This is a genomic window from Microcoleus sp. Pol12B3 (genome assembly GCF_036701355.1).
Taxonomy (GTDB): Bacteria; Cyanobacteriota; Cyanobacteriia; order Cyanobacteriales; family Microcoleaceae; genus Microcoleus.
Map to the genome: position 1 here is coordinate 1 of NZ_JAUBQS010000002.1, position 57,671 is coordinate 57,671.

Annotated in this window: 49 protein-coding genes and 1 pseudogene; 20 read left to right on the forward strand and 30 right to left on the reverse strand. The window is 45.6% G+C overall.

All coding sequences use genetic code 11. The annotated features are described in order from the left end of the window. Window positions 1-462: 462 nt before the first annotated feature. Window positions 463-1,650 (reverse strand): anion transporter, encoded by a 1,188-nt coding sequence (locus QUA53_RS01070; RefSeq protein WP_333094420.1) that lies wholly within the window; start codon window positions 1,648-1,650, stop codon window positions 463-465. A 291-nt stretch (window positions 1,651-1,941) separates the two neighbouring features. On the opposite strand from QUA53_RS01070, the gene QUA53_RS01075 reads away from it, so the two are divergent. Next, the gene (locus tag QUA53_RS01075; RefSeq protein ID WP_333094421.1) at window positions 1,942-5,892 is read left to right on the forward strand and encodes a PAS domain S-box protein; all 3,951 of its coding nucleotides are present in this window, start codon (window positions 1,942-1,944) and stop codon (window positions 5,890-5,892) included. A gap of 70 nt (window positions 5,893-5,962) precedes the next feature. Here the strand turns inward: QUA53_RS01075 and QUA53_RS01080 are convergent, their stop codons facing one another. From QUA53_RS01080 to QUA53_RS01095, 4 genes are all read right to left on the reverse strand, one after another. Continuing rightward, window positions 5,963-11,029 (reverse strand): choice-of-anchor Y domain-containing protein, encoded by a 5,067-nt coding sequence (locus tag QUA53_RS01080; RefSeq protein ID WP_333094422.1) that lies wholly within the window; start codon window positions 11,027-11,029, stop codon window positions 5,963-5,965. Between the two features lie 414 nt (window positions 11,030-11,443). Continuing rightward, window positions 11,444-14,701 (reverse strand): tetratricopeptide repeat protein, encoded by a 3,258-nt coding sequence (locus tag QUA53_RS01085; protein WP_333094423.1) that lies wholly within the window; start codon window positions 14,699-14,701, stop codon window positions 11,444-11,446. A gap of 210 nt (window positions 14,702-14,911) precedes the next feature. After that, window positions 14,912-15,181 carry a hypothetical protein gene (locus QUA53_RS01090; protein WP_333094424.1) on the reverse strand — a complete coding sequence of 90 codons (270 nt, stop codon included), beginning with the start codon at window positions 15,179-15,181 and terminating at the stop codon, window positions 14,912-14,914. A 398-nt stretch (window positions 15,182-15,579) separates the two neighbouring features. Beyond that, the gene (locus tag QUA53_RS01095; protein ID WP_333094425.1) at window positions 15,580-15,894 is read right to left on the reverse strand and encodes a hypothetical protein; all 315 of its coding nucleotides are present in this window, start codon (window positions 15,892-15,894) and stop codon (window positions 15,580-15,582) included. Window positions 15,895-15,933: 39 nt separating this feature from the next. On the opposite strand from QUA53_RS01095, the gene rpiA reads away from it, so the two are divergent. The 3 genes from rpiA (at window position 15,934) to QUA53_RS01110 (ending at window position 19,038) form a co-directional block, all read left to right on the forward strand. Next, on the forward strand, window positions 15,934-16,650 hold the full coding sequence (rpiA, locus tag QUA53_RS01100; RefSeq protein WP_333094426.1) for a ribose-5-phosphate isomerase RpiA: 717 nt from the start codon (window positions 15,934-15,936) through the stop codon (window positions 16,648-16,650). A 233-nt stretch (window positions 16,651-16,883) separates the two neighbouring features. After that, window positions 16,884-18,068 carry an aldo/keto reductase gene (locus QUA53_RS01105; protein WP_445304908.1) on the forward strand — a complete coding sequence of 395 codons (1,185 nt, stop codon included), beginning with the start codon at window positions 16,884-16,886 and terminating at the stop codon, window positions 18,066-18,068. Between the two features lie 214 nt (window positions 18,069-18,282). Further along, window positions 18,283-19,038, forward strand: coding sequence for a Fe-Mn family superoxide dismutase (locus QUA53_RS01110; RefSeq protein WP_333094427.1), 756 nt, complete (start codon window positions 18,283-18,285; stop codon window positions 19,036-19,038). 182 nt (window positions 19,039-19,220) lie between these two features. Here the strand turns inward: QUA53_RS01110 and QUA53_RS01115 are convergent, their stop codons facing one another. The 3 genes from QUA53_RS01115 to QUA53_RS01125 form a co-directional block, all read right to left on the reverse strand. After that, window positions 19,221-20,006, reverse strand: coding sequence for an SDR family oxidoreductase (locus QUA53_RS01115; RefSeq protein ID WP_333094428.1), 786 nt, complete (start codon window positions 20,004-20,006; stop codon window positions 19,221-19,223). A gap of 25 nt (window positions 20,007-20,031) precedes the next feature. After that, window positions 20,032-20,778, reverse strand: a complete 747-nt coding sequence (gene rsmG, locus QUA53_RS01120) for a 16S rRNA (guanine(527)-N(7))-methyltransferase RsmG (RefSeq protein ID WP_333094429.1) — start codon at window positions 20,776-20,778, stop codon at window positions 20,032-20,034. A 102-nt stretch (window positions 20,779-20,880) separates the two neighbouring features. After that, window positions 20,881-21,546 carry an energy-coupling factor ABC transporter ATP-binding protein gene (locus tag QUA53_RS01125; protein WP_333046972.1) on the reverse strand — a complete coding sequence of 222 codons (666 nt, stop codon included), beginning with the start codon at window positions 21,544-21,546 and terminating at the stop codon, window positions 20,881-20,883. Window positions 21,547-21,930: 384 nt separating this feature from the next. On the opposite strand from QUA53_RS01125, the gene QUA53_RS01130 reads away from it, so the two are divergent. From QUA53_RS01130 to QUA53_RS01140, 3 genes are all read left to right on the forward strand, one after another. Continuing rightward, window positions 21,931-22,947: a Sll0314/Alr1548 family TPR repeat-containing protein gene (locus QUA53_RS01130; RefSeq protein ID WP_333094430.1), complete on the forward strand. Its 1,017-nt coding sequence runs from the start codon at window positions 21,931-21,933 to the stop codon at window positions 22,945-22,947. A gap of 128 nt (window positions 22,948-23,075) precedes the next feature. After that, window positions 23,076-23,528: a DUF3531 family protein gene (locus tag QUA53_RS01135; protein WP_190737061.1), complete on the forward strand. Its 453-nt coding sequence runs from the start codon at window positions 23,076-23,078 to the stop codon at window positions 23,526-23,528. Between the two features lie 219 nt (window positions 23,529-23,747). After that, complete coding sequence (locus tag QUA53_RS01140) at window positions 23,748-24,179, forward strand: NUDIX hydrolase (protein ID WP_333094431.1); 432 nt, start codon at window positions 23,748-23,750, stop codon at window positions 24,177-24,179. A 151-nt stretch (window positions 24,180-24,330) separates the two neighbouring features. On the opposite strand, the gene QUA53_RS01145 is transcribed toward QUA53_RS01140, so the two are convergent. Continuing rightward, window positions 24,331-24,696, reverse strand: coding sequence for a phage holin family protein (locus tag QUA53_RS01145; protein WP_333094432.1), 366 nt, complete (start codon window positions 24,694-24,696; stop codon window positions 24,331-24,333). 21 nt (window positions 24,697-24,717) lie between these two features. Beyond that, the gene (ychF, locus tag QUA53_RS01150; RefSeq protein WP_333094433.1) at window positions 24,718-25,809 is read right to left on the reverse strand and encodes a redox-regulated ATPase YchF; all 1,092 of its coding nucleotides are present in this window, start codon (window positions 25,807-25,809) and stop codon (window positions 24,718-24,720) included. A gap of 121 nt (window positions 25,810-25,930) precedes the next feature. Between ychF and QUA53_RS01155 the strand changes: the two genes are divergently transcribed. Beyond that, a complete protein-coding gene (locus QUA53_RS01155) occupies window positions 25,931-26,287 on the forward strand; it encodes a hypothetical protein (protein ID WP_333094434.1) in 357 nt (118 codons plus the stop codon). A gap of 133 nt (window positions 26,288-26,420) precedes the next feature. On the opposite strand, the gene QUA53_RS01160 is transcribed toward QUA53_RS01155, so the two are convergent. Next, complete coding sequence (locus tag QUA53_RS01160) at window positions 26,421-26,669, reverse strand: gamma-aminobutyric acid A receptor, epsilon-like protein (protein WP_333094435.1); 249 nt, start codon at window positions 26,667-26,669, stop codon at window positions 26,421-26,423. Window positions 26,670-27,188: 519 nt separating this feature from the next. Between QUA53_RS01160 and QUA53_RS01165 the strand changes: the two genes are divergently transcribed. Next, on the forward strand, window positions 27,189-27,722 hold the full coding sequence (locus QUA53_RS01165) for a hypothetical protein (RefSeq protein ID WP_333094436.1): 534 nt from the start codon (window positions 27,189-27,191) through the stop codon (window positions 27,720-27,722). Window positions 27,723-27,806: 84 nt separating this feature from the next. Further along, window positions 27,807-28,286 (forward strand): M15 family metallopeptidase, encoded by a 480-nt coding sequence (locus QUA53_RS01170; protein ID WP_333222082.1) that lies wholly within the window; start codon window positions 27,807-27,809, stop codon window positions 28,284-28,286. On the opposite strand, the pseudogene QUA53_RS01175 reads toward QUA53_RS01170, so the two are convergent. Next, window positions 28,264-29,479, reverse strand: a pseudogene (locus tag QUA53_RS01175) (ISAs1 family transposase). The gene QUA53_RS01170 and the pseudogene QUA53_RS01175 overlap by 23 nt on opposite strands. A 321-nt stretch (window positions 29,480-29,800) precedes the next feature. Between QUA53_RS01175 and scpB the strand changes: the two are divergent. Both scpB and QUA53_RS01185 read left to right on the forward strand, forming a co-directional pair. Beyond that, window positions 29,801-30,316 carry an SMC-Scp complex subunit ScpB gene (gene scpB / locus QUA53_RS01180; protein ID WP_333065039.1) on the forward strand — a complete coding sequence of 172 codons (516 nt, stop codon included), beginning with the start codon at window positions 29,801-29,803 and terminating at the stop codon, window positions 30,314-30,316. Window positions 30,317-30,358: 42 nt separating this feature from the next. Then, a complete protein-coding gene (locus QUA53_RS01185) occupies window positions 30,359-30,706 on the forward strand; it encodes a DUF760 domain-containing protein (RefSeq protein WP_333094438.1) in 348 nt (115 codons plus the stop codon). Between the two features lie 310 nt (window positions 30,707-31,016). On the opposite strand, the gene QUA53_RS01190 is transcribed toward QUA53_RS01185, so the two are convergent. Further along, window positions 31,017-32,237, reverse strand: a complete 1,221-nt coding sequence (locus QUA53_RS01190) for an HhoA/HhoB/HtrA family serine endopeptidase (RefSeq protein ID WP_333094440.1) — start codon at window positions 32,235-32,237, stop codon at window positions 31,017-31,019. Window positions 32,238-32,550: 313 nt separating this feature from the next. Here QUA53_RS01190 and QUA53_RS01195 point away from each other — a divergent pair, with 313 nt between their 5' ends. Continuing rightward, a complete protein-coding gene (locus tag QUA53_RS01195) occupies window positions 32,551-33,465 on the forward strand; it encodes a M23 family metallopeptidase (protein ID WP_333248623.1) in 915 nt (304 codons plus the stop codon). A 123-nt stretch (window positions 33,466-33,588) separates the two neighbouring features. After that, window positions 33,589-33,783, forward strand: coding sequence for a hypothetical protein (locus QUA53_RS01200; RefSeq protein WP_333094442.1), 195 nt, complete (start codon window positions 33,589-33,591; stop codon window positions 33,781-33,783). A 125-nt stretch (window positions 33,784-33,908) separates the two neighbouring features. Here the strand turns inward: QUA53_RS01200 and QUA53_RS01205 are convergent, their stop codons facing one another. The 6 genes from QUA53_RS01205 to purS all read right to left on the reverse strand — a co-directional run bounded on the left by QUA53_RS01205 (window position 33,909) and on the right by purS (window position 39,901). After that, on the reverse strand, window positions 33,909-34,103 hold the full coding sequence (locus QUA53_RS01205) for a hypothetical protein (RefSeq protein ID WP_333094443.1): 195 nt from the start codon (window positions 34,101-34,103) through the stop codon (window positions 33,909-33,911). After that, the gene (locus tag QUA53_RS29110; protein WP_445304909.1) at window positions 34,082-34,246 is read right to left on the reverse strand and encodes a S26 family signal peptidase; all 165 of its coding nucleotides are present in this window, start codon (window positions 34,244-34,246) and stop codon (window positions 34,082-34,084) included. The genes QUA53_RS01205 and QUA53_RS29110 overlap by 22 nt, the downstream gene beginning before the upstream one ends. 27 nt (window positions 34,247-34,273) lie before the next feature. Beyond that, on the reverse strand, window positions 34,274-36,361 hold the full coding sequence (locus tag QUA53_RS01210) for a WD40 repeat domain-containing protein (protein ID WP_333094444.1): 2,088 nt from the start codon (window positions 36,359-36,361) through the stop codon (window positions 34,274-34,276). Next, a complete protein-coding gene (locus QUA53_RS01215) occupies window positions 36,358-38,415 on the reverse strand; it encodes an ATP-binding protein (RefSeq protein ID WP_333094446.1) in 2,058 nt (685 codons plus the stop codon). The genes QUA53_RS01210 and QUA53_RS01215 overlap by 4 nt, the downstream gene beginning before the upstream one ends. Window positions 38,416-38,643: 228 nt before the next feature. After that, the gene (gene purQ / locus QUA53_RS01220; protein ID WP_333094447.1) at window positions 38,644-39,345 is read right to left on the reverse strand and encodes a phosphoribosylformylglycinamidine synthase subunit PurQ; all 702 of its coding nucleotides are present in this window, start codon (window positions 39,343-39,345) and stop codon (window positions 38,644-38,646) included. Window positions 39,346-39,616: 271 nt separating this feature from the next. After that, the gene (purS, locus tag QUA53_RS01225) at window positions 39,617-39,901 is read right to left on the reverse strand and encodes a phosphoribosylformylglycinamidine synthase subunit PurS (protein ID WP_006634701.1); all 285 of its coding nucleotides are present in this window, start codon (window positions 39,899-39,901) and stop codon (window positions 39,617-39,619) included. Between the two features lie 142 nt (window positions 39,902-40,043). Here purS and QUA53_RS01230 point away from each other — a divergent pair, with 142 nt between their 5' ends. Beyond that, window positions 40,044-40,436: a Fur family transcriptional regulator gene (locus QUA53_RS01230; protein WP_333055475.1), complete on the forward strand. Its 393-nt coding sequence runs from the start codon at window positions 40,044-40,046 to the stop codon at window positions 40,434-40,436. 247 nt (window positions 40,437-40,683) lie between these two features. On the opposite strand, the gene QUA53_RS01235 is transcribed toward QUA53_RS01230, so the two are convergent. The 3 genes from QUA53_RS01235 to QUA53_RS01245 all read right to left on the reverse strand — a co-directional run bounded on the left by QUA53_RS01235 (window position 40,684) and on the right by QUA53_RS01245 (window position 43,599). Then, complete coding sequence (locus QUA53_RS01235; protein ID WP_333094448.1) at window positions 40,684-42,894, reverse strand: peptidase domain-containing ABC transporter; 2,211 nt, start codon at window positions 42,892-42,894, stop codon at window positions 40,684-40,686. Between the two features lie 134 nt (window positions 42,895-43,028). Continuing rightward, a complete protein-coding gene (locus QUA53_RS01240) occupies window positions 43,029-43,202 on the reverse strand; it encodes a hypothetical protein (RefSeq protein ID WP_333094449.1) in 174 nt (57 codons plus the stop codon). A gap of 169 nt (window positions 43,203-43,371) precedes the next feature. Continuing rightward, a complete protein-coding gene (locus QUA53_RS01245; RefSeq protein WP_333094450.1) occupies window positions 43,372-43,599 on the reverse strand; it encodes a secretion protein HlyD in 228 nt (75 codons plus the stop codon). A 337-nt stretch (window positions 43,600-43,936) separates the two neighbouring features. Between QUA53_RS01245 and QUA53_RS01250 the strand changes: the two genes are divergently transcribed. The 5 genes from QUA53_RS01250 (at window position 43,937) to QUA53_RS01270 (ending at window position 49,726) form a co-directional block, all read left to right on the forward strand. After that, window positions 43,937-45,052, forward strand: coding sequence for an HlyD family efflux transporter periplasmic adaptor subunit (locus tag QUA53_RS01250; RefSeq protein ID WP_333094451.1), 1,116 nt, complete (start codon window positions 43,937-43,939; stop codon window positions 45,050-45,052). A 194-nt stretch (window positions 45,053-45,246) separates the two neighbouring features. Beyond that, entirely contained in the window at window positions 45,247-46,257 is a 1,011-nt protein-coding gene (gene trpS / locus QUA53_RS01255; protein WP_333067839.1) for a tryptophan--tRNA ligase, read from the forward strand. Window positions 46,258-46,388: 131 nt separating this feature from the next. Then, on the forward strand, window positions 46,389-47,279 hold the full coding sequence (locus tag QUA53_RS01260) for a methylenetetrahydrofolate reductase (RefSeq protein ID WP_333094452.1): 891 nt from the start codon (window positions 46,389-46,391) through the stop codon (window positions 47,277-47,279). 119 nt (window positions 47,280-47,398) lie between these two features. Beyond that, entirely contained in the window at window positions 47,399-47,998 is a 600-nt protein-coding gene (locus QUA53_RS01265; RefSeq protein ID WP_333094454.1) for a Uma2 family endonuclease, read from the forward strand. Window positions 47,999-48,061: 63 nt separating this feature from the next. After that, window positions 48,062-49,726, forward strand: coding sequence for a mucoidy inhibitor MuiA family protein (locus tag QUA53_RS01270; protein ID WP_333094455.1), 1,665 nt, complete (start codon window positions 48,062-48,064; stop codon window positions 49,724-49,726). 306 nt (window positions 49,727-50,032) lie between these two features. Here QUA53_RS01270 and QUA53_RS01275 read toward each other — a convergent pair whose 3' ends face one another. The 8 genes from QUA53_RS01275 to QUA53_RS01310 form a co-directional block, all read right to left on the reverse strand. Next, complete coding sequence (locus tag QUA53_RS01275; RefSeq protein ID WP_333094456.1) at window positions 50,033-51,403, reverse strand: diguanylate cyclase domain-containing protein; 1,371 nt, start codon at window positions 51,401-51,403, stop codon at window positions 50,033-50,035. Next, complete coding sequence (locus tag QUA53_RS01280) at window positions 51,393-53,852, reverse strand: MASE1 domain-containing protein (protein ID WP_333094457.1); 2,460 nt, start codon at window positions 53,850-53,852, stop codon at window positions 51,393-51,395. Before QUA53_RS01280 ends, QUA53_RS01275 begins: the two co-directional genes overlap by 11 nt. Before the next feature lie 42 nt (window positions 53,853-53,894). After that, a complete protein-coding gene (locus tag QUA53_RS01285; protein ID WP_333094458.1) occupies window positions 53,895-54,047 on the reverse strand; it encodes a hypothetical protein in 153 nt (50 codons plus the stop codon). A 197-nt stretch (window positions 54,048-54,244) separates the two neighbouring features. Beyond that, window positions 54,245-54,439, reverse strand: a complete 195-nt coding sequence (locus QUA53_RS01290) for a hypothetical protein (protein ID WP_333094459.1) — start codon at window positions 54,437-54,439, stop codon at window positions 54,245-54,247. Window positions 54,440-54,677: 238 nt separating this feature from the next. Next, window positions 54,678-55,169 (reverse strand): YajQ family cyclic di-GMP-binding protein, encoded by a 492-nt coding sequence (locus tag QUA53_RS01295; RefSeq protein WP_333074574.1) that lies wholly within the window; start codon window positions 55,167-55,169, stop codon window positions 54,678-54,680. A gap of 137 nt (window positions 55,170-55,306) precedes the next feature. After that, entirely contained in the window at window positions 55,307-55,723 is a 417-nt protein-coding gene (locus tag QUA53_RS01300; protein ID WP_333094617.1) for an MAPEG family protein, read from the reverse strand. 15 nt (window positions 55,724-55,738) lie between these two features. Continuing rightward, complete coding sequence (locus QUA53_RS01305; RefSeq protein ID WP_039887610.1) at window positions 55,739-56,242, reverse strand: hypothetical protein; 504 nt, start codon at window positions 56,240-56,242, stop codon at window positions 55,739-55,741. A gap of 276 nt (window positions 56,243-56,518) precedes the next feature. Then, window positions 56,519-57,616 (reverse strand): phosphotransacetylase family protein, encoded by a 1,098-nt coding sequence (locus QUA53_RS01310; protein ID WP_333067827.1) that lies wholly within the window; start codon window positions 57,614-57,616, stop codon window positions 56,519-56,521. Window positions 57,617-57,671 lie beyond the last annotated feature (55 nt).

The window sequence follows — 57,671 nt, forward strand, 5'->3', positions numbered from 1 at the left end:
GCTGTTTTTATCAACGGGGGATGAGGGCCGCAACTCTCATCCGGTCTAGTTCCTAGCTATCTTTGTCACCCCCCCAGATATGTTCGATATTCTTGCTAATATTCCAAGGGGACTAAGACTTGTTCTTGAGTTAGAATAGTGCGGCGTCCTCTTATGTATTTATAATTTTCTAACCTGAAGTTATCTAATGCATTAACCATTGCTTTTAAGGTGGGTATTTTGATACCAAATCTACGTTTAAATTCATGAGGTTTCAAATTTAGATAAAATTGATTTTTTATAAGTTAGTTATTGTGTAACTAAAAACAGGACTTTTTAGCATTTTATCTTGTTTATAGCAAAAATTTGTGAAAATTAAGTTAGGCGCTGGGATTTGATCGAGTAAAGCAAAACTTCTTATCTTATCATTAAATTATTTTAAGGTCTATTGTAGGAGGATTATAGGGTTATGATTATAGCCTTTTAGTACAGCCAAAAATAAGCTATGGCTAAAGTAACGAAAGTCAGTGGCAGCCCGAACCGCAAATGTTCTTTAAAAGTCAGCCGATCGCCTGATTTTCCTGCAACCTCAGCTACAATCAAATTAGCCACGGAACCCAACAAAGTTAAATTCCCCGCCAGAGTAGAACCCGCCGCCAACAACAGCCAAGCTTGTGTATCTGTTTTGACAATCACCGATTGCAGAACTAACACCGCGGGTACATTAGAAATTAAGTTAGAAAGAATTACCGTTACTCCTAACAAACTCAGCGGTGTATTAGTCAAATTAGTTAAATTGTCCAACAAACCCAGTTGTTGAGTGGCTTTAGTCAGCACAAACAATCCTCCAAACATTACTAGCAAATTCCAATCGACGCCCTGCAAGAGGCGATCGGACTTGACGCGCCTAGTAATTAACAATATACTGGCAGCTATCCAGGCAGATTCTGCTAAAGGTGCTCCCGCCAAAAAAGCTACTAAAAGTCCTGCTGTCACCCACAAACTTTTTGCTAGTAAAGGCTTGAACAATCGATACCTGACTTGAGTAACCTCCGGCAAAGATTTACAAGAACGCACTTCTGGATAAAGGAACCACAGCCAAGCTACTTGAACCAGCAAACAAATTAAAGCGACTGGGGCTAGAGAGGTGGCAAATTCCAAATAACTAATTCCCGAAAAAGAACCGACGAGAATATTTTGCGGATTCCCACTCACCGTCGCCACCGAACCTAAATTAGTACCTCCGGCTAAAGCCAAAAGATAAGGGATAGGATTGAGAGACAAAGAGCGAGTCAGACTCAGTGTTAAAGGAGCCAGCAAAATAGCAGTAGTGTCGTTAAGAAAAAATGCCGATAGAATGCCGCTGCCAAAAGTAACGGCTACTATAAGGCCGAAAGGAGAACGAGTAAAGCGAGTTAAAAACTCCAAAGCGAGTTGAAAAAACCCCGATGCTCCCAAAGCGGAATTAACGATCATCATTCCGAGCAAAAAAACGATCGTATTGGGGTCGATAGCCTCCCAAGCAGTTTTCAGGTCGAGTATCCCCAAAGCCACCGCAAAAGCTGACCCGATAATTGCAACCGCCGCCCGGTTCACCCGCAGCCCCGGCAAATATCCCAAACCGAATCCCAAGTAGGTCAGTCCCAATACTAGGTATTTGAGTGTTATCATATATACTTAAAATTATTGATTGCCGATTTTTTTATTGTCTAGGATGCTAAAAGTACAGACTGGGTAATTGCAGCTAAACCTGCTGGCATTGCAACTAGCGGGAAATATTGCCGAGAGACGGTCTACCCACTACAAACAAAGTGGTTGCATGGGAAAGCGAAAACCAGCACACTGGACAAGTTGTAATTTTGTTACAACTTGTAACTTTTTTCAAACAACAGGTTTAATTTAGTTTCACAAGAAAGTTAAATTCCAGAAAGTAAAATTAATTACAGTCGAGTTAAGCCAAAAGTGTTTGCTAAAAAATTTAATTCAAGCAACCCAGAAACCAACAATTCTCACTTGACCCGCACTGACGGCGAGCTCGCAGCAGCAAAACAGTCGTGCAGCAAACAAGTCGAACAGGATTGGTATAAAACTCTCTACGACAATTTTCCGGGCATTTACTTTGTTCTAGACGCTTTGGGAAGAGTTTTTTCTCTCAATCAATTCGGCGAGGCGAGACTAGCCTACAAATCGCAGGAATTAATTTGTCATTCAATTTTTAACATATTTTCCTGCCAATATCAAGGAAAAATGCAAAGTGAATTTGCCGGATTGGCACAGCAGGAAAACGGTAAGCAAACTCCAAAAGTTGCCTGTTGGGAAGGCTGCTTGACTTGCAAAGACGGCAGGATTATCTGGGTAAAAGCAACCGCGCGGGCAATGCCTGCGGTAGATTGGAAAATAGAGGAAAACACTAATGGTCGCTCGCTTGCCAATTTCCAACGGCCGGCTGTACTGTTAGTTTGCGAAGAAATTAAGGCTGCTTCGCAGTCACCCACGTCGCCCAACCAGAGAGGAAATTGGCGCAGTCCAACTTTAGCGATCGCAAAATTAGCCAAAAGTCAACTTAAAGAACGCCACAATATAGAAGAATTCATCCGTGAAGTAACAGAAACCGCTGTCAGTATTGTCAACTGTGATCGAGCCAGTATTTGGCTGTATGGCGAAGACAAGACGCAGCTTCACTGCATCGACCTTTACGAAAAAAATACTAAACTCCATTCCGTACAAATCATTATCACAGCAGCCGACTGTCCGGGATATTTTCAAGCTTTAAAATCTGCAAGTGCGATCGCTACTGTGGCAGCAGAAAATGACCCCAGAACGCGAGAACTTGTCGGTCTTTATTTACTCGATCAGGGCACGACTTCCCTGTTAAACGTACCGATTGTGCTAGCAGGTCAAAGGTTGGGAATAGTCAGCGCCGAACGCCAGGGTTCCGACGGTGATTGGACAGAAGAAGAACACGAATTTACCCAAATATTAGCAGATTTTGTATCCTCAAGTTTGTCAGCTAGCGAAAAGTTAAAATTACAAGCAATCCGGCACGAACAGCAGCAAAACTTGCTGACCCAATACTACGATCAACTAGAAGAAAGAGTAGAAAGACGCACTGCTGAACTCAAAAAAGCTAACCAAAAACTGCAAAAAGAAATAATTAAAAGAAAACAAGCAGAAGCCGAACTCCGCCTGCAGCAACAAGAACAGCAAATTATTTTTGATTCCGTGCCGGCGATGATTTGGCTCAAAGATACCGAAAGTCGCCTGCTGCGAATTAATCAAGCCGCCGCTGCATCGAGAGGTTTGCCCCCAGCTCAATTAGAAGGTAAATCTTTTTATGAAATCTATCCAGACGAAGCAGAGCAATATTATTTAGAAGATTTGGAAGTAATCAATTCTGGCGTTCCCAAGCAGGGCCAAGTCGAACTGCTACCAACAGTTTCTGGTCAAAAATGCTGGGTGCGGACAGATAAAATACCTTACCGCGATGAAACAGGTAAAGTCGCTGGTGTAATCGTGTTTGCAGTAGATATTACTGACTTAATTAAAGTCGAAAAAGAACTGCGAGAATATCGCGATCGCCTCGCAGAAAAAGTCGAAAAACGTACTGCTATGTACAGGCAAGCTATGACCGCTTTGTACTCTGCCAATACGCAACTGCAACAGCTAATTAACAACAGCTATTCGAGCGAAAATGGCAGCAGCTACTCAGCAGCGCGTTTGCTCGAATGCGAAGCTTATTTTGAAGCAGTGGCCGTGGCTGACCGCGACACAATTTTGAGCGTCAGCAGTAATTTTGCCCAACTTTTCGGTTACGAACCTGCGGAAATGGTGGGAATGAGCTTGCTGGAATTACTGTCGCCGAAATCATACAAACAGGCGCCGCAAATGATTTCTGCTGCCAGCAATACAGTCTGTGAAACTATTTTTCTTAAGCGAGATGGAACTGCTTTTCCTGCTGACGTTCGCAGCAAATTCGTATTTTGGGAAGGTCGTTTAGTACAGGTGAAAGCAGTCCGAGACCTCACAGAGCGGAAATTGACCGCAGCAGAATTAGAGCGTTCGCGGTCTTTGCTGCACGCTACCTTAGAAGCAACGGCAGACGGCATTCTCGCCGTTACTACCGCCGGAGAAATGATTAGTTATAACGAAAAGTTAGTTCAAATGTGGGGAATTTATGAAGAAGTGAGAAACTCAATGGATAGAACGGTGCGACTGGCATTTCTCACTAAGCAAGTTAAAGATCCGAGAGCTTTTTTGCAGAGAGTTAAAGAATTTTATAGTGATACGGAGTCGGAAGGTTGCGATATTCTAGAATTTAAAGACGGTCGCACTTTTGAGCGCTACACGCAGCCGATTCGAGTCGGACAAAATATTATTGGCAGGGTGTGGCGCTTCCGCGATATTACATCTCGCGAAAAGGTGACGGCAATGTTGGGAGATTCTCAAAGGCGCTTTCGGGCAATTTTTGATTCTTCTTTCCAATTTGTGAGCTTATTGAAACCGGACGGCACTCTGCTGGAAGCTAACCAAACTTCTCTGGATTTTGCGGGAATTAAGCTGCGGGATGTGGCCAATAAACCGTTTTGGCTATTGCCTTGGTGGGGAGATTCTGAGGAAGTTCAGGAACAATTGCAAGAGGCGATTTCTCGATCGGCAAGAGGTGAATTTGTCCGCTATGAAGTGGAAGTTCAAGGTGTAAATCGGACGGCAACTGTTGATTTTTCTCTCAAACCGGTGGCGGATGAAACGGGCAAAATAGTATTGTTGCTGCCGGAAGGTCGGGACATTACTAAAAGTAAGCAAGCCCAAGTCGCGCTGCGGCAACAAATAGAACGGGAACGCCTGATCGGGCAGATTCAATCGCGAATCCGTTCTTCTCTGGATCTCCAAGATATTCTCAACACTACAGTAGCGGAAGTTCGGGAGTTTTTGGCAACCGATCGCGTGCTGGTTTTCCGCTTTCGACCCGACTGGAACGGAGATGTGGTGGTGGAGTCGGTTGGAGAAGGATGGATTCCACTGAAGGGGATGGGAATTGACGATTGCTGTTTTGCCAATACTTACATCGGACAGTATTTAAAGGGCCGCATTCGCGCCATAGAGGATATTCATGCTTCTAATTTGAGCGAGTGTCACCTTAAATTTTTGGAGACTTGTCAGGTGAAGGCAAATTTGGTGGTGCCGATTGTCCAGCAGGGAATTGAACCGAGGGAAGGTAACGGTTCTTGTCAAGTGCCGAAGTTGTGGGGTTTGCTGATTGCCCACCACTGTTCGGCACCCCGCCAGTGGCAGCAGTTTGATGTGGATTTGCTGAGTCAGTTGGGTACTCAAGTTGCGATCGCGATCGAACAATCTTTACTTTACCAGCAGCTAGCGGCGGCCAACCAGCGGTTGGACGGGTTGGCGAATTTGGACAGTTTAACTCAACTAGCTAACCGCCGCCGTTTTGATGAGGTGATCAACCGAGAATGGGAGCAGTCTAGCTCTTCGGAACCGCTATCTTTGATTATGTGCGACATTGACTGTTTTAAACTTTACAACGACAATTACGGCCACCAAGCCGGGGATGCTTGTTTGCAGCAAGTGGCGCGGGTGATCGGAGATGCTTGCACGAACGCACCCGCACAACGCCTCTATTTGGCTGCTAGATACGGCGGCGAGGAATTTGGGGTAATTTTGCCAAATACGGATATGGTGGCTGCACAGGCTGTTGCTGAGGGAATCCGCAGCCGCGTCAAAGCCTTAGCAATTCCCCACATTAAGTCTGTTGTCAGCGATTGCGTGACACTCAGCATGGGGGTGGCGACGATTTTTGAAGGTCAAAACTCGCCGAAAATGCTGATTGAAGCTGCGGATAAGGCGCTTTATAGAGCTAAGTCTGGCGGGCGCGATCGAGTGGCTATTAGTGATTAGTTGTTACTTGTTATTTGTTGGTTAGTAGTTATTTGTTTCCCATAACTCATAACCAACAAATAACCAATAACTAAAGTAAAGTGATATCGCTAAGTGCCATCGCACTAGCTTCCACCCCTACCAACAGAACCAACCGTTCCCCACTTGCTTTACTAATTAAAGTGCCTTCTGGAATTTGACTTATTGCCAAGTTCCCAATTGTTCCGCCTTGATATTGTAGCGCATCCAGCCCTTTTGTGAAATCAGAAACAATATCAAATCCGCCGTTACTTTCTAACACAAACGTGTCATTTCCTCTGCCTCCAATTAGACTATCATCCCCCAAACCGGAGATTAAAATATCATCGCCAAAACCGCCAGTGAGAGTGTCACTGCCAGCCCCGCCAAAGATAGTATCATTTCCCTCGCAGCCATCCAGCAAATCGCTACTTTGATTCCCACTTAAGAAATCATTGTCAGCACCTCCGCAGATAGTATCGCTGCCCGAATTGCCGTAGAGAATATCATTGCCTTTGCCACCGAAAAAAATATCATTGCCCTTTCCGCCAAATGCAGAATCGTTACCTTTTCCGCCGTCGATAAAATCAGCACCTTCATTGCCATAAATTAAGTCGTTATCTTCCTTGGCATTTATGGAATCGTTGCCACGATTGCCGAAAATGATATCTTCACCTTCACCGCCAACAATGATGTCATTATTTTTACCTCCCAAAAGGAGATCGTCTCCCTTATTGCCATCAATAAAATCATTGCCTCGGTTGCCGTAAAGGATATCACTTTCCTCCCCGCCATAGAACTTATCATCGCCTGTTTCTCCATCGAATATGTTGGGATTTGGACTGCCGTAAAAAGCATCATTTTTCGGCGTGCCCAACTGAATTTCACCGCTACCATTGCTGTTGATAATATTGTCAACTTGATTGGAGTGGTTGAAATTGGGCTGCGGAATAGTATCGCAAATGCAATCGCTTTCCGTTGGCGTGGGAGTAGGTGTTCCCGTTGGCGTGGGAGTAGGTGTTCCCGTTGGCGTGGGAGTAGGTGTTCCCCATGGCGTGGGAGTAGGCGTTCCTGTCGGAGTCGGAGTTTCCGATGGTGTGGGAGTCGGAGTTTCCGATGGTGTGGGAGTTGGGGTTTCCGATGGTGTGGGAGTTGGGGTTTCCGATGGTGTGGGAGTCGGAGTTTCCGATGGTGTGGGAGTCGGAGTTTCCGATGGTGTGGGAGTCGGAGTTTCCGATGGTGTGGGAGTCGGAGTTGGAGTCGGAGTCGGGGTTCCCGTTGGAGTTGGCGTCGGAGTCGGGGTTCCCGTTGGAGTTGGCGTTGGAGTCGGAGTCGGCGTTTCTGTTGGAGTCGGAGTCGGCGTTTCTGTTGGAGTCGGAGTCGGCGTTTCTGTTGGAGTCGGAGTCGGGGTTCCCGTTGGAGTCGGAGTCGGGGTTCCCGTTGGAGTCGGAGTCGGCGTTTCCGTTGGAGTCGGAGTTGGAGTTGTTGTTCCCGTTGGAGTTGGAGTTGGTGTTCCCGTTGGAGTCGGAGTCGGAGTTGGCGTTGGAGTCGGAGTTGGAGTCGGAGTTGGAGTCGGAGTCGGAGTCGGAGTTGGAGTCGGAGTTGGAGTCGGAGTTGGAGTCGGAGTTGGAGTCGGAGTTGGAGTTCCCGTCGGAGTCGGAGTCGGCGTCGGAGTCGGAGTCGGAGTTCCCGTCGGAGTGGGCGCCGGAGTTTCCGTTGGAGTGGGCGTCGGAGTTGGCGTTGGAGTGGGCGTCGGAGTTGGCGTTGGAGTGGGCGTCGGAGTTGGCGTTGGAGTGGGCGTCGGGGTAGGAGTCGGAGTCGGAGTCGGAGTTGGCGTTGGAGTAGGAGTTTCCGTTGGAGTTGGCGTTGGAGTTGGCGCGGTAATATTAACGCTGAAAGTTCCTAAACTCGTAGCAGCTACAGGATTCCCAGCAGTATCTTTAACTTGATTACCTTGCAGATTAATATTGTAAGTTGGATTATTATCTGCAATATCCCAACTTCCCCCAGGCGGAGTAAATGAATAAGTAGCTGTCCGCGTCAAGCCATTAGTATTAGTATCAACACTGACAAAGTTAACAGGAATACCACCGCCCGACCAATTGATTAAAAAGTCAGAACTGTCTAGAGTTGTAACATCGATCGCACTATTATCGTTAAAAGTAACAGTAAAAGCTTGAGTGGTTCCCCCCGCCACCGTAATATCAGCAATAGTCGTCGGATTGACAGTGGGCGCAATGCCATCAATTACTATTGCCTTATTTTGACCCAAGGAATTAGTTGCACCCGGGTTCGGCAAAGTCAAGACAGCATCAGCATTAGTCAAATTCTTAATCGTACCGCCGTTGAGAGATAAGGCAGTTGTCGAGGTATAGTCTAAGTCGAGACTGCTATTGCCGGCTGTTACTGTGTAATTAAATGTCAGAGTATTGCTGCCGCTGCCGCTGGCATAATTAATCACAGTACCTGTACCGCCTGTGGCTAAGGTAAGCTGCGGCGTACCTGTAACAGTAACTGGTTGACTGAATGTGACGGTAATGGGAATTGTTACACCGATCGCGTAGGTTCCATCTGCCCGATCGGATGTGATATTAGTAATAACAGGTAATGGACTAACTGTAATGCTGGCTGTTTCGCTGGCTGTACTAAAAGGACTAGAAACGCCATTAGTTTCTAAGTCCCCTGTCACATCTGCCGTGCCGCCGTTAGTGCCGGTGATTCTATCCCAAGCATTGAAAGTAATGCCGTTAGTAACTGTTCCGGTGTAGTCGGTAGTGGGAAAGAAGCGGAGGCGAGTTGTCGCGTCTGCTGCTAACAAAAGTGCAGTTGCAGCCGTAGGAACAGTAGTAATATTGTTCCAAGTTGTGCCGTCTGTCGTATACTGCCAACTGCCGTTTGTGGTATCTAAATTTGTGAGGGCGATGCCTCTGGGACGGGGGGAAATGGCATCGTTGGGGTCGGTGATGCTGCTGCCAATAATAGCAGATATTAATGTGCCGCTGTTGTTGGTTTCGTTGACATTAATTGCTGTTAAATTAGGCGTACCCGAGTTGTCTAAAACTGGGGAATTGTTGACGAGGACGCTGACTTGTGCCGTTGAGGTACTGTAACCGTCGGTAGTTGTGTAGGAGAAGGTGTCGAGGCCGTTGAAAGTGGGCTTAGGAGTGTAGACAATGCTGCGTTTGGGGTCGATCGCGATCGCCTCGACAAAATAATCCGCATTGGGGTTAAAAGTAGGATCTGCCAACCCAGTGCTGCCGTTCAACCGGGCAATATAATTGCGGGGCTGCCCTCCGATATTGGTGAATTGGCCGCCTACTACTGGGTTGTTGTTAGCATCGATCGCGATCGCAGAGACAGAACTATTCGCATTGGGGTCAAAAGTAGGATCGGCCGTGCCGTCGCTGCTGTTCAACCGGGCAATAAAGCTGCGCTCCTGCCCGCTGATATTGAGGAAACCGCCACCTACTAATGGGTTGTTGTTAGCATCGATCGCGATCGCCTCGACAAAATAATCCGCATTGGGGTTAAAAGTAGGATCTGCCGTACCGTTGCTGCTGTTCAACCGGGCAATATAGTTACGAGGCTGCCCGCCGATATTGGTGAATTGGCCGCCTACTACTGGGTTGCCGTTCGCATCAATCGCGATCTCATAGACAGAACTATTCGCATTTGGGTCAAAAGTAGGAGCTGCCGTGCCGTTGCTGCTGTTTAACCGGGCAACATAATTGCGTGGCTGCCCGCCAATAGTGGTGAAAAAGCCCCCTACTACTGGGTTGCCGTTCGCATCAATCGCGATCGCGAAGATTCTCGCATTGGGATCAAAAGTAGGATCTGCCGTGCCGTCGCTGCTGTTCAACCGGGCAATACCGCTGCGCGACTGCCCACCGATATAGGTGAATTCGCCCCCGATTACTGGATTGCCGTTCGCATCGATCGCGATCGCCTCGACAAAACTATTCGCATTGGGGTTAAAAGTAGCATCTGCCGTGCCGTCGCTGCTATTCAACCGGGCAATATAATTACGAGGCTGCCCGCCGATATTGTTGAAATAGCCGCCTACTACTGGGTTGCCGTTTGCATCGATCGCGATCGCCGTGACTAGATTATCAGCGTTGGGATTAAAAGTAGGATCTGCCGTGCCGTCGCTGCCGTACAACCGGGCAATTCTATTGCGTGGCTGCCCCCCGATATTTGTAAAATATCCTCCTGCATAAATCCAGTCGTCAACAGTAACAGTGCCGCCTGTTGGTTGAGTAACACTCTGCACTTTTAGTGCCTTGGTGCCACCAGTATCGTTTTCCAGAACTTTAATTTTAATATTAGGAGTGCCGACAGTTGCGATCGCATTGTCTGGAGTAGCAACAGGCAAGTCATTAACAGCTATTCTGCCCAAGCGAAATGTAGCGCTTCCCTGGTCAGTATTGTCGCCAAAAAATAGGAAACTCGGCAATCTGTAAGGATTGAAAGTTAAAGGAGGCTGACTTTGTCCTGGGTTAAACTGGATTTGACGCAGTGACCCTGTGAGGATTGCAGTTGGGGAATTATTAGCAAAAAGTTGGTAATTAGTGCCTTGTACTTTTAAGACATAATTGTTATTTGCAGAAGTATTAAAGGTAGCATTTTCAGGCCCAATAGTTGTCGGCTCAGTAAAAGTATCTGACTGAGCAAAGATTCTGCCATTTTTAAAACCCAATTCTAAACCATTCAAGCCGTCGCTGCTAATAGCTGTGACGCTGAAACCCGCGCGGTTGGGGTTGCTAGTTTCTGTCGGAATCGCTGCATTAAAAGATATCGTATAACCAGCCGTGCGGTCTAGAGTGGTGGCGGTGAAAGGCGGCAATATCGCTGCAGTCTGACCCGGAAGCAGCGAGGTTGGATTGTAATTGGTGTAACCCGCGTAGCCAGAACTGCTATTGCCAGGGTAGATGGTGGCAGTATTGATGCCCGTTGTGTTTGGCGTAAACGCACCCGTAGCCAGAGAAGCCGTAGAACCGGGAAGAAAAGGGGGCGTGGGAAGTGGTGTACCGGGCGGGGCTATTTGTCCGTAAGCAAGGGCGGTGCCGTTGGGCGTGCCTATGCCGGGGGGCGTTCCGCCTGGAAGGTTGGTAATCGCGTCGTAGAGGGTAAGATTGGGCATGATGTATCTAAAGGTAGATGATTTTGCTGAGTTTTATAATGTGAAAGCCTAGCAAATTTACTGATGAGTGTCATCGTTTTTCTACCTGCTGTCAAAAAAATTACGCAATCTTTAACTGGTGCGTAATTCTCGTACCACAAAAAAACGATCGCCCTAACTGGCATAAAGTTAGTGCGATCGCGGTACTATTAATCAGCTATTTATCTATCAGACTCGGCGCGGAATATTTACGCATTTCCACGGAGTTTTTTACAAAACTTTACCGTGAGTAGCGTACAAATATCCAGAAACCACGTTTATCTACCTGAGAGCTCTTTTTTTATTGAACCGCAGAGAACGCAGAGGCGCAGAGGAAGAGAAGAGAGGCAGGAAGGAGTTCACAACTAATGAGGAATTCCTATAGCAATTTCCTACCTATTTAGCTAACAGTTTTTGAAACACCTCATACATATCCTCAGCCAACTTTTTAGGATTCCACAAAGGTGCGAGATGTTCTGGCTGCTTAGATTTTATTAAATGCTCTTTCACCGCATTTCGGAAACCAGCATCGCGGCCAAACTTAACTCCCCACTGCGTATATTCCTCCCAAGTCCACGCTGCACCAACATCAAGATTTGCACTTTTCAGAAAAGCGTAACCCATGCGCGAAAGATATTGGTCGCCAGAGCGAGTTACCACTGGCAAATTCGCCCACAAAGCCTCTAAATTGTGAGTCCCGCCATTGTAAGGATAGGAATCTAAAAGCACGTCGGCTACATAATAAATAGCGCGGTGTTCTTCTTCACTTCTGGTTTGCCCTATAAACTTAATTCGACCAAAATCTACTCCCTGAATTTCGCATTCTTCGCGGTAAGTGCTGTGAATAATATCGGGGTCGCCTTGACCTTTGCGGATTAACACACTATTGGGTACTTCCTTAAGAATTGTAACTTGAGCTCGTACCATTTCGGGATTGGTTTTTCGCCCTGGCGCCACGCACAGATAAGTCATTTGATCCAAGCCAATTCCGAGAGCGTTTCTAATCGCCTCGCGATTGACAGGAATGCTTTGCAGTGCGCCAATTGCTACCGAACCAACAGGCAATCTTACTAACTGTTCTAAGTAATTTTTTTCCACACCAGGGGGATGAGTGTGTTCGTCGCAGAGAAAGTAGTGATTCTCTGAAATGTAGGGCGCGTCAAATCCTAGCCAAGAAACGCAAATCCCCGCAGGATATTGATACAGCACTTCGACATTTGTTGGGACTGTCATCGAGTCTAAGTCTATCAAAACATCCAAGTTGTCTTGCGCTACTTCCGCGAAAATTTCACCGCCATCAGCAAAGCCGTTTGGATATTTTTTAGGCCAGTAAAACTTGCCCGCCATGTCTTCAAACCGCTGCGTAACTTCATCTCGGTTGAGTTTCCCGGTGACGTAAAGGTGAACGTGGGGGGTGATGTGGCTTAATTCGCGAATTAAAGCTTCACTGCACCAGCCTACTGAGTGGCGGCGGAAGTGTTTGGAAAGAAAGCCGATTTTTAAAGGACGCTGTTCTTTTGTTTGGTAATTGGCTAGGTTGCTTCTGTTAACTTGCTGGCGCTTGGGGACGGCTTTTTGATAGTATTCTTTGGCAATGAGTCTGTAGAAACTGGCATTTTTTTCGCGGTTGTCTCGCAGGTGAGAAACTGCAAACAAGAAGATTTCGTAGAGCAGTTTTAGTTCGATTACGCTAAAGCTTTCGACCTTTTCGTAGCAGAGTTTTTCGATTTCTTCGAGTTTCTGAATCGCCTGTTTGCTTACACCTGATTGCAGGTAGGAAAAGACATATGCTGTAGCTGACATGATTGGGGCATTTTCGCCGCAGTTTTCGCAGTATTTGTCGGCTATGCTACGGGCTCCGGCGAGGTTGGTGGAATGACTTAGCAAGTCGCACAATTGTTGGTAGGCTTCGCTAAATTTGGGGTTGCATTGGATCGCTTTTTCAAAATTGGCGATCGCCTCCAACGGCTTATCTTGTTTTTGAATGTGCCCCATCCGGCAGTAAACCTCTGCCCAATTCGGTTTTAATGCCAAAGCTTGCTGATAGCTGGCTACAGCTTCTTCGAGGCGCCCCTGCATGGAATAACAACTGCCGAGGTTAGCGTGAACTTCCGGCCAGTCGGGCTTGATTTGCAGGGTATTGCGGTAATTAGTAATTGCTTCGTCGTACTTGTTTTGCTGCAAAAAAGAATTGGCTATATTGAAGTGCAAAACTTCTAATTGCGGCTTTAAAGCTACAGCTTTCTGATAATAAGCGATGGCGGCGTCGAGATTGCCTTGTTGCGATCGCGCGCTGCCGATGTTACCGTAAGCTTCTGCCCAATCTGGTTTAATGGCGATCGCTTTTTCGTAGCTTTCGATGGCTTCCTCGCGCTTTCCTTGGCTGAAAAGTCGATTACCTAAGTTAAAGTGGAAGTCTGCACCGACTAGCTGCGGGTTGAGTTCGGATGTTCTTTTAAAACAGGCGATCGCTGCTTCGATGTTGCCGTGTTTCTGATATACTTTCCCTAAATTCCAGTGAGCTCCCGCTAAATTTGGACTGAGGGCAATCGCTTGCTGGTAATGGGCGATCGCTTCTTCCAAACGCCCCATTTTGAAATACATACTGCCGATATTGGCGCGCACTTCTGCAAAATTAGGCTGCAATTCTAGGGCTTGAGAATACGATCTAATCGCAGCTTCATTTTTGCCTTCTGCTTGCAAAGCATTGCCTAAAGTGACGTAAGCGTGGATGAAATCTGGTCGGATTTTTATCGCTTGCTGGCACGCTGCGATCGCCTCTTTAATTTTACCTTGAACTAAAAACTGTTCTGCCAGTTTTTTGTAGGGTTCTACTTCTTGAAAGTTGGCAACTTGTCCGCTATCTGGAACATTTAGCGAGGTAACTTGTTCAGAAAGTTCGGCGGGGTTGGTAAACGGAGTATTTAAAGTTTCAGTGGTGGGAGCTGGCGGCAAATTGATGCTCGAAGGCTGCAAGCCGTAGCCTTCATCTTTGTTGACAGATACTGGTTGCTGTTCGCCTGATTCTGTTTCTAATTCGATAAAGTTGCTGTCAGTAGTTGGCCGCTCTTTTTGTGCGATTAAACTCGATAGTTTCTCAGCAGCGCTGGCATCTCCCGGTTGCTGTTGCAACACTTTTTCATAGCAAGTAATTGCTGCATCTAACTTTCCTTGCTCCTGAAAAACGCTGCCCAGCATCATATTGACCGAACACAATTGAGGATTAATTACCAGAGCTTTCTGGTAATAATTGGCAGCCTGTTCCAATTGCCCTAACTTGTAATACATACTGCCGATATTCGCGCTGGCTTCAGCAAATTCCGGCTGAAGTTCTAAAGCTTGCAAGTAAGCTTCAATTGCCATTTCCAGCTTGCCTTGACTCTGCAAAGCATTGCCTATTGTTAAGTAAGCAGGAGCAAAATTGGGTTGAAATTTAAGAGCGACATGGCAAGAGGCGATCGCCTTTTCAAATTCTCCTTGCAAAACATAAACTTCCGCCAACTTTTTATGAACTTCTGCATCTTTTGGATTAAACTCTAAAGCTTTCTGATAGTTCTCGATTGCGCCACCGAGATCGCCTCGATCTTTCAGCCAATTTCCCTTTTGAAAATAATCTCTCACTGCCTCTAAACCTACTAAAGAATTCCGGCTCATTTGCTCTGCCACTCTTACAGTTTTTACACTAATAATATTCAACCATTTTAACCACTATCGGGATCGCACAGACCAAGTAGACCCTCGATTTATATATTCTACCTGCTGTCTCAGGTGATTTTCAGCAGTTGCGCCACCCGCACCCGTGTCCTCATTTAAAACTCCAACTACGGCCTCTAAAAACCGCCTTGTATATCCCTCCCAATCTGGTTAGCCCGCCCGCTTCCAATTAGTTATCGATGCAAAATTTTCCACCCCTGACAGGGAAACTAGACGGGCAAATCCAGCAGTTGTTTCCGGCATAGCTGCCAATTCACTCGTCACAATCCGGCAACCGCTGGCCATTGGCTCCATCACGGCAATAGATGAGGTTTCTAAATAGGTATTCAGGTAAGCTAAAACGGCAACTGCGTTCAGTTGCCGGACGAGTTCGGGGGGGGTACGGAACCGATGTACTCGACGCCTTCTGTTGCCTGACACGGGCGGTAAAGTTGACCTACAAAAAGCTTGTTATCATTGTCGTCTATTTGGTTTACTTTTATGCTTGAAACTACTTTTAATCTGGTTCCGGGGACAGCTTGACGAATTTCGGGAAAGACTTTTAACAAAATATCGAGTCCCCGAAATGGAGTGCTGGTGCAAGCTAGAATTGGCGGTCGATATTTATGAGTGAGGATAGAAAGACGATCTGCGAAAATGTTAGCAAAACAAGATGCGATCGCATTTCTTAAAACACAACAGCGATTGGAGTCAATCCCAAAGGGTCGATGAAATTGCTCGCGCTGCCAGTCGCTGACAAATACAAAAGCATCGCAAGCATTGATTTCTCGCTGATTATGGAACTATTGGAGAAATACAAAGCCCGATTCGTTATGAATTCACAAAATTAACTTAATGTGATGCCCCAAAAGCGGCTTAACTTTCAGCGCTTTGCCGACTATATTGACTATAACTAAAAAATCGAGCGATCGCAGCAATTCTAAATTAGATTTGTCCTCCACCCTGCGCCTCCAATCAACGCCGCGCCACATCCCCAACTCGGAAGTATTGTTGAGTAAAAATACCTCGTTTCCCTGTGCAGCCAAGGCCTCAGCTAAGTAACAAATAGCTGACTGAGTGCCCCCCAAAGGTTCGCGGTAAGGAGTTTCAATGTTGTAATGCCAAGTATAAGTATCGAGAAATCGGATTTTCATTAAATGGTACAATCTTAAAACTATTGAGGAGTACCGAACATGACCACAGAACAAGATCCCGTAAAATTGATGAAACAGCAAGTCGGCTTTGCTGCTGCCGATCGCGTACAATCTGGTATGATTGTCGGACTCGGCACCGGGTCAACTACAGCTTATACTATTCAAGCATTGGGCGATCGCATAAAATCCGGTCAACTCAAAGATATCAAGGGAGTACCGACATCTTTTCAATCAGAAGTGTTAGCCAAACAGTACGGAGTCCCGCTGACAACACTAGATGAAATAGACAGAATTGATGTTGCTATTGACGGCGCTGATGAAGTAGATCCTCACCTCAACTTAATTAAAGGTGGTGGTGCGGCCCACACCCGCGAAAAAGTAGTCGATTACCTCGCAACTCAGTTTATTGTAGTAGTGGACAGTTCCAAAATCGTAGATAAATTGGGTTCGACTTTTCGCGTGCCCATCGAAGTTATACCGATGGCATTAACACCAGTGATGCGCGCCATTGAAAAATTGGGTGGCAAACCAGAACTCCGCATGGGTGTGAAAAAAGCAGGCCCGGTAATTACCGATCAAGGTAATATGGTAATCGATGTCCAATTTGATGACATTGCCAACCCCGGCGAAATGGAAAAAAGCTTGAATAACATTCCCGGTGTGTTAGAAAATGGTTTGTTTGTAGACTGTACAGATTTGGTTTTAGTCGGCGAAATCCAAGACGGAAAACCAGTAGTACGCGAAATTTCTAAATAGTCAAAACTGGCCGGCGGCTGGTCAGAAACTCTTTGTGGAACAGGCATCTTGCCTGTTCATGAGAAGGCTGTAAGATAAGAGTTACCACCCGCAAAAATACAAAAAACTTGTTTTTTTACCCTATAGCAACAGCCAAGACTATTAAGAAGTTCTTAATCATTGAAACCCTTGCAATTGTTACATCTTCCTTCTTCCTTCTTCCTCCTTATGCTATAGCTTTGACTTTAATTATGATGATGCAATATCGCAGATTCGGTCGCACAGAATTATCCATGCCCGTCTTTTCCTGCGGTGGCATGAGATATCAGTACAAATGGCAAGACGTGCCAGCCAATGAAATTCCACCAGACAATCAAAAAAATCTAGAAGCAACGATTAGCTACTCGGTTGAATGCGGCATCAATCATATAGAAACTGCTCGCGGTTACGGCACTTCCGAGATGCAACTGGGGCGAATTTTTCCGAACTTTCCCCGCGAAAAATTGATAGTGCAAACGAAAGTTAACCCCAAACCAAACTCCCAAGAGTTTCGCGAAGAATTTGATAAATCCTTAGCTTATTTGCAACTAGAATACGTCGATTTACTGTCGCTACACGGCATTAATACCTGGGAATTGCTAGAGGAGTCTATGCGTCCGGGCGGCTGCATGGATGTGGCGAAAAAGTTGCAAACAGAAGGCAAGGTTCGGTTTATTGGTTTTTCAACCCACGGCCCGACGGATGTGATTGTCAAAACAATAGAAACTAATCAATTTGATTATCTTAACTTGCACTGGTACTACATCAATCAAATTAATTGGCCGGCTATTGAAGCTGCTAAACGTCACGATATGGGCGTTTTTATTATCAGTCCTTCCGATAAAGGCGGTCAACTTTACAGCCCGCCGCAAAAATTGGTAGATTTGTGCTATCCGTTGAGTCCGATGGTGTTTAACGATTTGTTTTGTTTGTCGCATCCGCAAGTACACACTTTGAGTTTGGGCGCAGCCAAACCTGAAGATTTTAACGAACATCTGAAAGCTGTAGAATTGTTAGATAGAGCCGATGAAATTTTGCCTCCGATATTAGAAAAATTAGAAAAAGCAGCAATTGATAAATTAGGAGAAGATTGGTTTAAAACTTGGCACGTAGGTTTACCAACTATCGAAAATACTCCCGGAGGCATTAATATTTATGTGATTCTGTGGCTGTGGAATTTGGCGCAGGCTTACGATACGATCGACTATTGCAAGATGCGCTACAACCTTTTAGGTAATGGGGGCCACTGGTTCCCCGGCAAAAAAGCCGATCGCCTCGATGAATTAGACTTGCGCCGCCCTCTCGCCCACAGTCCCCACGCTGCTAAAATTCCCGGTATTCTTCAAGCAGCCGATCGGCTTTTTGGAGGTCAAGCCATCCAGCGCTTGTCCCAAGAATAATCTCAAAAAAACCCGGTTTCGAGACAGAAACCGGGTTGGTGAACCGGAGCACGTGAGTTAGTTACGCGCACACAATTAGCCTATACTTGAGAAACTCTCACAACCATCGCCCATCCGTCTCATCCATTCGGGCGATACAACTTTTTTTCTCAACTCACTCCCATTTTGCTTTAATCTGATATAAAACAGTTAATAATTCACTCAGGTACTTTTTATGACTCTTAAACGCCGAGATTTCTTGTATTTAGTGACAGCCACCGTCGGAGCTATTACCGCAGGTGCTTGCCAAGCGTCAGGAAATAATGTATCGCAAGCAAGTCCAGTTGCAGAAAGCCCAAAAATAGCCCAAACCCCCGGGCCTTTTACGCTGCCACCTCTGCCCTACGAATACAATGCTTTAGAACCGCACATCGATGCGCGGACAATGCAATTTCACCACGACAAACACCACGCCGCCTACGTTAAAAACCTCAACGATGCTGTCAGCAAATACCCGCAACTCAAAAATATGAGTGCTGAAAATATGCTGCGAGATTTGAGCAAAGTGCCGGAAGATATTCGCACAACCGTGCGTAACAATGGTGGCGGACACCTAAATCACAGTATGTTTTGGGAAATCATGGGTCCCAACGGCGGCGGCGAACCCACAGGGGCAATTGCAACAGCAATTAAGCAAACTTTCGGCAGTGTTGACGATTTTAAAACAAAATTTAACGATGCCGGCGCCAAGCGTTTTGGCAGCGGTTGGGTTTGGCTAGTCCGCAATAAAGCTGGCAAACTTGAGATTACAACTACGGCAAATCAAGACACGCCTTTGATAGATGGCAACTATCCAATTATGGGTAACGATGTTTGGGAACACGCTTATTATCTCAAATACCAAAATTTGCGCGCCGACTACTTAAAAGCTTGGTGGAATGTTGTTAATTGGGCGGAAATTAACAAGCGCTACGAAAAGGCTAGCGCTTAGTTCAAAAAAGCTTGTTGTTGCGATCGAGCGCAAACAGCTCAACAACCAACTCTGTTTTAAGTAGGTAGGCGCTGTAAAACGCAATTAAGTAAGTCAACGATTGTAAAATATCCTGAGCATTAAGCGTGGCTGACTGAGCAATGTTTACATACTGTTAGATGGTTAAGTTTAATGCCACCTACCTACTTATTTTCTGATTCTCCTGTCAAACTCGGGCTGCCCTCAATGTACAACCCACCATCTACCTTTAACACGCTACCCGCGATGTAGCTAGCTGCATCAGATGCCAGGAAAACTGCTGCTTTGCCTAAGTCTTCCGGGAAGCCCATCCGACCGAGAGGCATTTGGTTGCTGAACGACTCAAGCAATTCATCGCTGTACCAGCGTCGCTCGCCCGGAGTATCAGTCCACCCAGGCTCTAGGATGTTGACCCGAATTTTGTGCCACATCAGTTCATTCGCAATAGAAAGAACGAGGTGATGACAGGCTGCTTTGGTGGTGTTGTAGTCAATCGCACCCTTATAGGGAAAATGGGCGTGCGGGGATGAGATATGGATAATCGAGCCTTTGGCCTTCCTTTCCACCATACGGCGGGCGACTATTTGACATACGTGAAACACACCGTACACCCCTATTTCTAGTGTCCGCTGCAAATCCTCAAATTTAGTTTCTAGCAAGGTGTTTCGGACGCTAGCGATCGCATTTGTTACTAGAATATCGATTTGACCGAGTTCTTGCTCGCACGTATCGACCATCCTTTCCACTTGGTCGCGCTGTGAGACATCTGCTTGAATCGCGATAGCGCGACGGCCGAGTGAGTGAATCTGGTTGATTACTTCGAGTGCAGATGTTGGAGAATCGCAATAGTTGACACAAATATCTGCACCCGATTTGGCTAATTCAAGGGCGATGCCAGCACCAATTCCTTTCGAGCTACCTGTGACAAGTGCAATCTTATTGGCAAGCATAGTTAGTATTGAAAAACGGCTGTAGCTAGCGCACGGGACGCTCGAACTGCTGTACAACTTTCCGCAAGTAAACGCAGTGCCGCGCCCCCTGAGTCGTCGGCGTTGTGAATGCTTCTACTGACTCAACTTTACCGCCCAAATGCTCGATCGCCCTTTGCAACTCGGTTTCTTCCTCCACCGTCCAATTCCCTCGGTAAAGTACAGCCAAACCGCCATTTTTAAGGAATGGCAGCGCGTATTTAGCACAAATAGAAGCTGCTCCAACTGCTCTAAGAAGTGCTAGATCGTAAGCTTGTTTGTGATGCGGCTGTCGGGCAATTTCATCAGATCTACCCAACAAAGTCGCCGCATTTTCTATCCCTAAAGACGGCACGACTGTTTCCAAAAAAGCAATTTTTTTGCGCGTAGAATCGAGCAGCGTAACTGATAAATGCGGCAGGGCGATCGCGATCGGCAACCCCGGAAAACCTCCACCAGTCCCAATGTCGATCGCTTTCTGCACGGACTCGGCAGCCAATTCGGGATTTTCCGCCGAATTTTGATTAGGTGGCAGCAGTCTGGCAATTCCCCGCAGAGAATCCCACAAATGTTTTTCCCAAAACTCCATCGGCTCAGTAATTCGAGTTAAATTCAAGGAGCGATTTCCCTCGACAATTAACTCATAAAGTCGCTGAAATTGTTGTTGCTGCGACTCATCCGGCTGCCAATTCAGTGTTTTTTGCCACAACTCGTTCATCTGGGGCAACACAGGCATTTTAATCTCATTTATCATCTAGTTTGATTCTCACTTGTTTCTTGCTGTCCGCGTAGGCGGACTTCGTTTGTACAGACGCGAATTCTATTCGCAGGGAAACCTTTTGCAACGCCAGAAAAATCAAACGCAACTCGTTTCCTTAGCTTCTAACTTAGCCCGATCGACCTCCTGCAAATCCCCGTGGTCTAAAGTCCAAAATCGGTCGGCAACGCTCAACAAATCGCTAGCATCGTGAGTTACAATCAACAAAGTCCAGTGACTTTTCAACTTACTCAACAAGCTGACTAACTGCCGCCGCATCGACCAATCCAAACCCGCCGTCGGTTCGTCCAAGAGTAGCAAATGCGGCTGCCGAATTAGCTGCACCGCCAGGGCTACCCTCCGCTGTTGTCCGCCGCTCAAAGCGTGGGGAGAAGCGCGCAGTGGCAAATGTCCTAGCCCCACTTCTGCCATTGCTGAGTTAATTTGTTCTTGTCCCAATTCAGGATGACCCAACCGTAATTCTTCTAAAATTGTGCCGCCGCAAAAATGCCTTTCAGGAAACTGGAATACTAACCCTCCTAACTGTTGCAAGTGTTCCGGTGTTAATTCTTGTTCCCGCCAACGGATGTCGCCGCTAGTTTTTTCGGCTAAACCTGCTAATATTTCTAAGAGCGTACTTTTGCCTGAACCGCTGCGACCCACAATCAGCCCCATTTGCTGCGAGGGAAGTTCTAAGTTAATATTTTTCAGAATAGCATTCGGACAGGCGGTAGGATGATATACTAAGTTTTTTAGATAAAGCATTAACGCAATTGGTGATTGGGGAGAAGGAAGGCACTACACGAATTTTGACACGAATTTTGACAAGGATACACGGATTAATTATCCAGCCTCAGCGATTTGTTTCTAGCTTGGGCCGATCGCACACTATTATTTTACATAAATCTTTACAAAGATTTCCTGTTTTTTCACGATTGACGTTTAATTTTTCTGTTTTTTCATGGTATATTTTAATAATGGGAATCTGTCCTTTAATATATTACAATCCACACTACGATTATTAAAATATACCTCAACAACCACAAAAAATCAAGCAAATTTCACTCTTTTTTTGGTGGCGGCCCGAAAGTCTAAAAATTTAACTTTCTTGTTTCTAGTTTACAGTATATTCCATTGAGAGAATTGACGATGACGAAAACCCCTTTAGCATCGCTTGGCAAGCAAATGTTAAGTTCTAAACAGACAGTGCGGGCGATCGCCAGTGCAGGAGCGATCGCCCTCAGCATCTGCATTAACTCGGCAGTAGCAGGCGATCCCTTTCGCAGCAGCAACCCGCAGGCGATCGGGCCCAACACCGAAACCGCTTTCAAAACCATGTTTCAGCAAGGAAACTACAAACAAGCAAAAACTCAAATTCAACAAGCACTATCAGCCGAACCAAACGAGCCGCTAGCCTATGCGATGGCAGCCTCCCTATCATACATCGAGCAGGACTTAAACTCGATGAATTCCTACGCGCAAAAAACCCGCGAAGTCGGCGAAAAATTGACTAAAACTAATCCATTGCGCGGCAATATTTACACAGCAACAGGTCACTTTCTAGAAGGGGCGAACATTATAGCCAAAGAAGGAACAGCCAAAGGTGCACCCCAAGCTTTGAGTAAATTGCGAGTAGTATTTCAATACCTAGATGCCGCCGATAAAATAGCGCCCAACGATCCAGAACTCAACCTGCTCAAAGGCTACATGGACTTAATTCTAGCCACCAACCTGCCCTTTTCCAACCCCAACGAAGCCATTCAAAGACTAGAACAAAAAGCCTCTCCTCGCTACTTAGCTTATCGCGGCATGGCCGTCGGCTATCGAGACTTGAAAAAGTACGATCGGGCTTTAGAATTTGCCAACAAATCCCTAGCAGAAACGCCAAACAATCCCGAAGTTCTCTATCTAAAAGCACAAATTTTGTTTTCCCAATCCCAGGGAAAAGACGGTAACAAAACCTTACTTGAGGAAGCCCGAAAAAACTTCGACGCAGCCTTAGCAAAACCCGACCAACTGCCGCGCAGTTTAGTAGCAGAAATCTTCTTTCAGCAGTGCAGAACCCGTAACCGTCTCGACAGCAAATCTCGTGCCTGCGACCCGATGCGCGATAAAATTAGAGATGCAGATGGAGTCTGGGGGCCCGCGGCCTTACCACCACTATAAAAAGAGTCAGAGGGAAAGTCAGAAGTGAGGAGTCAGGAGAAAAATTCTCCCGCTTTTCCTCTCTCCCGCTTTTCCTCTGTCCTGCAATCCCATTCCTGCAATTCCATTCCCTTTCTTTGATAAAATTGATGCAAGTAGAGTTTCGCGAGTTTAACCCCTTTGACCTCTGGATTTGGCTGAAGTTCAGCAACGTGCCTTCAAACGGTGAAAAACAGTATGTTGAAGAAGTGTTTGACTCTTGGTTTTTCTTGGGAAAACTGGGAGGATTTAATGCGGAAAATTTGCAAGTTCAAGATGAAGGCTTAGATATCAGTCAGATGAATTACGATGTTAATCTAGCCGACCAAAGCATGATGGCTTTGATGCACAATATGGGAGAAATGGAGTATCAAGGTTCTTGGGCTCGCTGCTGGTTTGATTTGGGCACTAGCGATGCAATTGGCCTTGATGTTTTGATTAATGTTTTCCAGCAACTCAGCAAAGAATTCGTAACCATTGAAAAACTCATTATCGGCGGGGAAAATACAGACTGGCCCGTTGACAACACTCGCCGTCGAGAGGCTTTTGCTGCTGATAATTAACCCTTGACACGACAGACATTACACGGATAAACGGATAATGAGTGATGATTGCTGAGTAATATAAAACTTACGCACGGGTAGTAATGAACCGGGTTTTTTGCATCATACTTCGTTACAGCCCGCATCAACGGCAAAAAACCTGCTGGTTGGGCGAAGTCGGAACCCGGTTTCTTTTGTTTTGGTTTTGATGCGTCAGGACTGATGACTGATAACTAATTTATGCAAAAAGGTACAATTCGCGTAATTGTTTTAGGATTAATTCGATCGGGCGATCGCATTTTCGTGTCTGAATGCGAAGATCCGGTCAAACAAGACACATTTTACCGAGCTCTGGGCGGTGGCATAGAATTCGGAGAACCCAGCATCGACGCTTTGCAAAGAGAGTTTCAAGAAGAAATTAAAGCCCATTTAACAAATATCAAATATTTGGCTTGTTTGGAAAATTTTTTTATTTTTAATGGTCAGGCCGGACACGAACTAATACAACTCTATCAGTGCGAATTTGTCGATCCCAAATTTTATCAATTGGAGAGTCTAGCTTTTGCAGACGGAGATTGGGTATTTACCGCACTTTGGATGCCAATCGAGCGCTTTCGATCGGGCGAATTGCGCCTAGTTCCCGAACAATTTATTGACTACTGCGAAAGCTAATAACTCAACCAATACCAAAAAACAAATACCTGAGATGGGGGAATTAAATCTAAAATATTTGCCCTAGGGGCGTGTTTCACCTGAAATATTTGCGATAACTAACAGGATGAATAAACCCGCCCCTTCCTTCCGCCCCCCGCATTACCCGGAGCTACCTTACACTAGGCAGAGTCCGCAACAGCTCATAGAGCAAAGAGTTAATAAAACCGAGGGCTATAGCACCCAGCAAAGCACTCCAAATTCCCCACCGCAAGCGAAATCCTTCGACTAGCCAAGCCGCTAATCCAAAGATAATCGCGTTGATAACAATTATCCACAAACCAAAAGTTACCAACACCAATGGAAAACCCAAAACCACAAAAAGCGGCCGCACTAAAGCATTCAGCAATCCAAAAACCGCCGCCGAAATCATCGCTTTTCCAAAAGTGTCAATGTCCACCCCAATGGGCAACTTGGAAATGATAAAAAAGCTCACCGAAGTTACCAGCCAAGCAATTGCCAGCGAAATGATATCCATGTGTTCATCTCCTTAAAAAAGCTAAACATTAAATCGGAACAACAGCACATCCCCCTCTTGTACAATATACTCTTTTCCTTCACTGCGAACTAACCCTTTTTCCTTAGCGGCATTCATCGCGCCCGTAGCAACCAAATCTTCATAACTCACAGTTTCGGCCCGGATGAAACCCCGTTCAAAATCAGAGTGAATAACCCCCGCAGCTTGCGGTGCTAACATTCCCGCGATAATCGTCCAAGCGCGAGTTTCTTTCGGCCCGCTAGTAAAATAAGTCCGCAAACCCAATAATTCGTAAGTAGCTCGAATCAGAGATTTCAAGCCCCCTTCTTTTACTCCGAGAGATTCTAGGAAATCCGTTCGTTCTTCCTCGGATAACTCCACCAATTCTGACTCAACTTGCGCCGAAACTATGACAACCTTAGCATTTTCTTTAGCTGCTACTTCCCGCACTTGTTCGACATAGCTATTTCCTGTTGCTAAATCGTCCTCAGACACGTTAGCAGCATAGATAATTGGTTTGTTGGTCAGTAATTCCAAACCTTTAACTAATTCAGCTTCTTCATCTGTGAAATTGTACTGCCGCGCCGGTTTCCCCGCATTCAAAACCACGACTAATTTTTCGAGCACATCCACTTCTGCCTGAGCTTCCTTGTTGTTGCGGGCGAGCTTGCGAGTGCGATCGAGCCGGCGTTCAATTTGAGCTAAGTCTGCTAGAATTAATTCGAGATTGATAATGTCAATATCTCGGATCGGATCGACAGAACCCGCAACGTGAATGATATCGTCATTTTCAAAACAGCGGACAACGTGGACGATCGCATCTACAGCCCGAATGTGAGACAAAAACTGATTTCCCAGTCCTTCCCCCTGACTCGCCCCCTTCACCAAACCCGCAATATCCACAAACTCCATCCGCGTCGGCACAGTTTGGGCGGAATTGGAAATATTGCTCAGCACCTTCAACCGTTCGTCTGGCACTGCCACGATACCCGTATTTGGCTCGATGGTACAGAAAGGAAAATTAGCAGCAGTCGCCTTGGCATTAGCAACCAGAGCATTAAACAAAGTAGATTTGCCAACATTAGGCAGTCCGACAATTCCGGCAGTAAGCATAGCTATTTAGAAACATATCACTGTTTCAAAATATCATAAGCAATAGCAATATATCTGACTTGTGCCTTCTAACTTCTAAAGCTAAGCTTGAATAAATATCTAACTTGAGGTAGATGGCTCAATGGTTAACAAGTGGTTAAGCAAAGTAACGATAGCTGCGGGGCTGTCGCTGCCCCTGTTAGCGCTGACAACAGCTAGCGTTTTCGCTGAGGTGGTCAAAATTTCGGTGATTAACAACAGCGGCAAGACGATGACAGCCGTTTATATGTCTCCTCCCGATAAGGATACTTGGGGAGAAAACGAGCTAGAGGCCCCGATTGCCGATCGGAAGAAGGCAGATTTTGAGTGGAATCAAGCTGACTACGGCGGCTCGGATGCGGGGTGTATTTTCGATGTCAGGGCCGAATACTCTGACGGCAAATCCACTGATTTGGAGGCTGTTGACCTTTGTAAAGAGACTGCGCTTAACTTCAATTAATTGATAATTTAGCCAAAAACCGAGTTTTTTAAAGTCTGATATTCAACAAAAAGATGGGGGACTTTGGAGAAACCCGGTTTTTGCGATCGACCTTACAAACAATCTTAAATTTCGCGATCGACTAAAACATAATTTAAACAGGTTCAGGAATTGTCTGAGGAATTGGCCCCGGCACTGTTTGAGGAATCGGAGAGGGTACTGTTTCCGGCACCGGTTCGGGAATTGGCTGCGGAATTGGTGCAGGTACCGGCTCCGGTACTGGACCGGGAATCGGTTCGGGAACGGGGCCCGGCACTGGTGGCGATGCGGGTATAGTCGGCAGCCCCGGTTCGGTACTGGGAATCTGCGGGCCGGGAAATGGAGTAGGGTTGGGAAAAATCACGGCAATTCTATTAATAACTCGATACAATCATGCTAGATAAAAAAACAAAAATACGACATCTATCTAAATAGTGAAAATTTATTAGAATTGATATTTTGCACCATTTTTGATCGGCTTTTTGGAGTAGACGAAAGCAACCGGGTTGATCTGTATTTTATTTTTTATGCTGACCGAAAGCAATTTGGTCACAGCCCCCCGGTACAGGCTGTGAACCCTTGAAAAAAGCGTAGCGTACTCATCACGTGCGATCGCTGCTGCCCGTGGGAGCAATTCTAAAATCTAAAATCTAAAATCGCGGAATCGATCGCCCTCCGAAAAGCCTTGCCCGCCTTTGGTTTGGCACGACACCTACCCAAAAGTACAGGTTATGTCCTGTACTTACGGCCAGTTGGGAGCTGACCTTTTGCCTAATTTAAGACTGAACTAAAAGCTAGGAAGTTTTTGGGGATTGCTCTCTTAGAATCAAACCACGACCAGCCCCAAAATTTAGTTGAAATTCAACAACTAAAATTAAGCTTTATGACACAGAGTGATGAATTATATCAAAAGCTGTTAGAGCTTGATGAAGATAGTCTCAAGGCGCAGCTTGGAATCAGAGTTCAAGAAATAGCGAGAGATCCAACAGCGCGATCTGCTTCTTTAGAAAGTCTTGATGAGGCTCTAAGTGCGACTCCGAGAGGTGGAAGTCCCGATCGTGCTGATGTCAACTTTGGCGATCGCTATTTCAAGCAGCTAAACGTCAAAACTCATAACTTAATGTGTGGGGAACTGTTTGACGATCAAGAACTAAAAGCTAAACTTCTGGCAAGCTTTAAAGAAAATTCTGATAAAGGAGTCGCACTTTTAGCGCCGATTTTAGCGAGTCAATTCAATATAGCTTTGTCCGTCGCTATAATTGCTGCTACGTTGATAATCAAAACACTTTGTTCAGCCACTTCTACAATTGCTTCGGCTACTTCAGAGACAATCTGTGGAGTTTGGAAAGAAAAGTTAGGTGATGAAAAGGATACGCCAGACAGCGAGGGACTGCCAGTGGCAAATAGCCTTGCATAGAAGTTGGTGCATTTGAGGGCGATCGCTTTGCCCTTGGAGTTGAGACAAGAAAGCAAATTTATTAATTTTTAAGGGTGCATGAACATGAACCAAGATAGTCTTTTAGTAACCACGCCTACATACATTGAACCGTGCGATCGCATCAATCAAATAGATAATGACCCAGCTCAACGGCGAGCATTGGAAGAAGTAGGCGCTCGCGGTACAGTGACACTTCTGGACGCTCCAGGTTGTTCGACGGCTGTAGTTCGCCTGCTCGACAAGCAGCTCATCGAAGAGATGAACAAAATAGAGCCAAATTGCCTTGTAAGTTTCGCGGATATCAACGTAGATATGGGTGAAGGTGTTCATCCTTTTCTTCAGTTTCCTGCACAAAAAGCTCTCGCTCGTGCTATTAGCGATCGGGGTGAAAAACTGATTGTAAACTCAGCGTATCGAACCATTGCTCAACAACTATTTCTCTACAACTGCTATCAAGCAGGACTGTGTGGAATTACCGCTGCTGCACCTCCAGGTCAAAGCCAGGGTAAGAGCATCTTAATCAGGCTTGACACAAGCATTTGAGAATCTGCATCATATAGTCATCATTCATTGCCGCTCGTTTCTTTTTTTGTCGCACACTACGTCGGAGAGTCGTTTCTTGATTGATGGCATTAAGTGCCATTCGTCTTAGAAGAGCCAAGTTCTGAGGGCTGTTTAACGACCGAATGCGGCATTGGTCTTCATTAAAAGTGACATCTAAAGTTCAATGAACTTGGTTTTCAATACCCCAATGTTGACGAATTACACGACCATTAAGCTGAGCATCCACTGGTAAAGAACTTAGGTAAAACTGTACCTCTTGAGTCGTTTTGTTCCCCAGATGACGGACTCGTTCTACAAAAACAATCGTCTGAATATCTGTCCATTGTTCTTGTTTATAAAGCCCTCCTAATGCCGCCACAGACACCGCCCAAACTTTTCTAATTTCGACGCGATGATGTCCCTTTTCCGTTCGAGAATCCTGACTAACTTCAATTCCCTCAAACTCTTGAGCTTTCGCCATCTCAAACCAGGTTTTAACTTGATTGTAAAGAGTTGGATGATTACTTTTTAAAGTGACTACATAATCGGCTTTTTTCTGACGAATCAACCGAACAATCTCGGTTTGTGTCCCCATCGCATCAATCGTAATAATGGCTCCGGTGATGTCAATTAATTCCAATAATGCCGGGATCGCTGTGATTTCATTTGAATGCTCTTCAACTTTGACTTGTCCCAAGACTAACCGATGTTCACTCGCCCACGCCGTCACTAAATGTAAGTTTTTTACCCCTTTTTGTCGGTCCTAAGATCCTCTCAGACTTTTTCCATCAATCGGGATCACTTCTTGGCTAATTGAACCGATTAATTGGTTGAGCCATGTTCGCAATTTTTGCTCTAACATTTTGGGGTCTAACTTTTCAAAGACCCGACGGAATGTATCATCACTCGGGATGCCATTGGGTAATTTTAAAAACTTTTGTAACCAGGTAAGCTTACTGATTCCATAATTTTCCATGTCTTCCCACCCATCCGCTCCGGCTATAACCGCTAAAAGGGCAATGACGAGAATATCTTTGAGTAAATGTTGTTTGGTTCGCTCCACTATGCAGGTCTGGTACGTCATCAAAATAATTTGAAAAGCCAGTTTGTAAATCTTCGATAGAGATGGGCTTTGGCTTGTTGAGTTCTTCGGATTTTTCCGCTGGGTTGGAGGGAGCGAATCCTTTACTCATAACCATAAACTTTTCCTTACCTTGATGACTTAGCTTTTGAGGCATTATAGAACCGTTACTGACGAGCGGGCTACCCTGTATGTTTTGTTGGTTTTGTCAAGTACAATTTATACCAAATTAGATGAGCTTACCCTGGTTTTCTTCCTCAACCTAATCTACACTATTAATAATTTGTGTAAGGGGAATCTTTATTACTAACTCTCATTATTCACGACACGGAAGTTACGGAAATACGGAGCACTGTTGTTTTTCTGAGTCCTTCTTATTTCTTGCTTCTTGCTTCTTCTTTCAATGTCCCAATTCCTCGTTACTAATTCCCAAATGACTCGCTTAGCCACAACAATAGAAGCCATACTTTACTTAAAAGGTCAACCAGTGTCGATCGCAGAAATTGCCGAGATTGCCAAGTGCGATCGAGCCGAAGCCGAAGACGCCATCATCGAACTCATGTCTGACTCGTCCCACCGCGACAGTGCATTAGAAGTCGTCGAAACCCCCACAGGATACAGCCTGCAACTCAGAGAAGAGTTTGCCAGTTTAATGCAAACTTTAATACCTCCAGAATTAGGTGTGGGAGCTCTGCGGACGCTGGCTGCGATCGCCCTCAAAGGCGGCATCGCTCAGCCAGATTTAGTTAACTTGCGAGGTTCAGGAGCTTACCAACAAGTGCAGGAACTTGTAGAAATGGGTTTCGTCCGCAAACGGCGGTCGGCTGAGGGACGGTCGTATTGGTTACAAGTTACCGAGAAATTTCATCGGTACTTTCAAGTAGACCAACTGCCAAAACAATTGCAAATTGACTTTCAGGCCAATTTGTACCCAAGCAATGACGAGTAGTTTGAAGTAGAATGTAACCAGCCAGAAATTAAGAATCGCCAAATGGTTTTTCACCCTGACTTTGACACATCCAATGCTCAACAAACCGCAGTCAATCCACTGCTGAAGTACCTCCAACACCAATCCCCGGAGGTTCTAGCCCGCGTCGCCAAGTCCGTCAGCCCCGACATCAGAGAAATTATCTCTCATAACGTTCAAGGACTTGTCGGCGTTTTGCCTTCAGAAAATTTTAACGTCGAAATTACGACTGACCGCGAAAACTTAGCAGGTTTGCTAGCTTCAGCGATGATGACAGGCTATTTTTTGAGGCAAATGGAGCAGAGGATGCACCTAGAAGAAAATTTAGCAAGCACCAGCTCGATTCAACCAAACTTGCCCAAAGACAAGTAAAAAGATCAACGGGTTGGGGAACCCAGAAAGATGAAAGTTGTTCAGAAAAATCCATAATCCTGAATCATGGAGGCACAGGGAATTAAGAAACCGGGCTGTTAACCGGGTATCCCTCGCCCTACACCAAGGATTTTGGTGAAAAAACCCGGTTGCTGCGTCCAGGACTATAAAGCAAAGCATCAGATTTATCTTTCATCCTCTACCGTTTGCAACTAATAGCAGTTTCCCAAAAGAAAGCAACTCTAGGTAAGGTCCAAATCCTTATCCCGTAAGTCATTCCCAATTCTGTAATCGAAAATCTCAAATGGTATTACCCACCGGCGGAGCTACCCGATAGGGGAAAAGCAGCCGGACGTACTTTTATATTCTGAACTTGACCCACACGGTTAATTTCCAGCTCGATTTCTTTGCCCACAACGGTGTTTTCCACCCGTTCTTGCACATCCCCAGGAGTGTTAACCGCAATTCCGTCAACTTTTTGAATGACATCTCCGGGGCGCAAGTCGGCTTTTTGAGCGGGGGAATTTTCCACGACTCGCGTCACGGCTACGCCTTGATCGAGGGTAATTTTATTATTATCGAGCTGTTTGTTGAGTTCTGCCTTGGTGGCGGCAGTCAAGCTGACCATTTGAATGCCGAGATAGGGATGTTCGGCTTTACCTTTGGCGAATAGCTGATCGGAAACTCGTTTGGCGGTTTCGATCGGAATTGCAAACCCCAAGCCCTGAGCGTCGGCGCGAATGGCGGTATTGATGCCAATTACTTCGCCTTGGTCGTTGAGCAGAGGGCCGCCAGAATTGCCGGGGTTGATGGCGGCGTCGGTTTGAATGAAGCGGACTCGCTTGTCGGGGATGCCGACTTGAGAACTCGATCGACCCGTAGCGCTGATAATGCCCACAGTCACGGTATTGTCGAGACCTAAAGGATTGCCGATCGCGATCGCCCACTGTCCCGGTACAATATTGTCTGAGCTGCCCAAAGCCACCTGCGGCAGTTCCTTAGCATTAATCTTAACTACAGCAACATCCGTCAGCGGATCGACTCCCTGCACCTTACCCTCAAACTCGCGGCCGTCTTTGAGAGTCACCTTGACAGTATCCGTCCCGGAGACAACGTGAGCATTAGTAACGATGCGGCCGTCAGAAGTGAGAATAAACCCGGAACCCGTACCTCTCTTGACTCGTTCTTCCGGCTGCGGCAAATTCTCCCCAAAAAACCGGCGAAACAAAGGATTTTTGAAAGCTTCCGGCACTTGATTCGCTACCTTGCTGGATGCGTCAATCCGCACTACAGCCGGGCCGACTTTTTCCGCTGCTTCAGCAATAAAATTGGGATTGCTGCGATCGACCGCCCGATTTTCCAGAACAGGAGGAGACGCATAGGGGGGGATTTGCTGGCGAACTACTGGCAAAACCAATCCGGTTTCCAGATTGTTTGAGCCTTGCAGATAGCGATTTCCCAACCATCCCATACCTCCGCCGATTGACAGCAAAGTCACATAAAGGGTCGTTTGCTTAAAAGATAAACTCATTTAATAACTCCCGCTAGATACCTCATCCCCGCAGACACGTTCCCAATCAAGCATTTTTGTCTTGGCGACGGGAAGGAAGCGGGGCGGGGCGTACCGCTTCCTCAAGAACATAGCTGTTAACAGGCTGGCGCCCATCGGCATCACAGGCAATTTTGCCGGATTTGCCAAGAGCGAATCAAACTAATAATTCTCATCCTAACTTGGCTTAGCCTGGGATTTACAGTCTGGGGGGTGGCTAGAGCTTGTAAATATGCAGTTTCACAGGATTTTAAAATTGTCAACTGTCCGAAATGAATACTTTTTGATGTACATAATGACTTTGAAACGCTTATTTCCGCTGATTTTTGCACTAATTTGGTCGATCGCACCCGTTGGGAAAACGGCGGCAAATACCGAAATCCCACCTACAAATCTTCCTTCAGGTACACCTGTAGAAAACCCCGACCCGGCCCGCGATTGCCCGAGTCCGGCTATGTCTCGGTTGCGCGGCCATACTGTTGCCCAGGGCGAAACCATAGAAAGCATCGCGCGGCAGTACAATGTGATTCCTGCGGCGCTGATCGGGATCAATCCGATGTTGCGGGGCGGTGGAGTCTCTGCTGGAAGTACGATCGTCATTCCTCCGTACAGTGGCATCGAGGTAGAAGTGCCTGCGGGCTGGAATTGGCAAAAACTGGCAGAAGCTTACAAAGTGCGCGCAGATTTGCTATTTGAGGCGAATGGGTGCAGGCCTTTGGGGAAAACGGTGTTTGTGCCTGCGGTGAATAGGTCGATCGGGCCTTCTATCAATCCCGATGCAACGCCATCGGTGCAAGGATTTCCGCTGCCCGCCCCTGCAGTGGAAGCTTTGCGTTACGGGCGGCAATTGGATCAGGCGCGGCGCGAATTTTTTTTCCACAGCGGCGTAGATTTTTTGGCTTCGGAGGGTACGCAGGTTTTGGCCGCGGGCGAGGGGACTGTCGCCTTTGCCGGGCCGCAGGGGGATTACGGGAATTTAGTGGTGGTGAACCATGAAGCGGGGAAGCAAACGCGCTACGCTCATTTGAAAGATATTGCGGTAAAAGTCGGTCAAAAAGTGCAGTCTGGAGAAGTTTTGGGAACTGTCGGGACGACGGGAAAACGGGACATTCCGCCATCTCATTTGCATTTTGAAGTTCGGTACAATTCGGGTTTGGGTTGGGTTGCTGAAGACCCGCTGCTTTATTTGCAAGCGACTATTAAAAAATAGGATTGTTTGTGTGCTGGGGGGGTGACAACCCGCCCCAAATCCATACTGCGTAAGGATTGAGCTGTGTTGTGGTAAAAAAAGATAGGCAGCAGAATTATTACACGATTGCCTATTCCAAAAAATATGTTACCAACATTTTACCAGACTCACTTACAAAAACAACTGACGCAAACCGCGTTTATTTTACTCACAATCTTTTTGAACCTGATAGAATCCGAGAAACAAGTAACGATCGCACTAATCGGGTTCCCCTTAATCACTTATTGGTTAACAACTTATTGCCCGATCGCACATTTCTCTCAAATTCGATCGCTCTGAAACCGACTGAAAATTTGTCTGCTTTGTGACACAGCCCGCCGGGGGTTGAAACCCCCGTCTCATACCTAAAGTCGGTTGAAACCGACTGAAAATTCGCATGAAACCGATACACATCAACTAACTCTTCAGTCCTCTTTCAGAGGACTTTCGCTATGAGACAGAGGTTTCAACCCCTGGCGGACTCGCGGACGAACAAACTGGCCTTCCCCGCGCGGACAAACTAACGGACTAACAAATCGAATTCGATCGCCCATCCACAAAAATTCGATCGCCCATCCACAAAAATCCGATCGCCCGATCAACAAAAAACTCGATCGCACATTTCTCTCAAATTCGATCGCCCAATAAACCCAAAAACCCGTGAAGCGTAGCTATCCCGTAGGGAATCGCCCATCACGAAAAAACCCGATCGGGGGACCCCAAAAACCGGGTTTTTACGACAATACCTCGTTATAACCCACAGATTCGGACAAAAACCCGGTTTCTTGGATTATCGCCCGCCGCTAACTCCCTCCAATCGCAGGAAATGCACCCGGCCAGATCCATCGCCCGCTACAACTGTCACTCCATCAGGCAAAATTGCACAGCAATTGAAGCTAAAATCTCCGTTGAAACTAGCAATTTCTTTGCCACTAAGCAAATCCCAGATTTTTAGGGTGTTATCCAGTGAAGCGGAAATCGCGGTTTTGCCGTCTGGTGCGATCGCCACTGCTGTTACCCAGCTAGTATGACCGGTGAGGGTTCTAACTTCGGTACCTGTCTCGGTGTCCCAGATTTTCAGGGTTTCATCTGATGAACCGGAAATCGCTCTCTTGCCGTCTGCTGCGATCGCCACTGCATATACCGATTTAGTATGACCGGTGAGGGTTCTAACTTCGGTACCTGTCTCGGTGTCCCAGATTTTCAGGGTTTCATCCCATGAAGCGGAAATCGCTCTCTTGCCGTCTGGTGCGATCGCCACTGCTGTTACCAAGCTAGTATGACCGGTGAGGGTTCTAACTTCGGTATCTGTCTCGGTGTCCCAGATTTTCAGGGTGTTATCCCCTGAAGCGAAAATCGCGGTTTTGCCGTCTGGTGCGATCGCCACTGCATTTACCCGCCTAGTATAATCGGTGAGGGTTCTAACTTCCGTACCTGTCTCGGTGTCCCAGATTTTCAGGGTTTTATCCCGTGAAGCAGAAATCGCTGTCAGACCGTCTGGTGCGATCTCCACTGCATCTACCGATTTAGTATGACCGGTGAGGGTTCTAACTTCCGTACCTGTCTCGGTGTCCCAGATTTTCAGGGTTTTATCCCATGAAGCGGAAATCGCTGTTAAACCATCGGGTGCGATCGTCACTGCTTCTACCCCGCCACTATGACCGGTGAGGGTTCTAACTTCCGTACCTCTCTCGGTGTCCCAGATTTTCAGGGTGTTACCCCGTGAAGCGGAAATCGCTGTCAGGCCGTCTGGTGAGATCGCCACTGCTTCTATCCAGTCACTATGACCGGTGAGGGTTCTAACTTCCCTACCTGTCTTGGTGTCCCAGATTTTCAGGGTTTTATCCCATGAAGCGGAAATCGCTGTTAAACCATCGGGTGCGATCGCCACTGCTGTTACCCGGTTAGTATGACCGATGAGGGTTCTAACTTCCGTACCTCTCTCGGTGTCCCAGATTTTCAGGGTGTTATCCTCTGAAGCCGAAATCGCTCTCTTGCCGTCTGGTGCGATCGCCACTGCATTTACCCAGCCAGTATGACCGGTGAGGGTTCTAACTTCCGTACCTGTCTCGGTGTCCCAGATTTTCAGGGTTTTATCGTATGAAGACGAAATCGCGGTTTTGCCGTCTGGTGCGATCGCCACTGCTTGTACCCGGTTAGTATGACCGATGAGGGTTCTAACTTCGGTGCCTGTCTCGGTGTCCCAGATTTTCAGGGTTTTATCCCATGAAGCGGAAATCGCGGTTTTGCCGTCTGGTGCGATCGCCACTGCATTTACCGACTCAGTATGACCCGTGAGGGTTCTAACTTCCGTACCTGTCTCGGTGTCCCAGATTTTCAGGGTTTTATCCTCTGAAGCGGAAATCGCTGTCAGGCCGTCTGGTGCGATCGCAACTGCTTTTACCGACTCAGTATGACCGATGAGAGTTCGCAGACATCCTTCTCCGGGCCGCTCTAAATTAGCCTTCAAAGGCCGCAACCAAACACTATCTTTCGACTGATTTGCCTGTTCCAGCAACCCCTGAATATCAGTCATTTCAAAATCTAGCAACCTCCCCAATAATTGCCCTGCTAATTCAGTTTTATCCTTTTCCAAAATGTGCGCCGATTTGCGAATAGCCCCTTGAATCAAATTCAGCGTTTGCGTTTGCCCCTCCGACAGCAAAACATCTGCATTTCTCCCTAAATCGTAATCCTCAATTAGCGGCTGCACCCCCAACAATTTTAACTTCGCCTCAATAAAACCAAAATCCGTCACCCAACGATAATAACGGTTGAAATCTCCCCCAATTTCAATGAAATCCCTGGGTTGATGCTTCAACAAATATTCTCGCTCCGATTTACTTTGCTCCGCCAACCACACACCCAAATCGCTCATAGCGGTGCTCCTTCTATCCTGTTATTCATACCTTGACGGTTAAGTTCTTCAACATTAACCCCCGCAGATTGCACAGTTTCATCTTTTGCCAGAAACTCGCGAAAACTGTTGTGATAAATGCTGTAGCGAATTTCGTCGCTGACTTGCTGCTGCCGCAAAAATGAATCCCATTTCTTGAGTACCTGCTGTACTTTAAAATCTGTCTCGCCTACCGATTTAGCAATCCAGCCGCGAGAAACAGCTTCGCGCGCTTTCGAGATCACGTAGATAATCTTAACTTTCATCTCCAACAGCGGATCGTCTTCCCTGCCCATCATCTGTGCCCAATGCTTCCGATAATATCCTGTCAACTCCCTAGGCAAATCTTCCAAAGAAACATCCCTGTACTCGCCGTTTTCGATATCATTCAGCACGTAGCGGAGATACATAAAATTGTTCTGGCTTTTTTGGGCCACCGCCCCCACAAACTGTTCCCGGCTCAAAGCATGACTGGCAATCCAATTCTGAATGGAGGCGCTATTGCTGGTGCGTTTTGCAATATAAGCCTTCGTATCTTCCAGACTTGCTGCATCGTACTGCATCAAATCAAACACCCGATCATTCTTCGTCGTCGGCAAAAGCAAAGATTCCGGCCGCTTGGAAACAATAAAGTAAACGTTATCCGGCAAAACGTCCGGCAAATAAAGAACGTTGCTGCCGCTGCTTTGCAAACTCAAATCGACTTCATCGAGGGCATCTACCACAAAAATCAACTTTTTCCCGCCCAATGTAGCGCTGACTTCCCCCAACAGCCGCCCTAAAAAATTGCCGTTTGCCGTCGCATTTTCCGGCAGTTGCGGATACTTATCCCTGAGTTTAAAGCCATCAATTAATTGAAGGCAGGCATTTTCCAGAAAAGTTTTGGCATCAACAATCCCGTCGGATCGCGAGTTAAAATGAGTAACGCAGCGGCGTCTCATCATCAACACGCACTGCGCCAGAATTGAACTTTTCCCGACACCCGGTTCTGCTTCTAAAACAAAATAGCCTTTCCGATTGGTTTGCAAGAAACGACCAATTTCTTCAAATACAAACTTGCGCCCGGTAAAGTCTTTAGTCCGGTCTTCAATAATCGTCTCGGACTTCAAAGAAATCGGCAATCGGGGCGCGGAAGTATCGATAAATGTTTGCAGCAATTCCCGAACTTGCGCCAAATTGTCGATGCCAATTTCTATCGCTGACAATTTCACCATCACTTGACAAATCTGCTGCCCAGTTGCCACGGCCTCCAACTTTTGCAGAATTTCCCCATTTTGCAGCCCCAAATCTCTCAGTTCTGCCAAAGCAATTTGGTGCAGATTCAACTGCATCGCCGCAAACTTTTCTCCTCCCTTCGCCGCATCCTGTTTCAGCACTCCGCAGTACGCTTTGGGGAAAGTTGCGTACAGCTTGTCCGCCACAAATTCCACAATTTCCGCATCGAAGGATTTGCCCTCGCTGGCCGCGAATTCGTTGACGAAAGTTGCCCAATCTGCCGTTGTCAATCCGGTAACTCGATCGAACTCCTCGGCATCCGCAGAAAAAATCTTGGTTAGCTGGTCTTCGGAAATATTTAAACCCCTTGACAAATCGGCTGTATTCGTGTTAATATCCAGCCAATATTCAGGAGTTTTCTCGGCTAATTGACTGAGTGCTGTTTCTGGATAATGCAAATTTTTGGTTTCGGCGATCGCAATTAGGCGATCGGACTTCGCAACCTCTCTCAAAATATAGCCGATCGCCTCACCCGCCGCCTTAATCAAATCGTGATTGTCGAGAATCCTCGGATTTTTGCTCAACCGTTCCGTCATCCGATTTCCGAGGTCATTAGCCGCGATATTCCCCGCTATACCACTAGCAATCGCCGCCAAAATCGAAACTCCCCCAACTGCGATCGGGCCGCCCATCATACCCGCTGCTGCTGCTGCTTGAGTTCCCGGATTTGCGATCGCATTTGAAATAACTTGTCCAATAGCCATCACCGCACTGCATCCAATAACTCTAGTTTTAAAATTAGCTAAGTCAAGTAGTGGCATAAAATAAATATTCTTCTTTTCAAAAGTTGGTAGTAATTATATTTTGCACGCTTGCGTTTAGTCCGTCGGGGGTTGAAACCCCCGCCTCATAGCGAAAGTCGCTTGAAACCGACTGAAAAGTTAGTTGATATCACAAGGTTTTTAGTCCTCATAGCGAGGACTTGGGCTATGAGACAGGGGTTTTAACCCCTGGCGGTTATTGCAAATGCAATAACTCAAATATTGCAACTACAAAACAGCAGCCACAGTTGCCATCAGCAATCCTTGAAACAATTTCACCCCATCAGTTTCGCCCAACATCGGATCGGAAGCCCTCTCAGGATGCGGCATCATTCCTAATACATTGCCAGCCCGATTGCAAATACCGGCAATATTATTTAACGAACCGTTCGGATTGCCAGCATCGCTAATTTTGCCCGCCTCTGTGCAGTAGCGAAACAGCACTTGCTCGTGTTCTTCTAACTCGGCTAAAGTATCGGCATCGGCATAATAATTGCCTTCCCCGTGGGCGATCGGCAAATCGATGATTTCACCCGTAGTATAAGCGGCAGTCCAACGAGTATTACCGCGCTCGACTTTCAAAGAAGCGCGATCGCAAATAAAATTCAACCCCGCATTCCGCACCAGAGCACCGGGCAGCAAACCAGCTTCAGTCAACACCTGAAAACCGTTGCAAATACCCAGTACAAGTTTGCCTTTTTTCGCGTGTTCCGCAGTAGCCCGCATCGCCGGAGAAAAACGGGCGATCGCGCCGCACCGCAAATAATCTCCGTAACTGAAACCACCGGGAATTACAATGATATCAATATCCGAAATATCGGTATCTTCGTGCCAAATCATGCGAGTTGGTTGGTGGAGTAACCCTTGAGTTACCCACACCACATCGCGATCGCAATTTGAACCCGGAAAAACAATAACTCCAAATTTCATAAGCTGAAGGAAGAAGGAAGAAGGAAGTTCGGCAACGGATTATGTAACGGATGTAACGGATGTCAGGAAGAAGGAAGAGGTGTCAACATAAGACTAAAATCTTATGTTTTTCTTCCTTGTATCGAAGTCTCGATCCCCCTAAATCCCCCTTAAAAAGGGGGACTTTGAGTCGTTCTAGTTCTTGTATTGTTAACAGAGACTGTGAACACTCTTGTCCCCCCTTATTAAGGGGGGATCTCCGGGTTTAAAAAGACCCTAGGGGCGATCGCATTTATGCCGCCGCTGTCTCCACAGCAACAGGAATTTCAGTCAGATCAAAGCGATAATTTTCAATCACTGGATTGGCCAAAAGTTGGTCGCAAACGCGATCGAGTTGTTCGCGGGCCTCCGACTCAGCAGCAGCAGTCAGCGTCAATTCAACGTATTTCCCAATACGCACGCGCTCAACATTGTCGTATCCCATGTGTTGCAAACCAGACTGTACGGCAGTGCCGGCGGGATCTAAAACAGAAGGGCGGAGGGTAACATAGATTTGGGCAAGATATTTCTGAGTCACGGGAATGTTGCGGTAGGTGATGTGAAAGTTAGCCCCATTGTATTCTACAACCGAGCTGCGCGCCGATCGCCATTTGGTTCGCCCAAGTAAGATAGCCTAGAAATAGGGACAGATTTGACTCTAGCAGATTACACAAAAAATTATGAGAACCAACCGCACCCGCAGTCAGGAGCGTATTTTACATTTGCTCAAGCACTTGAATCGATCGCTCTCAGCGCAAGATATCTACTTAGAACTGCGTAACAGCGACCAAAGCATGGGCTTAGCAACCGTTTACCGTTCCCTCGACGGTTTAAAGCGAGAGGGGTTCGTTCACGTCAGAACGCTTGCTAGTGGCGAGTCTCTCTACGGTGCCGCCCACCAAGACCAACATCACTTAACTTGTCTGGAATGTGGCGCGTCAATTACGATCGACGAATGTCCCGTCCACCACTTAGAAAGCCAACTACAACAATCTCATTCTTTCAAAATTTATTATCACACTTTGGAGTTTTTCGGATTGTGCGATCGATGTACTTTAGCTCAAGAATCTTAGAGAAGTTATTAGTCATGAATCATATCAATTCCGGTTGCACGAGCGAAATGATTGTTGACTATTGACTGTTGACTCGATTTGATAATTCCGATGCAACAGTCAACGATATAGCAATCCTCGGATCATTTGTGAATTTCTTAATTTCTCCCCGCGGGTTCGGGGAGGGTTAGAGTGGGGTGCAAAAGTGAGATGATCCCGGTGTTGTTTGTGTAGCGACAGATTTCAACCTGTCGTTTTATTAACTCGCTCAAGGATGCAAAAATTCTAAATGATCTCCGGGAATCGATCGCAATTTTGCAGCCGAGCCTTGCAGTTTCAACCGACCGCGCTCTAACATGATAATCCAATCGGCGCGATCGATCACTCGCGGCCTGTGACTGATAAAAATCGTCGTTTTCCCGTGCCGATACATCAACAATTGTTCTAAAACTTCCGCTTCGCTTGCGGGGTCAAGCCCTGCGGTAGATTCGTCTAAAATCAATACAGGCGGGTTGTTGAGAATAGCGCGGGCGATCGCCAATCTTTGTCTTTGTCCGCCAGAAATATTTGCTCCAAACTCCCCTAAAACAGTTTGATATTTATCCGGCAATTGGCTGATAAATTCATCCGCCCCCGCAATTTTGCAAACTTTAACAATCTGTTCAAAGCTGATATCTGGACTGCCCAAACGAAAATTTTCTAGAATCGAACGGCTCCAAAAATGCGCTTCTTGAGGAACCAATACTACCTGGTGTCTGAGACTGTCGAGAGACAAATCCTGCAAGTTGTAACCGCCAATTCTAATATTACCAGATTGCAGCGGGTACAGACCAGCAATTACTTTAGCCAGCGTACTTTTTCCGCACCCGGAATGGCCGATTAAAGCAATTGCTTGACCGCCGGGAAACGTAACGGAAAAATTTTCCAGCAAGTCAAGTCTGCCGGGGTAGTGAAAACTAACACTCTTGCAAACAACACCGTCGTGGTTCTGAATAGTTACAAAAGGTTTATTAGTATCGTCTTTAGTTTCCGGTTCAGCATCTATAACTTCCGACAGCCGTTGAGTAGCTGTCTGCACGCGAGTCATCTCATCAGTAAATCCTACTAGCGAATTCACCCAAGTAGTAACGTTTTGATTCATGCTAATAAACGCTAGCAACTGACCTATACTCAATACCTTGTCAATCACCAAACCGCTACCAAGCCACAGCAGAGTAATGCTGCCAGCAGAGCCAACAAAACCAGAAAATATATTGTTTAGAATGCCAATTTGTGTAGTGCGAAAAGTTAGCTTTGCTAAGCGACCGAAGCGGGTTTGAAATTCTTCCCAAAGTTGCTGACCGCTGGTAGTAGTTTTGACAGTCAGCGCGCCTTTAAAAGTTTCTACTAAAACGCCTTGAGTTTCTGCTTCCAGCACAAATAAACTGCGCGTTTTTTGCTGCAATACGGGCAGAAAGACCACTGTAGAGGCAGTCATTAAAAGAGCTAGAGCTGTAGCTGCTAACGTCAGTTCCTTGCTGTAAAACAACATAAAGATAAAAGAAACTACAGCGATAAAAAATTGACTGGGCAAGCTGATAGCGACTTGAGAAACTAATTTATTAATTTCTTGGATATCTTGTAATCTACTGACAATTTCTCCACTGCGTCGGGTTTCGTAAAAACTCAAAGGCAATCGCAGAAATTTGCGAGCAAATTCCATCACCAATCCCAACTCTAAACGCTGAGAAAACTGAGCAATTAAGTTCGACTGTATCAATCCTAAACTGCTGCTAAAAAGGTTCATAACTATAACTGCGATCGCCACACTCGCCAGGAGTTGTCTGTCGCCCCGCACCAGAATGTCGTCGGTGAGCAGTTGAACTAGAAAAGGCGAAGAAATCGACAGCAAACCCAAGACTGCATTCAGCAAAAATGCTTCCATTAAAATCGGGCGGTAAATCCCAACCCGGCGCATCCATTTTTGTAAGGAATTAGCGGGCGGTTGACCCTCTGCTGCTGCAAAAAACCGCTCAGCATCGGGTTCTACTAGCAAGCACAGCCAATCTGTCCAAGCTGCTGCTAATTCTGCTTTAGAAACATAGCGCATACCGACAGCCGGATCGCCGATCGCATATTGGTTGCCCTGTTTGCCGTACAAAACAACCCAGTGATAGCCGCTCCAGTGAATAATCATCGGTAGAGGGGCATCATCGAGCTTGTCTAAAATTGCAGCGGCCGCTCGCACCGATCGAGCATTAAAGCCGATCGCCTCAGCGCCTTGTTTCAAGCCCAGTAAACTCGTCCCTTGCTGGCCCGTACCGACAAATTCTCGCAAGCGGCTAATTGTAAAATTCTGTCCGTAAAATTTGGCGATCGAAACCAGACAAGCTGCACCGCAATCTTCTTCGCTCTGCTGGAGAACAACCTGATATTTCATCAACCTGTTTACTTGTCCGAAGAAAGGCATTTCTGGGATAAAAGGAATGTTCTTTAACATTTGGCAAAATGAATAATGAGTAGAGCCTAATGAACATTACCCCTCACCGAGTAGCCAATCAGAACAAAGCACCCATAAACTTATGGGTGCTTTATTAATTAACATCGAGCGAGCTGAATTGACAGCACTAAAATTTACCAGTAGCGGTACACTACTCTGAAGGAGCCGTCGCAATTCCGGCGGTACACGACGTGACGGGTCGGACGGTAACAGTTATATCGATTAGAATAATAGTAACCGCCGTTGACGCTAGCTGATTCTTCAGGAGTGAGTTCAGCAAACAGTGAATTGTCCTTTGTTTCTTTCATGATTTGACTCCGTTTAAGTTGAGAAAAGCGAAGGGAAGCTAGAAATCTTATCTAATTTCTAGAGCCTCGTGTAAATACTGACTAATACTTCTTGTAGTGCTGTACAGCCTCCGGAATATTACGGAAAAATTTTCAAAATTTACTTGGTGGCACAACTTGACTCAGCTATTTAAACCACTAGGGTTTTGTAAGGGCGACCGAGGTTCGGATCGTACAGATAAAGCTGGCTAGGCGGCGGCAGGAAAAACAGCATATTCAGGCCATAGCTGCTGCTGTTATCCGTCTCGCTGTTGCTTTTAGCACCGCTAACACCGCTGGTAATGTTGCCACCGTTGACAGTAGCAGATTCTCCATCGGTTACTTCGATGAAGAGTGAACCTGGTTGACTTTCTGACATAAATAACTCCTATTAATACCTATGTACTTACTTACTACCTACGCATACAGTAAAAACCCGGTAACAGCGCCAAAAGTTATGGCAAAAATCCCATATTTTCCTGACTGTAGCCCGCTGGCTTCACTCGTCTTGATATTTGGCGAAGTTTGTGGGTGGGAACGGCAAAGCTGTGCGGATTTTTACCTCTACCCTGTGAATTTTGATTTAGACTTCTAAACCTATACTTGGTTTCCGGAAAGCCGATCGTAAAAGTGACAAAACAAATCAGCGATCTCTGGCTCTCCCCCAACTCAAAACTCAAAATTTCCAACTATTCCCCTCTCCCCCAGCTACCACCATGTCTCTCACTCCCGAAGCCACACCCCCTGAAACCTTTGATAACGACCAGTTTTTGCCCCCTGTCAGCCACTGGACAACTTTGGGGGGCATTTTGATGGTGGCGACGTTTGGCGGGGCGATCGCCCTGGCTAGCGTCACCAAATACAGCGCTACAGTAAAAGCAGATGCGATCGTCCGTCCCGCCGGAGAAGTGCGCGTCGTGCAAGCAGCCACAGAAGGAACCGTCGAAAGCATTGCTGTCAGCGAGAATCAGACAGTAAAAGAAGGAGATGCGATCGCAGTTATAGACGCTTCGCGTTTAAGCGAGCAAAAAAAACAGTTACAAGAAATAATTAACCAGTCTCAACCAGCAGCACAGCAAATCAACCAGCAACTGCGCGACTTAGAAAATCAAATTTTGGCCAGCGCCCAATTTAAAAGCATTCAAAGTGAAAGTTCCGCCCAACAGGAATTAATCGAATCCGCTTTAGTAAAATTCGCCACATCGCTGCCAGATGTCGCCGAGAGGCTGGGTCGAAGTCGGCGGGTTTTGCTCGTCAAGCAAGCCTCCATTCAACAACAATTAATTCAAGCTAAAAAAGAACTAAATCAAATTGACTTAAAACTCGAAAATAGCGTGATCCGCACACCTACGGATGGTACAATTCTCAGACTGGAAGTACGAAATACTGGTCAAACCGTACAAGCCGGCAGCGCGATCGCCCAAATCGTCCCCAGCGACGTACCCCTGGTAGTCAAAGCCAAGGTGACATCCCAAGACATCGCCCGCATCCAAATCGGCCAACCCGTACAGATCAGGATTTCGGCTTTGCCTTTTCCCGATTACGGCACATTAAAAGGAACTGTCAGCGAAATCGCCCCAGATGCGATCGCAACTCAAAATCCCACTAATAATTTAGGTACAGCTTATTACGAAGTGGCAATTAAGCCTGAACAAACTTATTTAACAAAACTCAAATCCGCCAACGGTCAATTTTTCGGAAACCCCCAGGCTAATGTCTCCCGCCAGTATTCGATTCAATCGGGAATGGAAGGCAGAGCCGATATTATTACCGGCGAAGAAACTGTTCTGACATTTGTTTTGCGGAAAGCAAGGTTGCTGACAGATTGGTAATTAGTCAGTTGTCAGTTGTTAGTTGTCACTTGTCACTTGTTAGTTGTCAGTCAACAGTCAACAGTCAACAGTCAGCAGTCAACAGTCAACAGTCAGCAGTCAGCAGTCAACAGTCAACCGCCAGAAAATTAGAGGCTCTGAAATTGAAATAACGTGTCAATATAGAAATGTGACTTCAATTCTATTCTTTCCTCATGGGCAAACAGCGCGTTCTTTCAGGAGTTCAGCCAACAGGCAATCTTCACCTCGGTAATTATCTCGGTGCAATTCGCAACTGGGTAGAAGGTCAAAGTCAGTACGAAAATTACTTCTGCGTAGTCGATTTGCACGCAATTACCGCACCGCACAATCCAGCAACTCTAGCCTCCGACACTTACACGATCGCCGCACTCTATTTAGCTTGCGGCATCGATTTAGAATATTCTACTATTTTCGTGCAATCCCACGTCTCGGCTCACACAGAACTAGCATGGCTGCTAAACTGCATTACGCCGATTAACTGGCTCGAAGATATGATTCAGTTTAAAGAAAAAGCAGTTAAACAAGGTGAAAATGTCAACGCCGGTTTGCTAAATTATCCCGTGTTAATGGCAGCAGATATTTTGCTTTACGATGCAGACAAAGTGCCAGTGGGAGAAGACCAAAAACAGCATTTGGAACTCACCCGCGATATTGTCATCAGATTGAATCACCAATTCGGCACACCCGAAAAGCCAGTATTGAAACTTCCCGAACCGTTAATTCGGACTGACGGTGCGAGGGTGATGAGTTTGACAGATGGCACGCGCAAGATGTCGAAATCTGACCCTTCCGAACAAAGTCGAATTAATTTATTGGATTCGCCAGATACGATAGCCAAAAAAATCAAGCGCTGCAAAACAGATGCCGTGCGGGGTTTGACTTTTGACGACCCCGATCGCCCCGAAGCGAGAAATTTGCTGACACTTTATCTCCTGCTTTCCGGCAAATCTAAGGAAGAAGTAGCAACGGAGTGTGAAAACATGGGTTGGGGAGATTTTAAACCCTTGCTGACAGAGACGACAATTAATGCCCTCAAACCAATTCAGGATAAATACAAGGAAATAATGGACGATCCGGGATATTTAGAGTCTGTACTACGTCGCGGAAGAGAACAAGCAGAAGCTATTGCTAATCAAACTCTAACTAAGGTGAAGACAGCTTTCGGTTATTCTTTACCTGTTTAGTTGTTAGTTGTTAGTTGTTAGTTGTTCTTGGTTACTTGTTAAGAATGACAACAGCCAACAGCCCACTAACAACTGCTAACAGTCCACTGTCAACAGTCAAATAACAAATAACCAATAACAGACAAATAATCATGAACCGTTTTCGCACAGCCTGCACCACCCCCGGAGAATTTATAATTACCGCCGAAGTTGCCCCACCAAAAGGTGGCGACATAACTCACACAATTCAAATGGCTGAACGCCTAAAAAATAGAGTACACGCCATTAATATCACCGACGGGAGTCGCGCAGTTTTGCGAATGTGTCCGCTAGCAGTTTCGGCGATTTTAGTGCAGCACGGAATTGAGCCAATTTGTCAAGTTGCTTGTCGCGATCGCAATCAAATTGGCCTGCAAGCGGATCTCATGGGGGCCCACGCTTTAGGCATTCGCAATGTATTAGCACTCACAGGCGATCCCGTCAAAGCGGGCGACCATCCTAAAGCAAAAAGTGTATTCGATTTGGAATCTGTTCGGCTATTGCAAGTTATTCAAAAAATGAACGGTGGCCAAGACTGGAATGACAAACCTTTAACCGACGGAGTTACTGATTTATTTGTAGGTGCAGCAGTCGATCCGCAATGCCCCAGTTGGTCTGGTTTGCAAAGTCGATTTGAGAAAAAAGTAGAGGCGGGAGCACAGTTTTTTCAGAGTCAATTAATTACAGATTTTGAAGTTTTGGATAAGTTTATGCACCACATTGCTGCGGGGTGCAACAAGCCTGTTTTAGCAGGAATATTTTTGTTTAAATCAGCGAAAAATGCTGAATTTATTAAAAAATACGTGCCAGGAGTTCACATTCCGCAAGAGACGATAGACCGTTTGGCAAAAGCTCCCGAACCCTTGCAGGAAGGCATAAAAATTGCTGCCGAACAAGTCAAGCTAGCGCGGCAGATTTGTCAAGGAGTTCACATGATGGCCGTCAAACGAGAAGATTTAATTCCTCAAATTTTGGATTTGGCAGGAATCGAGCCACTGAGATAAAATTAAACATAGGGGCGGGTTTTACAAATCAATTATCAATGGCTAAAACTAACGATTTAGTAAACTCGTAAACCCGCCCACTCCCGCGCGCTACCATTTTGAACATCAATAAAACAATCATGCTTCAAACTGTAGACAATCAAACCACTTCTCCCGCAGTCGAACAACGTTTCACTTGGCGCGGTGTGACATGGCATCAATTCAAAGCTATTCAAGCTGGCTTTGAAGACGTGGGGAATATATGCTTATTTTATTGTGATGGAGTTATAGAAATTGTGGGAATCAGTAAACCTCACGAGGCAACTCGATGTCTGATTGCAGCGCTACTGATAAATTTTTTTCAATTTAATAGAATACAATTTTTTCCCAGCAACAGTTACAGTCAAATTGTTGAGGGGAAAGTGGAGTATCAAGCAGATTTGTCTTATTGTTTCGGAACAGATAAGGATGTTCCCGATCTGTGTATTGAGGTAGTTCTCACTAGCGGTAGTCCGATTAAACTTCAGAAATACCGACTGATGGGAGTCCCGGAAGTCTGGTTTTGGGAAGATGGCACTCTAGAGCTTTACCATCTACGAGAGGAAGGTTACGATCGCATTACTAGCAGCGAAGTGCTGCCTGAGTTAGACTTGTCTTTGCTTAAACGCTGCATTTTGTTTGCTTCACCTTTGGATGCGCTTGAGGAGTTTGCTAGAGGAATGGGCGATCGGGAAAATTGATCAATAAACTACTTTTGAAATAGCTCGATCGACTAAACGGTTATTAAATAGGAGCAACTGGCAATGACTGACTCAGAAATACTTAATTCTGATACCATTAAAACACTAAATACTAGCATATCCGAAGTTACAGTTTACACCGATCGCGCTTTGGTGACGCGCCGCGGTACGGTATCTCTGACGGGAAACGAGCGAGAATTGGCGATCGCCTCTGTTCCCGCAACCCTCGAAACAGAGTCAGTCAGGGCCACGGGTGCGGGTACAGTTGCAGTGCGATTGCTGGGAGTGCGAACCGAAACAGTGTTTAGCAGCGAACCAGTGGGCGATCGCACTGCCGAATTAACCCAACAAATTCAGGAATTACAAACCCAAAGACGTGGAATTAACGACAAAATAACCGCCCGAAAAATTCAGCTCAAATTTGTGGAAGGTTTGAGCGAAAAAAGCGTCGGTTTCTTTTCCAGCAGCATCGCCAAACAGCAGGTAGGTTTAAACGAAACTGGCGAATTGCTCAACTTTTTAGGAACTAATTACGTAAAATATGTAAGTGCGATCGCCCAACACGAAAAACAACAGCGCGAATTAGACAAGCAAATAGAAGCTTTGCTGCTGCAGTTGCGGCAAGTACAAACTCCCCATTCTCAGCAAAGTTTTAACATCATTGTTGCCATAGAATCCAGTGGCACCGGCAATTTTGAACTAGAAGTTTCCTATGTAGTCATGGGAGCCCGCTGGACTCCCCTTTACGACTTGCGAGTCAACACTACCAACAACCAAATCAATCTCAATTACCTAGCCGAAGTCAATCAAAATACAGGCGAAGATTGGGCTGGAGTAGCGCTGACTTTATCCACAGCAAAACCGGGAATGGGAACTTTGCCACCACAACTCGAACCCTGGTTTATCGATATTTTTCACCCAAAATCAGCTCGCTCCCGACAACTTTTGATGAAACCCACCCGACCGACTGCGGAAGCAGAAATGGAAAGAGACTATATGGAATTAGAGATGGAAAGCGAGGCACAATTTGCAATGATGGCTGGGGACGGTGCTGCTGCCACACCCGAATCCATAGCGGCTCAAACCGCGACAGCAAAAGTATCTAGAGAAGGCGGCACCGTCTCATTTCAAGTAGGGGGAAATACCAAGATTCCCAGCGACGGTACACCCCACAAAGTGACGATTTTTAGCGAAAATTATCCGTTTAAACCTGAATATATAGCCGTCCCGCGATTAGTCAGTTTTGCCTATTTACAAGCAGTTGTTGTGAATCCGCTGACAGGTGCAACTCTTCTGCCCGGTAAAGCAAATATCTTTCGGGACAACACTTTTGTTGGTACCGTCAAATTGGATAATGTTTCGTCTGGTGAAGAATTTAAACTGAATTTAGGAATAGATGAAGGGCTAAAAATAGAGCGAGAATTAGTGGAAAGACAAGTAGATAAAAAACTGATCGGTCAGCAGAGGCGTACGAGTTACGCCTATCGTTTGAGTGTGACTAACCTGCGGCAGGTCCAGGTACACCTGACACTACAAGAGCAATTGCCAGTCAGCCGCAATGAACAAATTAAAGTGCGGTTGACTCTCACTAATCCGAAGATAGTAGCAGGTGAAATGGGACTACTAGAATGGATAATGTCTCTGCCGCCGCAAGCAAAGCAAGAGTTATATTACCAGTTTGTTGTCGAACATCCTCCCGATTTAGCAGTCACAGGTTTAGATATTTAATTAGGATTTACACTCTTAATCTGTAACGCCAGCTACAGATTATACCACTTCTTAAAAATATTGCTATATAGAAATTATAGGCAATCGTATGTAGGGAAACGGCACTGCCGTGTCCGGCGGGGGGTTGTGCAAATCAAAGATAATTTGTATAAAATTGGTAATTGTAGCAAGACTATTTCCAATTGGTATTACTTATCAAAAATTTGACGATCTGACTATCAACAAAAAACCAGGATGAATTACAACTGGCGAAAAATCTTGTCTAACGGTATAATTCCCCCTTCCTCAAAAAAACGCCCCGATTTTTCAACAACTTGTACTCCAGCGATCGCGCCCCTGTTGTTTAGCATCGTACAAAGCTTTGTCTGCATAGGCTACCAGTGTATCTGGTGGAACTTCCAAGGTGGGTATGAGTGAGGCAATACCCAAACTGACTGTAACGATCTCCTTCACGTCAGACTCTGCATGGGGAATCGCCAGATCGTGAATTCCTTGCTGAATGTTTTGTGCCACCTTAATCCCTCCTTTTAAATCCGTATTCGCCAGAAGTACCACAAATTCTTCTCCACCGTAACGCGCTGCTAAATCGGTGGGACAACGGACTACTTTTTGTAATGTTTGCCCTATTCTAATTAAGCAATCATCCCCAGCCAGATGACCGTAGTAGTCGTTGTAGGATTTGAATTTATCAACGTCAAATAAAATTAGAGAAAGTGGCTGCTTTTCTGGCGCTAGGCGTTGCCATTCACTTTGAAGGCGATTGTTGAAACACCGACGGTTAGCCACATGAGTCAAACCATCTAGATTGGCCAGTTCTTTTAATTTTTGATTGGCATCTTGGAGAGCCAATTCTATTTGTTTGCGGGCGGTAATATCACGGATAGTAACGGAAAAACCATCTCCTAGCTTGACTGCTACGAAGTGAAACCAGCAAGATTTTTCTGATTCATAGTAAAAATCCTGTTCTAAAGATTCCCCCGTCTCGACAATATTAACGAAGCAATTAAATAGTTTTGGATCAATATTATTCAAAAAATTTTTTAGTACCAATTTGCCAATCATCTCTTCATGCCTACTGTTAAAAGATCTAGAAATCTGGGGGTTGACGACTAAACACCGAAAATCCTTAATCTCGCCTGTTTCGGCGTTACGAACAGCCTGCATTGCCGCAATACCATCAAGGGAACTATTCAAAACACTAGCCAGTAAAGCCCTCGATTGATAAAGTATCTCTTCTGCTTCCCGGCGCTTAATATTTTCTTGTTCCAGAAGCTGTTGCTGGCGTTGAATGATTAACTGATTTTCCAGACGCGCCACTACTTCTTCGATTTGAAATGGTTTGGTGATGTAGTCTATAGCCCCTGAATCAAAGGCGGTTACTTTGTCGAAGACATCATCTAAAGCACTAATGAAAATTACTGGAATGTGGCTAAAATCTGCATCCGCTTTGAGAGTTCTACAGACTTGATAACCATCCATTTCAGGCATCTTAACATCTAAAAGAATCACATCTGGTCGCTTTACCTTCACCGTTTTCAGTGCCATCCGCCCACTGGTAACGCTGCGAACAGTGTAGCCTAGTTTGAGGAGCGCATCGCTTAGTAATTGTAGATTTTCTAGAATATCGTCTACAATTAGAATATTACCTTTATTTTCGATTTGAGAATTAAGATTCATTGCCACTCCGGGGTTCTACTAAATCAAGAATCTGCTCAAACTTAAATTGACTGGCAAGTTTTGTAAGGGATTTTATCAAACGAGTTTCAGTTTTGGGAATTTCTCCTACGACTTGTAACACGAGGTTAGTATTTGCCTCCAGTGCAGCTTCGTATAATTGAGTAATCCATTCTTGAGTCATACAGGTTAAATCTTCCAATGTCAAGGGACGTATTTCTGTATCATCCAAGACAGGGGATCTTGTTTCTGCATAGATATATTTGACTCCCAAATGCTTAGTTAGTGCGTCAAAAATGGTGTGTTCAACGAAGGGTTTGCGCACAAAGTCATCACATCCAGCCGAAAGCACGATCGCCTTTTCTTCTTCCAACACACTCGCCGTTAACGCGATTACAGCCGTAGCATTGCCTTTAGTGGTAGATTTAATGTATTTTGTCGCTTCGTAGCCATCCATAACTGGCATCCTCATATCCATCCAGATTAGGTGCGGTTCCCATTCATCCCAAATGGCGATCGCCTCTTGTCCGTTACTAGCTTCTTTCACCTCAAATCCCAAGGGACTCAACAACTTAATTAGTAATTGTCGATTAATAGATTTATCATCGACTGTCAGAATTTTGTAGCTAAGTTGACCGGGCACCAGTCCCAGCACTCTTGGATATTCTTCTGTACTCTTGCTGTTTGTTTCTTGACCCAATTTAGTCTGAATATACAATTGGAAAATTGTACCTTTTCCTAATTCGCTTTCTACAGAAATATCGCCACCCATCAATTGCACAAATTTCCGGCTAATTGCTAAACCTAAACCCGTTCCTTCCTGCATATCTTTTCCAGCTTGAGCTTGACTAAAGGCATCAAATAGTTTTGGCAGTTCTGCTGCTGCAATACCCACCCCAGTATCGCGAATACGGAAATGCAAATTAAAAACATCTGTGGTTTCTTGTTCTCCCAGAAAGACATTCAAAGTGATTTGACCCTCGGAAGTAAATTTGATGGCATTGCTGAGTAAATTAATTAAAACCTGACGCAGTTTTACTTGATCTGTACAGATATAGCGCGGAACATTTTCTGTTCGCTGGAATACCAAATTCAATCCGGCATTATTAGCCCGCAGATGCAACATATCTTCTAAATCATTCAGCAAGATATGTAGGTCAAAGTCTGCAAGATTAAGGGTGGTTTTACCTGCTTCGATTTTTGATAAATCGAGTACATTATTAATTAGCGTTAATAGATAATCACCACTGCGATAGATAATTCCGGCATTCTCGTATTGTTCAGGGGGCATATTTGTGGCGCGTACCATCAATTGCGAAAAACCGAGAATAGCATTGAGGGGCGATCGCAATTCATGGCTCATATTGGCAATAAAGGTACTTTTGGCTTGATTAGCGGTTTCTGCTTTCACTGCCAACTCTCGGGAAATCTTCTCACTTTCCTGCAAAGCCATAGTACGCTGAATCACTCTTTCTTCTAATTCCGCGTTAGCTTGTTGTAATTTCAAAGCCGCTTGACGATTTTCCGAAACAATCGCAGATGTCACCATCGTTGTAATGGAAAGTACCCCCACAAATAAAAGTAGTAATAAAAGGGAATTACGAGCCAATGCCGCCTTATAAAAAATACCAATTTGATAAGCCGTAGTGATAAAAGCCATACTACAAATGGCGGTGACTAAAATAGTAGTAACTTTCTGACTAAAACGAAAAACAGACCATAAGAGAGGGGGTAAAAGTAAATATTCTACAGGTTGACTCTCAAATAAGGCAAATTTAATGACTATTCCCAAAAGAATAGCAATAATCATAAATTCTCCACTATGCCAAGACTGCGGGGCATAAAACTTCTGTTTTTTTAAACAACAAATTAATAAGAAAGGTGTAAAAAGTAAGATACCTATACTATCACCAATCCACCAACCAGTGAAAGTTTTTAGAAAGTCAGAATGGGGAAAAATTTTCTGATAAGTCAATGAACAAGTCCCGATCAAAGCATTGGGTAAACTAACTCCTAAAAAACTAACGGCGATAAAAATTACTACATGATTGACTTCATTAAAAGGAAATTTTGTGCGAGTTGACCGTCGCATCACAAATACTGCCAATAAATTCCAAATCGTTACACTAATAGTATTGAAGACAGCACTCAATAATAAACTTGGGGATATGGGCCACATTATTAAGGTCGCAATAAATTGACCCATAAAGATACCTAACCAACGAGAATAACCCCACTCCAATAAAGTGGCGAACATCCATCCTGTTCCGGGCCAAACGGGTGAAATATATGGTGGAATAAACGTAACACTGGATATTTTATGATTATTCATGAGAAACCAACAAATCAAAGGATAAACAATGGAAATAATCAGAACTTGCAGCCACCAGTGGGGATTTTTTATTTCTAAACCGAGACCCTTTAAGAGGTTAATAAAATGTTTTTTTGCCATCTTTTTTTAGGTATCAACTTGCTCTACAAAAACTGTACAATCTCAATTGTGAACCATTAAAGCTTCTCTTAAATCAAGAATTTGCTCAAATTGAAATTGAGGTGCTAATTTAGTCAGGCTTTTGATTAAAAATAGTTCTGTTTCAGGAATTTCCTGAATTACTTTCATCATTTTTTCTGTGTTTGCTTCAAACACAGCTTTTGATAAGCTTATCATCCATTAATGGGGCCTTAACTAGGTCGGTGCTGTAAAACGCAACTATGTAAACGATCGTCAAGTATCAAAATGCCAAGAAAGCAGCACTAGGAGACCCTGTTTACATACAGTTGCATAGTTCAGTTTAATCCCGCCGACCTACTTAATAAATCCTCAACATCTAAAAAACTGGTTTACTAAATGCTGCTACTGTCATCTATCAACTTGCTGCTGTATATCCCAATTGATTGCCAACTCCCCAAAAACCTGCCGAAGAATTCAGCACCTGAACCTGCTTTTTGATGCCCAACAAACGCGCTGCCAACAATTATGTAATAGTTTGTATCTGAATCCGTGGTATTATTCCCATTGAACAGCGAATCTCCTGTCATCAAAATTCTGATAGTAGCTTCAGGCTTGGCTGAATCGATTTGTTCAGACCGTTGAGAAAACAGATTGTACTGAAGTCTATTTCCAAAGCGATATACAAGTTGATTTGGTGCAAATATCTAGTCAGCATGAGCTTGCAACAAAGCAAGATTTCCGAATCCCAGCAAGCGCAACGCAGTTTCTATCGCACTCAAAGAGGCGATCGCACAACTGGGAATCCCATACTTAGCTTTCAAAAATTTACCTGTAATTTGTAAACTGCAAAGCCACCGGATAATCTTCTTGCTTCAAGCGTTGAATCACCAACTGCAAATCATCCTTATCCTTAGCAGACACCCGCACTGCATCTCCTTGAATCGAACCTTGAATCTTCTTAAATTCATCGCGAATCAATTTAGTAATCTGTTTCGCTATTTCCTGACTAATTCCTTTTTTTAGTTTAATTTCTTGACGCACGCGACTGCCACTAGCAGGTTCAACTTTGCCGTAATCAAAAATTTTCAAAGATAAATTGCGCTTGGCGGCTTTAGTTTGCAAAACAGTGTGAATTGCGTCGAGAGTAAATTCGCTGTCCGTATTGACAGTAATTGATTCTGCACCCAATTCCACGGTAGTTTTGGTATCTTTCAAGTCGTAGCGGCTTTGAATTTCCCGCACAGTTTGGTCAACAGCGTTAACTAATTCTTGCCGATCGAACTCGCTGACAATATCAAAAGAATAACTAGCAGCCATAAATTAGTAATTGGTAATGGGTAATGGGTAATTGGTAGTTGGTAATGGGTAATTGATAGTTGATAGTTGGTAATTAGTCATTAATTAAGCGTCTCTTAACTAATGACTAATGACTAATGACCACTGACTAATAACAATTAACCATTAACAGCCATTAAACTGAAATAGAATAAAGTAGCTGTGCAAGAAGAACTAATCGCAAACATGAGCGATCGCCCCAGCGGCACATTCAGAATATAGAAAACCGAAAACAACAACCGGGCGATCGTAAAAGCGATCGCAGCCCAACCCGTCGGTTCCGAATCTACCCCCGTCACAAAAGCCATCAAAGCCGCCGCTGAAAACAGCATAAACGTCTCAAACGAATTTTGGTGAGCCCAAGTTGCCCGCTGAGCGTAAGCCGGCAACTTATCAAACATAGCGCGGGGGGCTGCTTGGTCGTAGCCTAGCTGCAAGCGGGCGAACGCAACCACCAAAAACGGTGCGTAAACCAGCGCAGCAGCAGCAGCTATACAATCAAGCAGAATAACCGACACAGGTAATCCCAACAGCATCATCCGCCTCGCAGTTCAATCAAAATAGAACAGAGTAACTACCTTGCGCTGTTCCTCCGCATCCTGGCAAGTTTTCAGCAAAGTGTGGCTTTCGTGAAAAGCAAAACATATCAGTTGCTGGCAGCGAGAAATAATCTCCTGATTGCACATGGCGCTTGCTTCCGGGAGAGACAAGCTATCATTTTTGGGATTTTCTACCAAATGTATCACTTGTTCGAGTTGGTCGCGAGACTCCCGAGGCTGGCGACTCATACTTTGTGGCAAAATCACTGTCAGCAGATTAGGATCTGCTCGCATTGCCCCCCGAATTGCGGCTGAATTGGTGCCTGTAGCGCCAGAAGTGATGAGCTGATTGCCTCCCAGAACTATGGCGTAGCTCAGCATCTCAATTAGCTGCTGGTGGGTAATAGGAACGTGGCGAGAACCCAAAAGAGCAATCCGCTTGGAGCTGGTTTGCTGGATCGCCGCAAGTTCTTGTAAAAAATCATCTACTCTGGGTAGCTCAATTGATTGACTCAAAGAATTTATTAAATTAAATAAAACTACGTTGTGGATTTTAGCAGACTCACTAGCCATTGCCGCCAAAAAGAAGTTAAGAATTGCTGATTTACGGGTTCAGACTAGAGGATCTGGAGATTTGAGGAAGCCCGAAGGCAGAATGTCTGAAGACATTCGGCAGCCGGAGCTCAAGGTAGAATTCAAGAAAAATTGAGAATTTAAGAATTTTGGCTTTTTATTTATTTAAACAAAAAGTTCTCTGCCGAATACCTTCTTCCCTCAGCTCCGGCTCTGTTATTAATGGACTCGATCGCTCAGGCCCAAGGATGCCATCATGCCATCAAGGTCAAAATGTTCTGCCATTAGCTGAGTAACGCATTCCACCTTGATCGGTTCGTGCAGGCGCACGCTGCCAAAGGTGCTGTCGATAATTTCTACCGTGGTTAAGGTATCCAAATCAACAGACAAAACCGGAATTTCCATTTCTTCTGCCCTGCCAATCACTAGGGGAGAAGGAGGCAAGTGGCCTGTCAAAATTAAGCACTGAGTCGAGCTCTCCAGAGCCGCTAGCTGAATGTCGGTGCGATCGCCCCCCGTCACCACCGCCATATTTCTCGCTTTGCGGAAATACTTCAGAGCCGAACTAACATTCATTGCACCAATTGTCAAGGTTTCCACCATCAAATCCAAACGGTCTCGACGGCACAGCACGTCAGCTTTCAATTGGTGCACCAATTCTTTGACGCTGACACTCCGCAGCAAAGCACTTCTCGGCAGCATTCCCAAAACTGGAATACCCGCAGCCTCCAGAAAAGGCCGCACAGTCGCCGTTACCGATTCGAGTTTGTCCGAGGGAACGTCATTAAGTACCACTCCCAGCAACCGCGAACCCAAACGCTGTTTAGCCGACAGCAAATCGTCTATATAAAGATCGATCGGGCGGGCTACCAACAGCACAGAAGCATCAACTGCCTCAGCGACTTGAGCCAAAGACAAGTCAAATAGACTGCCTTCCTCCAAATTAGCTGGGCCTTCTAACAGCACCAAGTCTCCGCTGGGAGCTTGCAAATATTGCGCTAAAGACTGGCGGTAATCTGTCTTGTCTTCTCTCCGCAAACGCTTGTGAACCGTCTCTTCATCCAAATACAGCAGTGTTGACGGCATCTGACTTTCTGAGAGCTTCAGCGTCTCTACCGCGAACCGTACATCTTCGTCCTCGATCCCAGCTCCCTCGGAGCTGAAACAGGTTCCCAGAGGTTTGCCGTAGGCGATGGCCAGTCCTTTTTCCCGGAGTCCGAGTGCCATCCCCAAGGCTATGGCAGACTTGCCGCTGTAAGCTTTTGTGGAACCGATCAGCAAATATTTAGTCAATTTGGGTACGCCTTCAATCCTCAATTTGCACCTGTCTATTTCAATAAATTTAGTTTTTTCTACAGTATTTGTGAACTGC

Bases quoted from the DNA above. Each gene is read 5' to 3' on its own strand.
- QUA53_RS01265 (WP_333094454.1), top strand. From the start codon at position 47,399: ATGCTTCAAACTGTAGACAATCAAACCACTTCTCCCGCAGTCGAACAA.
- QUA53_RS01145 (WP_333094432.1), bottom strand. From the start codon at position 24,696: ATGGATATCATTTCGCTGGCAATTGCTTGGCTGGTAACTTCGGTGAGC.
- QUA53_RS01155 (WP_333094434.1), top strand. From the start codon at position 25,931: ATGGTTAACAAGTGGTTAAGCAAAGTAACGATAGCTGCGGGGCTGTCG.
- QUA53_RS01095 (WP_333094425.1), bottom strand. From the start codon at position 15,894: ATGAAAATCCGATTTCTCGATACTTATACTTGGCATTACAACATTGAA.
- QUA53_RS01085 (WP_333094423.1), bottom strand. From the start codon at position 14,701: ATGAGCCGGAATTCTTTAGTAGGTTTAGAGGCAGTGAGAGATTATTTT.
- QUA53_RS01080 (WP_333094422.1), bottom strand. From the start codon at position 11,029: ATGCCCAATCTTACCCTCTACGACGCGATTACCAACCTTCCAGGCGGA.
- QUA53_RS01260 (WP_333094452.1), top strand. From the start codon at position 46,389: ATGAACCGTTTTCGCACAGCCTGCACCACCCCCGGAGAATTTATAATT.
- trpS (WP_333067839.1), top strand. From the start codon at position 45,247: ATGGGCAAACAGCGCGTTCTTTCAGGAGTTCAGCCAACAGGCAATCTT.
- QUA53_RS01185 (WP_333094438.1), top strand. From the start codon at position 30,359: ATGGTTTTTCACCCTGACTTTGACACATCCAATGCTCAACAAACCGCA.
- QUA53_RS01110 (WP_333094427.1), top strand. From the start codon at position 18,283: ATGACTCTTAAACGCCGAGATTTCTTGTATTTAGTGACAGCCACCGTC.
- QUA53_RS01295 (WP_333074574.1), bottom strand. From the start codon at position 55,169: ATGGCTGCTAGTTATTCTTTTGATATTGTCAGCGAGTTCGATCGGCAA.
- scpB (WP_333065039.1), top strand. From the start codon at position 29,801: ATGACTCGCTTAGCCACAACAATAGAAGCCATACTTTACTTAAAAGGT.
- QUA53_RS01190 (WP_333094440.1), bottom strand. From the start codon at position 32,237: ATGAGTTTATCTTTTAAGCAAACGACCCTTTATGTGACTTTGCTGTCA.
- QUA53_RS01280 (WP_333094457.1), bottom strand. From the start codon at position 53,852: ATGGCAAAAAAACATTTTATTAACCTCTTAAAGGGTCTCGGTTTAGAA.
- QUA53_RS01235 (WP_333094448.1), bottom strand. From the start codon at position 42,894: ATGTTAAAGAACATTCCTTTTATCCCAGAAATGCCTTTCTTCGGACAA.
- QUA53_RS01210 (WP_333094444.1), bottom strand. From the start codon at position 36,361: ATGAGCGATTTGGGTGTGTGGTTGGCGGAGCAAAGTAAATCGGAGCGA.
- QUA53_RS01105 (WP_445304908.1), top strand. From the start codon at position 16,884: ATGATGCAATATCGCAGATTCGGTCGCACAGAATTATCCATGCCCGTC.
- QUA53_RS01170 (WP_333222082.1), top strand. From the start codon at position 27,807: ATGAACCAAGATAGTCTTTTAGTAACCACGCCTACATACATTGAACCG.
- QUA53_RS01250 (WP_333094451.1), top strand. From the start codon at position 43,937: ATGTCTCTCACTCCCGAAGCCACACCCCCTGAAACCTTTGATAACGAC.
- QUA53_RS01300 (WP_333094617.1), bottom strand. From the start codon at position 55,723: ATGCTGTTGGGATTACCTGTGTCGGTTATTCTGCTTGATTGTATAGCT.
- QUA53_RS01140 (WP_333094431.1), top strand. From the start codon at position 23,748: ATGCAAAAAGGTACAATTCGCGTAATTGTTTTAGGATTAATTCGATCG.
- QUA53_RS01270 (WP_333094455.1), top strand. From the start codon at position 48,062: ATGACTGACTCAGAAATACTTAATTCTGATACCATTAAAACACTAAAT.
- purQ (WP_333094447.1), bottom strand. From the start codon at position 39,345: ATGAAATTTGGAGTTATTGTTTTTCCGGGTTCAAATTGCGATCGCGAT.
- QUA53_RS01125 (WP_333046972.1), bottom strand. From the start codon at position 21,546: ATGCTTTATCTAAAAAACTTAGTATATCATCCTACCGCCTGTCCGAAT.
- QUA53_RS01070 (WP_333094420.1), bottom strand. From the start codon at position 1,650: ATGATAACACTCAAATACCTAGTATTGGGACTGACCTACTTGGGATTC.
- QUA53_RS01165 (WP_333094436.1), top strand. From the start codon at position 27,189: ATGACACAGAGTGATGAATTATATCAAAAGCTGTTAGAGCTTGATGAA.
- QUA53_RS01230 (WP_333055475.1), top strand. From the start codon at position 40,044: ATGAGAACCAACCGCACCCGCAGTCAGGAGCGTATTTTACATTTGCTC.
- QUA53_RS01200 (WP_333094442.1), top strand. From the start codon at position 33,589: ATGTTACCAACATTTTACCAGACTCACTTACAAAAACAACTGACGCAA.
- QUA53_RS01240 (WP_333094449.1), bottom strand. From the start codon at position 43,202: ATGAAAGAAACAAAGGACAATTCACTGTTTGCTGAACTCACTCCTGAA.
- QUA53_RS01130 (WP_333094430.1), top strand. From the start codon at position 21,931: ATGACGAAAACCCCTTTAGCATCGCTTGGCAAGCAAATGTTAAGTTCT.
- rsmG (WP_333094429.1), bottom strand. From the start codon at position 20,778: ATGATAAATGAGATTAAAATGCCTGTGTTGCCCCAGATGAACGAGTTG.
- ychF (WP_333094433.1), bottom strand. From the start codon at position 25,809: ATGCTTACTGCCGGAATTGTCGGACTGCCTAATGTTGGCAAATCTACT.
- rpiA (WP_333094426.1), top strand. From the start codon at position 15,934: ATGACCACAGAACAAGATCCCGTAAAATTGATGAAACAGCAAGTCGGC.
- QUA53_RS01290 (WP_333094459.1), bottom strand. From the start codon at position 54,439: ATGACAGGAGATTCGCTGTTCAATGGGAATAATACCACGGATTCAGAT.
- QUA53_RS01215 (WP_333094446.1), bottom strand. From the start codon at position 38,415: ATGCCACTACTTGACTTAGCTAATTTTAAAACTAGAGTTATTGGATGC.
- QUA53_RS01275 (WP_333094456.1), bottom strand. From the start codon at position 51,403: ATGAATCTTAATTCTCAAATCGAAAATAAAGGTAATATTCTAATTGTA.
- QUA53_RS01115 (WP_333094428.1), bottom strand. From the start codon at position 20,006: ATGCTTGCCAATAAGATTGCACTTGTCACAGGTAGCTCGAAAGGAATT.
- QUA53_RS01135 (WP_190737061.1), top strand. From the start codon at position 23,076: ATGCAAGTAGAGTTTCGCGAGTTTAACCCCTTTGACCTCTGGATTTGG.
- QUA53_RS01195 (WP_333248623.1), top strand. From the start codon at position 32,551: ATGACTTTGAAACGCTTATTTCCGCTGATTTTTGCACTAATTTGGTCG.
- QUA53_RS01245 (WP_333094450.1), bottom strand. From the start codon at position 43,599: ATGTCAGAAAGTCAACCAGGTTCACTCTTCATCGAAGTAACCGATGGA.